The organism is Anaerostipes sp. (assembly GCF_018381315.1).
Classification (GTDB): domain Bacteria; phylum Bacillota; class Clostridia; order Lachnospirales; family Lachnospiraceae; genus Anaerostipes.
The window spans coordinates 1-57671 of the sequence record NZ_JAGZSD010000021.1; the positions used below are offsets into that span (position 1 = coordinate 1).

54 protein-coding genes, 3 tRNA genes and 1 other RNA gene (1 of these 58 running past the window's edge) are annotated in these 57671 nt (G+C 42.0%); 38 read left to right on the top strand and 20 right to left on the bottom strand.

Features of this window, described 5'->3' with window-relative positions; all coding sequences use genetic code 11:
• The first annotated feature begins 143 nt into the window (after positions 1-143).
• The 4 genes from KH180_RS13900 to KH180_RS13915 all read left to right on the top strand — a co-directional run bounded on the left by KH180_RS13900 (position 144) and on the right by KH180_RS13915 (position 1434).
• Positions 144-216: transfer RNA gene (locus KH180_RS13900), tRNA-Asn, on the top strand.
• A gap of 197 nt (positions 217-413) precedes the next feature.
• Positions 414-472 (top strand) — tRNA-Glu (locus KH180_RS13905).
• Between the two features lie 67 nt (positions 473-539).
• Positions 540-613 (top strand) — tRNA-Met (locus KH180_RS13910).
• Between the two features lie 101 nt (positions 614-714).
• Entirely contained in the window at positions 715-1434 is a 720-nt protein-coding gene (locus KH180_RS13915) for a LytR/AlgR family response regulator transcription factor (RefSeq protein ID WP_290761335.1), read from the top strand.
• A 54-nt stretch (positions 1435-1488) separates the two neighbouring features.
• On the opposite strand, the gene KH180_RS13920 is transcribed toward KH180_RS13915, so the two are convergent.
• The gene (locus KH180_RS13920; RefSeq protein ID WP_290761337.1) at positions 1489-3372 is read right to left on the bottom strand and encodes a sensor histidine kinase; all 1884 of its coding nucleotides are present in this window, start codon (positions 3370-3372) and stop codon (positions 1489-1491) included.
• A 253-nt stretch (positions 3373-3625) separates the two neighbouring features.
• On the opposite strand from KH180_RS13920, the gene KH180_RS13925 reads away from it, so the two are divergent.
• Both KH180_RS13925 and KH180_RS13930 read left to right on the top strand, forming a co-directional pair.
• Entirely contained in the window at positions 3626-5014 is a 1389-nt protein-coding gene (locus KH180_RS13925; RefSeq protein ID WP_290761339.1) for an MATE family efflux transporter, read from the top strand.
• 79 nt (positions 5015-5093) lie between these two features.
• Complete coding sequence (locus tag KH180_RS13930; RefSeq protein WP_290761341.1) at positions 5094-6080, top strand: diaminopimelate dehydrogenase; 987 nt, start codon at positions 5094-5096, stop codon at positions 6078-6080.
• A 102-nt stretch (positions 6081-6182) separates the two neighbouring features.
• Here KH180_RS13930 and KH180_RS13935 read toward each other — a convergent pair whose 3' ends face one another.
• From KH180_RS13935 to KH180_RS13965, 7 genes are all read right to left on the bottom strand, one after another.
• Complete coding sequence (locus KH180_RS13935) at positions 6183-6863, bottom strand: transaldolase family protein (protein WP_290761343.1); 681 nt, start codon at positions 6861-6863, stop codon at positions 6183-6185.
• A 70-nt stretch (positions 6864-6933) separates the two neighbouring features.
• The gene (locus KH180_RS13940; RefSeq protein WP_290761345.1) at positions 6934-7368 is read right to left on the bottom strand and encodes a PTS sugar transporter subunit IIA; all 435 of its coding nucleotides are present in this window, start codon (positions 7366-7368) and stop codon (positions 6934-6936) included.
• On the bottom strand, positions 7361-8884 hold the full coding sequence (locus KH180_RS13945; RefSeq protein ID WP_290761346.1) for a BglG family transcription antiterminator: 1524 nt from the start codon (positions 8882-8884) through the stop codon (positions 7361-7363). Before KH180_RS13945 ends, KH180_RS13940 begins: the two co-directional genes overlap by 8 nt.
• A 44-nt stretch (positions 8885-8928) precedes the next feature.
• Entirely contained in the window at positions 8929-10119 is a 1191-nt protein-coding gene (locus KH180_RS13950) for a mannitol dehydrogenase (protein ID WP_290761348.1), read from the bottom strand.
• 102 nt (positions 10120-10221) lie between these two features.
• Complete coding sequence (locus KH180_RS13955) at positions 10222-11658, bottom strand: PTS mannitol transporter subunit IICB (RefSeq protein ID WP_290761350.1); 1437 nt, start codon at positions 11656-11658, stop codon at positions 10222-10224.
• Position 11659: 1 nt separating this feature from the next.
• Entirely contained in the window at positions 11660-12121 is a 462-nt protein-coding gene (locus tag KH180_RS13960; protein WP_290761352.1) for a PTS sugar transporter subunit IIA, read from the bottom strand.
• A gap of 238 nt (positions 12122-12359) precedes the next feature.
• Positions 12360-13439, bottom strand: a complete 1080-nt coding sequence (locus tag KH180_RS13965; RefSeq protein WP_290761354.1) for a LacI family DNA-binding transcriptional regulator — start codon at positions 13437-13439, stop codon at positions 12360-12362.
• Positions 13440-13772: 333 nt separating this feature from the next.
• Between KH180_RS13965 and KH180_RS13970 the strand changes: the two genes are divergently transcribed.
• The 9 genes from KH180_RS13970 (at position 13773) to KH180_RS14010 (ending at position 21561) form a co-directional block, all read left to right on the top strand.
• Positions 13773-15212, top strand: a complete 1440-nt coding sequence (locus KH180_RS13970) for an NAD(P)/FAD-dependent oxidoreductase (protein ID WP_290761356.1) — start codon at positions 13773-13775, stop codon at positions 15210-15212.
• Positions 15212-16477: an NAD(P)/FAD-dependent oxidoreductase gene (locus KH180_RS13975; RefSeq protein WP_290761358.1), complete on the top strand. Its 1266-nt coding sequence runs from the start codon at positions 15212-15214 to the stop codon at positions 16475-16477. The genes KH180_RS13970 and KH180_RS13975 overlap by 1 nt, the downstream gene beginning before the upstream one ends.
• A gap of 1 nt (position 16478) precedes the next feature.
• A complete protein-coding gene (locus KH180_RS13980; RefSeq protein ID WP_290761360.1) occupies positions 16479-16829 on the top strand; it encodes a DUF1667 domain-containing protein in 351 nt (116 codons plus the stop codon).
• A 16-nt stretch (positions 16830-16845) separates the two neighbouring features.
• On the top strand, positions 16846-17889 hold the full coding sequence (locus KH180_RS13985; RefSeq protein ID WP_290761362.1) for a glycerol-3-phosphate dehydrogenase: 1044 nt from the start codon (positions 16846-16848) through the stop codon (positions 17887-17889).
• A 143-nt stretch (positions 17890-18032) separates the two neighbouring features.
• The gene (locus tag KH180_RS13990) at positions 18033-18452 is read left to right on the top strand and encodes a PPC domain-containing DNA-binding protein (protein WP_290761364.1); all 420 of its coding nucleotides are present in this window, start codon (positions 18033-18035) and stop codon (positions 18450-18452) included.
• Positions 18453-18467: 15 nt separating this feature from the next.
• The gene (asnS, locus tag KH180_RS13995) at positions 18468-19853 is read left to right on the top strand and encodes an asparagine--tRNA ligase (protein ID WP_290761366.1); all 1386 of its coding nucleotides are present in this window, start codon (positions 18468-18470) and stop codon (positions 19851-19853) included.
• A gap of 86 nt (positions 19854-19939) precedes the next feature.
• Positions 19940-20542: a hypothetical protein gene (locus KH180_RS14000; RefSeq protein ID WP_290761368.1), complete on the top strand. Its 603-nt coding sequence runs from the start codon at positions 19940-19942 to the stop codon at positions 20540-20542.
• A gap of 30 nt (positions 20543-20572) precedes the next feature.
• Positions 20573-21019 carry a GatB/YqeY domain-containing protein gene (locus KH180_RS14005; protein WP_290761370.1) on the top strand — a complete coding sequence of 149 codons (447 nt, stop codon included), beginning with the start codon at positions 20573-20575 and terminating at the stop codon, positions 21017-21019.
• A gap of 8 nt (positions 21020-21027) precedes the next feature.
• Positions 21028-21561: a cysteine hydrolase family protein gene (locus KH180_RS14010; protein ID WP_290761372.1), complete on the top strand. Its 534-nt coding sequence runs from the start codon at positions 21028-21030 to the stop codon at positions 21559-21561.
• A 104-nt stretch (positions 21562-21665) separates the two neighbouring features.
• Here the strand turns inward: KH180_RS14010 and KH180_RS14015 are convergent, their stop codons facing one another.
• Entirely contained in the window at positions 21666-23060 is a 1395-nt protein-coding gene (locus KH180_RS14015) for a glutamate synthase-related protein (RefSeq protein ID WP_290761374.1), read from the bottom strand.
• Positions 23061-23202: 142 nt separating this feature from the next.
• Here KH180_RS14015 and KH180_RS14020 point away from each other — a divergent pair, with 142 nt between their 5' ends.
• Positions 23203-23976, top strand: a complete 774-nt coding sequence (locus KH180_RS14020) for a TatD family hydrolase (protein WP_290761375.1) — start codon at positions 23203-23205, stop codon at positions 23974-23976.
• A complete protein-coding gene (gene rsmA, locus KH180_RS14025; protein WP_290761376.1) occupies positions 23977-24846 on the top strand; it encodes a 16S rRNA (adenine(1518)-N(6)/adenine(1519)-N(6))-dimethyltransferase RsmA in 870 nt (289 codons plus the stop codon).
• Here rsmA and KH180_RS14030 read toward each other — a convergent pair.
• Positions 24835-26151, bottom strand: coding sequence for a DUF6128 domain-containing protein (locus KH180_RS14030; protein ID WP_290761377.1), 1317 nt, complete (start codon positions 26149-26151; stop codon positions 24835-24837). The two genes, rsmA and KH180_RS14030, sit on opposite strands and share 12 nt — an antisense overlap.
• Positions 26152-26217: 66 nt before the next feature.
• Between KH180_RS14030 and tadA the strand changes: the two genes are divergently transcribed.
• A complete protein-coding gene (gene tadA / locus KH180_RS14035; protein WP_290761379.1) occupies positions 26218-26676 on the top strand; it encodes a tRNA adenosine(34) deaminase TadA in 459 nt (152 codons plus the stop codon).
• Positions 26677-26682: 6 nt separating this feature from the next.
• Here the strand turns inward: tadA and KH180_RS14040 are convergent, their stop codons facing one another.
• Positions 26683-27561, bottom strand: coding sequence for a magnesium transporter CorA family protein (locus KH180_RS14040; RefSeq protein ID WP_290761380.1), 879 nt, complete (start codon positions 27559-27561; stop codon positions 26683-26685).
• Between the two features lie 145 nt (positions 27562-27706).
• On the opposite strand from KH180_RS14040, the gene ffs reads away from it, so the two are divergent.
• The 11 genes from ffs (at position 27707) to KH180_RS14095 (ending at position 37491) form a co-directional block, all read left to right on the top strand.
• Positions 27707-27968, top strand: an RNA gene (ffs, locus tag KH180_RS14045) — signal recognition particle sRNA large type.
• A gap of 238 nt (positions 27969-28206) precedes the next feature.
• Positions 28207-30258, top strand: coding sequence for a BglG family transcription antiterminator (locus tag KH180_RS14050; protein WP_290761382.1), 2052 nt, complete (start codon positions 28207-28209; stop codon positions 30256-30258).
• Positions 30259-30455: 197 nt separating this feature from the next.
• Entirely contained in the window at positions 30456-30929 is a 474-nt protein-coding gene (locus tag KH180_RS14055; RefSeq protein ID WP_290761384.1) for a PTS sugar transporter subunit IIA, read from the top strand.
• Entirely contained in the window at positions 30926-31231 is a 306-nt protein-coding gene (locus KH180_RS14060) for an MtlR transcriptional regulator (protein WP_290761386.1), read from the top strand. The genes KH180_RS14055 and KH180_RS14060 overlap by 4 nt, the downstream gene beginning before the upstream one ends.
• Before the next feature lie 24 nt (positions 31232-31255).
• Complete coding sequence (locus tag KH180_RS14065) at positions 31256-32515, top strand: PTS galactitol transporter subunit IIC (protein ID WP_290761387.1); 1260 nt, start codon at positions 31256-31258, stop codon at positions 32513-32515.
• 22 nt (positions 32516-32537) lie between these two features.
• A complete protein-coding gene (locus KH180_RS14070) occupies positions 32538-33185 on the top strand; it encodes a class II aldolase/adducin family protein (RefSeq protein WP_290761388.1) in 648 nt (215 codons plus the stop codon).
• 19 nt (positions 33186-33204) lie between these two features.
• A complete protein-coding gene (locus KH180_RS14075) occupies positions 33205-34239 on the top strand; it encodes a zinc-dependent alcohol dehydrogenase (protein WP_290761390.1) in 1035 nt (344 codons plus the stop codon).
• A 139-nt stretch (positions 34240-34378) separates the two neighbouring features.
• On the top strand, positions 34379-35407 hold the full coding sequence (locus KH180_RS14080; protein WP_290761392.1) for a glycerol-3-phosphate dehydrogenase: 1029 nt from the start codon (positions 34379-34381) through the stop codon (positions 35405-35407).
• A 70-nt stretch (positions 35408-35477) separates the two neighbouring features.
• Complete coding sequence (locus KH180_RS14085) at positions 35478-36245, top strand: SDR family NAD(P)-dependent oxidoreductase (protein WP_290761394.1); 768 nt, start codon at positions 35478-35480, stop codon at positions 36243-36245.
• 128 nt (positions 36246-36373) lie between these two features.
• Positions 36374-37033 carry a GTP pyrophosphokinase gene (locus KH180_RS14090; protein WP_290761396.1) on the top strand — a complete coding sequence of 220 codons (660 nt, stop codon included), beginning with the start codon at positions 36374-36376 and terminating at the stop codon, positions 37031-37033.
• Positions 37034-37098: 65 nt separating this feature from the next.
• Positions 37099-37491, top strand: a complete 393-nt coding sequence (locus KH180_RS14095) for a hypothetical protein (RefSeq protein ID WP_290761398.1) — start codon at positions 37099-37101, stop codon at positions 37489-37491.
• 97 nt (positions 37492-37588) lie between these two features.
• On the opposite strand, the gene KH180_RS14100 is transcribed toward KH180_RS14095, so the two are convergent.
• Together KH180_RS14100 and KH180_RS14105 are read right to left on the bottom strand one after the other, a co-directional pair.
• Positions 37589-38152 (bottom strand): DUF1062 domain-containing protein, encoded by a 564-nt coding sequence (locus tag KH180_RS14100; protein WP_290761399.1) that lies wholly within the window; start codon positions 38150-38152, stop codon positions 37589-37591.
• 194 nt (positions 38153-38346) lie between these two features.
• A complete protein-coding gene (locus KH180_RS14105; RefSeq protein ID WP_290761401.1) occupies positions 38347-38622 on the bottom strand; it encodes a CD3324 family protein in 276 nt (91 codons plus the stop codon).
• 349 nt (positions 38623-38971) lie between these two features.
• Between KH180_RS14105 and KH180_RS14110 the strand changes: the two genes are divergently transcribed.
• From KH180_RS14110 to KH180_RS14125, 4 genes are all read left to right on the top strand, one after another.
• A complete protein-coding gene (locus KH180_RS14110) occupies positions 38972-41473 on the top strand; it encodes a hypothetical protein (protein WP_290761403.1) in 2502 nt (833 codons plus the stop codon).
• Between the two features lie 12 nt (positions 41474-41485).
• A complete protein-coding gene (locus KH180_RS14115; protein WP_290761405.1) occupies positions 41486-43867 on the top strand; it encodes an AAA family ATPase in 2382 nt (793 codons plus the stop codon).
• Positions 43868-43882: 15 nt separating this feature from the next.
• The gene (locus KH180_RS14120; RefSeq protein WP_290761407.1) at positions 43883-46111 is read left to right on the top strand and encodes a transglycosylase domain-containing protein; all 2229 of its coding nucleotides are present in this window, start codon (positions 43883-43885) and stop codon (positions 46109-46111) included.
• 257 nt (positions 46112-46368) lie between these two features.
• Positions 46369-47472 carry a hypothetical protein gene (locus KH180_RS14125; protein WP_290761409.1) on the top strand — a complete coding sequence of 368 codons (1104 nt, stop codon included), beginning with the start codon at positions 46369-46371 and terminating at the stop codon, positions 47470-47472.
• Between the two features lie 65 nt (positions 47473-47537).
• Here the strand turns inward: KH180_RS14125 and KH180_RS14130 are convergent, their stop codons facing one another.
• The 4 genes from KH180_RS14130 to murC all read right to left on the bottom strand — a co-directional run bounded on the left by KH180_RS14130 (position 47538) and on the right by murC (position 52480).
• Positions 47538-48704 carry a ribose-phosphate pyrophosphokinase gene (locus tag KH180_RS14130; protein ID WP_290761411.1) on the bottom strand — a complete coding sequence of 389 codons (1167 nt, stop codon included), beginning with the start codon at positions 48702-48704 and terminating at the stop codon, positions 47538-47540.
• Between the two features lie 57 nt (positions 48705-48761).
• Positions 48762-49751 (bottom strand): ATP-binding protein, encoded by a 990-nt coding sequence (locus KH180_RS14135; protein WP_290761413.1) that lies wholly within the window; start codon positions 49749-49751, stop codon positions 48762-48764.
• Position 49752: 1 nt separating this feature from the next.
• On the bottom strand, positions 49753-50832 hold the full coding sequence (locus tag KH180_RS14140; RefSeq protein WP_290761415.1) for a DnaD domain protein: 1080 nt from the start codon (positions 50830-50832) through the stop codon (positions 49753-49755).
• 265 nt (positions 50833-51097) lie between these two features.
• Positions 51098-52480 carry a UDP-N-acetylmuramate--L-alanine ligase gene (murC, locus tag KH180_RS14145; protein ID WP_290761417.1) on the bottom strand — a complete coding sequence of 461 codons (1383 nt, stop codon included), beginning with the start codon at positions 52478-52480 and terminating at the stop codon, positions 51098-51100.
• A gap of 477 nt (positions 52481-52957) precedes the next feature.
• On the opposite strand from murC, the gene spoVG reads away from it, so the two are divergent.
• From spoVG to KH180_RS14170, 5 genes are all read left to right on the top strand, one after another.
• Positions 52958-53254 (top strand): septation regulator SpoVG, encoded by a 297-nt coding sequence (gene spoVG / locus KH180_RS14150; protein ID WP_290761419.1) that lies wholly within the window; start codon positions 52958-52960, stop codon positions 53252-53254.
• A 183-nt stretch (positions 53255-53437) separates the two neighbouring features.
• Positions 53438-53944 (top strand): RNA polymerase sigma factor, encoded by a 507-nt coding sequence (locus KH180_RS14155; RefSeq protein ID WP_290761421.1) that lies wholly within the window; start codon positions 53438-53440, stop codon positions 53942-53944.
• A gap of 88 nt (positions 53945-54032) precedes the next feature.
• Positions 54033-54176 (top strand): hypothetical protein, encoded by a 144-nt coding sequence (locus KH180_RS14160; protein ID WP_290761423.1) that lies wholly within the window; start codon positions 54033-54035, stop codon positions 54174-54176.
• Positions 54177-54314: 138 nt separating this feature from the next.
• On the top strand, positions 54315-54581 hold the full coding sequence (locus KH180_RS14165; protein WP_290761425.1) for a hypothetical protein: 267 nt from the start codon (positions 54315-54317) through the stop codon (positions 54579-54581).
• A gap of 144 nt (positions 54582-54725) precedes the next feature.
• Entirely contained in the window at positions 54726-55154 is a 429-nt protein-coding gene (locus KH180_RS14170) for a DUF4367 domain-containing protein (protein WP_290761427.1), read from the top strand.
• A 547-nt stretch (positions 55155-55701) separates the two neighbouring features.
• Here the strand turns inward: KH180_RS14170 and KH180_RS14175 are convergent.
• The 3 genes from KH180_RS14175 to KH180_RS14185 all read right to left on the bottom strand — a co-directional run.
• Positions 55702-56175: a hypothetical protein gene (locus KH180_RS14175; RefSeq protein WP_290761429.1), complete on the bottom strand. Its 474-nt coding sequence runs from the start codon at positions 56173-56175 to the stop codon at positions 55702-55704.
• Positions 56176-56861: 686 nt separating this feature from the next.
• Positions 56862-57542, bottom strand: coding sequence for a DUF4367 domain-containing protein (locus tag KH180_RS14180; RefSeq protein ID WP_290761431.1), 681 nt, complete (start codon positions 57540-57542; stop codon positions 56862-56864).
• Positions 57526-57671: the final stretch of an RNA polymerase sigma factor gene (locus tag KH180_RS14185; RefSeq protein WP_290761433.1), read on the bottom strand. 418 nt of this gene lie beyond the right edge of the window; the window shows 146 of its 564 coding nt (coding positions 419-564); its start codon lies off the right edge, out of view; the stop codon is at positions 57526-57528. Before KH180_RS14185 ends, KH180_RS14180 begins: the two co-directional genes overlap by 17 nt.

A 57671-nucleotide genomic window follows, 5' to 3' on the forward strand; every position in this document is an offset into this window, starting at 1 on the left:
ACGTATGGAGCTGACTGTTACTAATCGGTCGAGGCTTTAACCAAGAAAGAAGGTAAGGAAGAGGTTTGATGAGAGATTCTGTATGTAGTTTTGAAGGTATATGAATAGTTTAAGTCCAAAAGGCAGAGACTAGGAAAGAATGATCCTCGATAGCTCAGTAGGTAGAGCGCACGGCTGTTAACCGTGTTGTCGCTGGTTCGAGCCCAGCTCGGGGAGGTCGAAAACACTTAATGAAGCCGAGCCGTCAGGCGAAGGGTGAATTTAGTGAGAGACCCGCACGGAACCTTAATGAATGCGAGCGGAAACGCGAAGCATGAATTTAGTTGACGGGCGTATAGAGGAGCAGAAGCTCTCTATAAAGCGAAGCGGGGACAAAGAAAGGACCGTGAAGCGGTCAAAGGAACAAGGCTCCATGGTCAAGTGGTTAAGACACCGCCCTTTCACGGCGGTAACACGGGTTCAAATCCCGGTGGTAAGGCATGGGACTGCAACTCCCTGATCACCAGTTCAAATCTGGTTGGCGCCTTTTATTTTCATAACGCGGGGTGGAGCAGTCTGGTAGCTCGTCGGGCTCATAACCCGAAGGTCGTTGGTTCAAATCCGGCCCCCGCAACTTTAAAAAGAATCTATTTTATATAGGTTCTTTTTTATTGCATAGGGAAGTGATATACTTTTATCTGCAGAAAGTATTGAATTTAAAAAGGTGGCAGGCGTATGTATCGTATTGGAATCTGTGATGATGACAAAGTGTTTCTGGATCATCTGGGACAGAAAATAAAAGAAATCATGATAGAAAATGGGCTGAAATACGGAATTGATTTTGAAATTGAACAGTTCAGCGAAGCATTGCAGATGAACCGTATTATACAGGGAGACAGGGATCACTATCAGCTCCTGCTTTTGGATATCGAATTATCAAAGGAGAACGGTATGGAACTTGCGAGGGCATTTCGTAAACAGCAGGTTACATGCAGTATCATTTTTATTACATCCTATCGGGACTACGTGTTTGACTGTTTTGATACACAGCCGCTGTGGTATTTATTAAAACCTATTGATACCGAAAAATTTGAGGAAATCCTATTATCTGATTACCGGAGAAGTTATGCTGACACACGGCTGGCCGTTAAAATAGGAGGAAGGAATCTGGCAATTCCATTTTCTGATATCTATGCGCTGGAAGCTACACAGCATCGTACCAGGATATGGCTTTTTGATGAGTTTCAAGACTGGAACGGTGCATTGTCTAAACTGAAGCCTTTAATGCCGTCATACAGCTTTTGTCAGTCTCATAACAGCTATATGATAAACTTAAGCCATGTCATAGAGATACAGAGATCAGATGCAGTTATGGATAATGGGAGGGCATTCCCTATCAGCCGCCGTTATTTTGACCACACAATGGAGAAATATTTTACTTACCTTAAAATATAACAAAAGATAAAACGCTCTCATTTAGAAAATATAGAAAATGACAGCGTTTTACCTTTAATCTTTAGTTTCAGGCATAAGCAGTGCAGTGCGGACTATGAAAGTATCGGCTTCCTGTTTGATCTGCAGCTTACTCATATATTTCTTTGCTATGTCAGACATGGCCTTTATGCCATAGCCATGACCTGCACCTTTTGTACTTTTGAATAATCCTGTCTCTTGATTTATTAAGACATTTCCATTATAAGAATTAGCTGTCTCGATGAACAGATAACGTCCGCGCACATGCATGGTCAGCTCAATTCTGCGTTTTTTCTCTTTTGGAAGCACGGATACAGCTTCAACTGCATTATCCAGCATATTCATAAGCAGAGTACACAGATCACTGTCTTTAATTGAAATATCTGCGGGCACTTCCACATATGTATCTATTTGAATATTTTCTTTCTTGGCCTTTGACAGTGCACGCGTTACCAGAGCATTGATGGTTGGATGGCGGCATATCCTTATGGGCAGAATGCTTTCTGTTTCCTTGGTCAGTTCCTCCAAATAATTTTCTAAACGCTCTTTTTCGTTCCCATGACTTAAATCCAGCATAGTATGCAGGTGGCGGAGCATGTCATGGCGCATAACAGCTATCTGTGTGCTGTTCTCCTGTATGCTTTGAATATTTTCCAGCATCAGCTGATTTTTTACGGACATCACAGCAAGTTCACTCTGTGTGTCTGCCGTCTTCTTTACAGTCAAAAAGAAAGAGATACAGCCTGCAAGGAGAAGCATAGTAATGCCAATATACTGCAGGGCCAGGTTTAGAAAGGTGATCGGATGTTGAACAATGCTGACTAAGACAGAGTCATTTCGTGACAGTGTGAACACCAGGAATGCGAAAGCAAATCCGGCAATAACAGCAAAGAAACCAGGTGTAAACAGGCGGTAAATCTTATTTTGATCTCTCCACTCCATAACAGAAAAAATACACAGGGCCAGCAGCGGAATATAAAGAACACAATCATATTGACAGGATGAAATGACAGCAAACACTGGAAATTTGCTTAATATATGAAGCAGGAGTGAAAGTATCAGCGGAACCAGCAAAAATGGAGCATACCATTTTTTCCAGCGCCTCATCTGCGTAAACATATAAAGCATGGGCAGTCCGTAAGCAAGCGGTATCAATAGTTCTATAAATATAATATTAAGTGAAAAATGGGAACTGAAATAAAATTCAAAATCAAGCAAAGTCCTAAATGCCTGCAGGAGTGCTGCCAGCATTAGCATCAGGATAGAAAATGATGCCTTTGCATAATAGAGATTATAAAAAAACATTCCAAGCAGAAGAACTGCAATTGTCATATAAGCAGCTGCAGGCATCGAAATCCGGTTTGAATCGCTGACAAGCAGCTGTGTCAGAATGGACTCGCTTGACAGGCGGATCATGGGCAGGCTGCGGTATTCCACTGCTGTATTATAGGATACAGCTATCGTCAGCATTTTTCCTCCATAGCCGGGAGGCAGTGACAGACGCACATATTCACCGATGCCCGGAAGTCCTTTATATTTCTTGGGAAATTTAACATGTCCGATACGGTTGTCTGCATTTGGGTTTATTGTGTACAGCAGCTTATCATCCAAAAATACACTCTGCTGAAAGGATAAACTGTCTAACTCCAGAATTGTATATCCGCTGTTTTCCAGTTTTTTATCTAAGACTTTTGAGAGATAAACGGTTTCGCCTGTGCTGTTGTACAGTTCCTGCACTGTGAGCTTGTTTCTTTTTCCATCTCTTATTGTATAAATATTCCATCCTTTGTTATTCTCAAACTGCGGTGTGAGAAATACTCTGTCTGCACTTGTATGCATATAAGAATATAAAAATCGAACAGCCAGTAATATCAGCACTGCATATAATAATAAAAATCCTAATTTCTTTATTTTATCCAAAAAAAGATACCCCCTTTCCTAATAGGATATCAGTAAAGGGAGAGACAAATCAAGCCGGTTTCATACCAGTTAGGGGCAATTTTCTGCAAAGTGGGAAGTACTTATGGTATCAGCCAGACTGGGGGCTGTAACCCATATAACAAATTTATATATCAAACATTGAATACCATATTAAAAACAATAGGATTTTTGGTATAATAATTCTATGACATCTGCAGAAAATAACCGGCAGGATCATACAGGGGGGAAGTTTGTGAACAGTATTAATAAAATGGAGACAAAACCGATGTTTCCTTTAATTGTATCAATGGCTGTGCCGCCGCTTATTTCTATGTTCATGCAATATACATATAATTTCGTTGACTGTATGTTTGTGTCATGGATCGGAGAGAAAGCATTGACTGCGGTGTCATTGGCATTTCCGATAACTACTTTAATGGTGGCCATGTCTATTTGGATAGGTGTCGGTGTAAATGTATTGATTGCTGACAGCCTTGGGCAGAAAAATCAGGATAAAGCTGACAGAGTCGTAACAAATGGGATTATCCTTTCTGCTGTTATGGGAGCGCTTATTATAGCAGTGATACTTCTGATTACAAAGCCATTTTTTGCTTCATTTACAGATGATCCGGAGATTTACGGGCTGGCAGTAAGGTATATGAGAGTCTGTGCTTTTTTAGAGATATCCAATATGGTACATATTTGTATTCAAAAGATTCTTCAGGGGACAGGAAATATGATTGCACCTATGTGTTTTCAGATTGCAGGAGTGGTGCTCAATTTTATCCTTGACCCTATTCTTATTTTCGGATACTTTGGATTTCCGAAAATGGGAATTGAAGGAGCGGCCGTATCCACTGTATGCGGATATACGTTTTCTATGATTTTAGCCTTTTATGTATTGATATTCAGAAACCAGAAGGTCAGGATGAAGATAAAAGGATTCAAGATTGATTTTAAGATTTTAAAAGATATTTTTGTTATTGGATTTCCGTCTTTTGTTATGAATGCCTTAGGTGCATTTATGACGTACTTTACAAATATATTTCTTGTTTTATATTCTACTACTGCAGTTGCATTTTTTGGAGCATATTTTAAGCTGCAGCAGATAGTGATTATGACATTAAACGGACTTATACAGGGATGTATTCCGGTTATGAGTTATAATTATGGCGCCGGGAATAAGCAGCGGCTTTATCAGGCTTTTAAGTATGGCATGGAGATAGGTATTGTTCTTACCGGTGCAGGCATTGTAATCTTCTGGATGTTTCCGGAGCAGATTTTAAGGATTTTTAATGCCTCTGATGAAATGATGTCTTTTGGCATACCTGCATTAAAGATTATGTGTACAAGTTATGTGTTTGCAGCAGCAGCCACTATGACAGCGTCTTTTATGCAGTCCACAAAGAGAGTAGGATTCAGTCTGCTGATTAATATACTGCGCCAGCTGGTTCTTCTTCTGCCTTTTATGTGGCTGATGTCACATTTTATAGGTATGAAAGGAATATGGTGGTCATTTCCCGCAGCTGAAACGATCACTGTAATATTCAGTTTCTATCTTTACAGAAAATATCCGGTAGAATTTTCCGGTAATGCTGAACGAAAAAAAACGATTGTCTATAAAAGGAAAAAAATTGAATGATACTGCTGTTTTGTATTGCAGAATTCCATCTCAGCAAGTATAATCAAAAAAAGATAAAAAACAGACAGGAGAAAAGAATATGAGTATACGAATTGGTATTTTAGGTTATGGAAATCTTGGACGAGGCGTTGAATGTGCAGTACGTCAGAATCCTGATATGGAATTGGCAGCTGTATTTACAAGAAGAAATCCGGAGGATGTATCCATTCTTACTAAGTCTGCAGCGGTCTGCAGAGCAGAAGATGCGGCAGAGTGGAAGGACAAAATTGATGTTATGATCCTGTGCGGAGGAAGTGCCACAGACCTTCCGGTCCAGACACCGGAATATGCTTCTATGTTTAATGTAGTGGACAGTTTTGATACACACGCAAGAATTCCGGAGCATTTTGCCAATGTTGATGCAGCTGCAAAACAGGGAGGAAAAGTAGGAATCATTTCTGTAGGCTGGGATCCGGGAATGTTTTCATTAAACAGGATGTATGCCAATGCGATTCTTCCGGATGGAAAAGATTATACATTCTGGGGAAGAGGTGTCAGCCAGGGTCATTCTGATGCAATCCGCCGGATCGAAGGTGTGAAAGACGGAAAACAGTATACAATTCCTGTGGAGTCAGCGCTGGAAGCGGTAAGAAATGGAGAAGATCCTGAGCTTTCCACGAGAGAAAAGCACACAAGAGAATGTTTTGTTGTCCTGGAAGAAGGGGCAGATGCTGCTAAGATAGAACAAGAGATCAAGACTATGCCGAATTACTTTGCTGACTATGATACAACAGTACGCTTTATCAGTGAAGAAGAACTGAAAAAAGAGCACAGTAAAATTCCTCACGGAGGATTTGTACTTAGAAGCGGAAAGACCGGATGGGATGGAGAAAACAAGCATTTAATCGAGTACAGCCTGAAGCTGGACTCTAACCCTGAATTTACATCCAGCGTGATTGCAGCTTACGCGAGAGCAGCCTATAAGCTTTCTAAAGAGGGGCAGACAGGATGCAGAACGGTATTTGATATTGCACCGGCATATCTTAGTGCAAAAACAGGAGAAGAACTGCGCAAAGAATTATTGTAAGTTTCATTATAAGTAAAAATACAAATTCCCCGGAATCCAAACGATTCCGGGGAATTTGTATTTTTGATTTTACTAATATGTTCTTTTACAGGTATGGTTTTCTTAAAAATCAAGCATGGTTTTTCCTTCGCCGCAGCAGTTTTCAAAGTCACGGATGAAGTCTTTTACCGCACCCTCAGCAACCTGGTTGAATGCAAGGGTTTTTAATGTATCCGGATTCACTGTGACAGATCCGATGCCGAATTTACCCATCTCAAGAACCTGCTGAGAATTCTTAAAGGAAGCACCAAGTACCTCTGCATCATATCCGGCTGCTTTTACCATAGTATGAATGTCCTTTGATATCTGAACGCCGTTGTAGCCTAAGTTGTCCAGACGGTTTACATAAGGGGCAAGGAACTTAGCGCCTGCCTTAGCTGCCATAAATGCAGGCATCACACCGTAGATGGCAGTAGCAGTAATGTTAATACCCTCTTTGCTTAAGATAGAAATTGCTTTTAAACCATTGGCAGTAACAGGAACTTTGATGTACATATTTCCGCCGATCGTATCTGTCATATACTTAGCTTCTTTTACCATGTCATCGGTTTCTGTGGAAAGTACCTGTGCATGCAGCATGGCTTCTTCCGGAATTAGGGCACGGATTTTCTTTAACTGATCCATAGGATCCGGATTTCCTGTTTTGCCTAAGATCGTTGGGTTTGTGGTAACTCCGTCATAAGGATATTTAGCATAGAGTTCCTCAATTTTTGTCAAGTCTGCGTCATCAATTAAAATTAACATAATATATCTCCTTTTTGTAATTTATAGCTGCTTTATAATGTGTAACAATGAAAGTAATGAATATGCCGGATTAAACAGTCAGGTCACCGATGATATCCAAAATTTCTTCCTTTGTCTGAGCTTCTTTTAATTTGGTTATATTTTCTGCCTCACAGATCACTTCAGAAAGCTTCATGAGGATATCTAAGTGTGTTCCGTCTTTTCCTGCAACTCCCATAATGATATATGCGGTATCATCGCCGTACTTAACCCCTTCAGGTACCTGAATAAAGGATATGCCGGACTCTTTTATGTACTTCTCAGAACCATCGATGCCATGAGGGATAGCTACGTTATTGCCGATGTAGGTAGAGATGACGTCTTCTCTCTTGTGCATACAGTCCACATATTCAGGGTCAACATAACCCTGTTCCACCAAAACTTTTCCGGCCACGTCAATAGCGTCTTCCTTATTTCGGAGGCGTTTGTTTAAAACAATGTTGTCTGCGTTGAAAATCTTATTCATGATGTTCTCCTTTTTTATTGAGGTGTTTGATACGTTTTCTGGTTTCTTCCTTGTCCCTGTCGTTGAGCAGCGGGGATACACAGATGTATTTATCATCGCCTAAATCCAGAGGGACTGTGGAAATGATCAAATCATACAGAGAAAGATTTTCTTCGGAAAGTTTGTGGAGTGAAATGATCTTTTCCACATCAATCTCTGCAAATTCTCTTTCCAAGCGGCTTCTTAACATCTTGGAGGAACCCATGCCTGATGCGCATACGACCAGGACTGCAATGGACTTTTTGGTTAAGAACTCCATCGAAGCAATAAAGTAGATGACGATATATCCTATCTCGTCATCCGGCACCGGGACGGAGCTGTGTTTGAAGACTTCTATAAAACTTTGCTTTACAATGTCATAGAGCTTTGGATGGGATTGGTAGATGTCATCATTCAGAGGATTGGAAACATTCATTCCGCTTCTGATGCGCTCCAAAGCCATATTAATGTGAAGCATTAGATTTTCGGCAAGGTTTTCATCTTCACTGTACGGAAAACCAAACCGTTCCTCTACCTTGGCAATCATCTGGGTGACCAGATCCAGCTGTTTTAATATGCTGGAATCATTTGAAACATGATAATGGGTCCGGCCCGTATATAAGTTGATCATCCAGTTGAAATAATTCAGCTCTGTGTCATAGAGCTGTATTTGGAATTTATGTTCCAGTAAATGTTTGATGCTTTTGTAAAGCTCCTGTTCCGGATTGGGTATATCCACTGAGAGCTTCAGTTCTTCCCCCTTTTTATCAACCAGAGAATGTCTTTTGATAAAGATACATAAGAGAAACAAAAATTCCTGAAATTCTTTATCTGAAATATTGAGTCTCTTTTTTGAAATAAGAGGATTCAGGAAATCATAAATCACAGCGAGAGTATCCTCGTAATCCCATTGGATCAGCAGATCAATAAAAGCACAGTTTTTGTACTTTTTGTTCTTCATCCACTCAAAGAAATTATCCAGGGGAATATTTCTCAGAAGTATGCTGATCAGCAGGTGCCTTTTCGATATTTCCTTCCCTTCCAGTATAACACCTTCGCTGCGTTTTGTAATCAAGGTAATATCATCATTTTCAAGGAAATTCTGCAGCTGGCGCAGGCTGTTTCTTATCGTTTGAGTAGACGTATTTAAGTCAATAGCCAGTGACTGGGTCTTTACATAATCATTCTCATGAAGGAGCATGAGAAGAATCAAATCGTTCCGTTCTTTTGCAGAATAGGTCTGTTCAACCTTGGAATCCTCAAACAGGGATTCGAGCCGTTTCATGTTATGCAGAGAACCATAAATCTGCATTCCTTTTCCGGATTCAGATTCCAGCTTCAGGTCACAGGACTCCATAATCTCATTAATCTCCGGCATCTCACGGTAAACGGTCCGTTCTGTGACTCCCAGCTCCTTTGCAATCTCAGAAACTTTCACATAACCGGTCGCATCCAGTAAATATTCTATTATTTCTTTTGCGCGGTCAGAAATAACCATGTCTTCACCTATATTCCTCTCTATGATAAAATCATATATTGCTTTTAAACAACAGGGCCTCTGATTTCAGAATATAATGTATCAGTCATTTTTAAAATACCTGAAAGATCTTCAGGTGCATTTTTAAGCTGTTCGTAAAATGCCGTAATATACCTGCCGCAGGGCTCATCCGGTGATATATGGCATGTTTTTTCGAGAAGCTCAGAAGCAGACTCATTTGAAACATTGTAAAGAGCAGCAGCAACGGCAAAAGACAGACAGACCGGAAGGATTCCCTGCTGTTCACAGCCGCGCAGAGCTCCGGCCAGCCGGTCCTTTGGCTTCAGCTTCCGCAGAGGTTCTCTTCCCACACGATCCACAGTATCTTTTAAATAAGGATTCTGGAAGCGCAGAAGCAGGTCGTCTATATGAGCTTTCAGTTCAGAAAATTCCACTTGATACTTTTTTGAAATCATCATGGCACTTTCTATCATAGCACCTTCTACGAGTTTTCGTATATAAATATCACCAATACTTTCATCAATATAGGTATATCCTTTTATTTTTCCAAGAAATGCAGTTGCGGCATGGGCCATATTATGGATGTAAAGTTTGCGTTCCAGATAAAAGGAGAAGGGGCTGTAGGGCACAATTTTTTTATAATCAGGGATCGGGTTTTTAAATGCATCCCGGTCTACAGGCAAAAAATCGTACTCTTCTACGCAGATCCGGAGAGGATCCCCCTGTTTCATTTCTTCTGTCATCACAGGAACCATGCGTCCAATGGATGTTTCCACAAGCCCCAGGCTATGGTTCATCGTCTCTTTATGCCGCTTTGGCAGCGCAGACAAGATGCGTTCTCTCAGGAATTGATCGGCATCCATCAGGTTTTCGCAGATCAGAAGATCCAAAGCATTGTCAGGATCTTTGTCCCATCGTTTTGTGAGTCCTTCACATATGACAGGTACGATTTTTTCCAGAACACTGACGCCGACTGAGGTGGCCAGCAAATCTGCAGACGCTATTTCAGCACTGACAGCAGAAAGATTCTTTCCGTCGACAGCCCGGATGTTTTTTATCCACACGGTTCTGCCGTGTTCTCCCACAATTTCCTGGGGATATGTCTTATCCTTATTGATGGTATTTACAACATCGTCATTTACATCCACAAATACGACTTCATAGCCGGTTTGTGAGAGCAGGGCACCGATAAATCCGCGTCCGATGTTTCCGGCCCCATACATAACTGCTTTCATTTTGATTCCCTCCCAAAATACCGGAACAGGGCATTTCCCCAGAAGGAAACGCCCGTTCCAATTGCTATGCTGATTATTTGGACAGTACGAAATGTACTTGGCCTAACGGTTTTTTAAACGTTCAACAAGCTCATCATATTCAGGAGCCTGAAGATAGTTTGTGATGGATAAATGCTGCTTGTTTGGCTGTGCTGCTTTTGCAGTGCCGGTTAATTCTTTATGTGTGATAACTAAGTCAGTGTCGTCCGGAATCTTGGAAATTGCTGTATTAATAACGTCCACCGGAAGATCAGCGGCTTTTACTTTTTTCTTAAGAGCTGCGGCAGACATAGCACTGGAACCCATACCTGCATCACATGCCACTACAATTTTTTTGACATTTGTAAGATCCAAACCTGCAACACCTAAGGAAGCATCATTTGTTACAGCCTTAGAAGCATCAGAAGCGCTGGATCCCATTGCTTCTTTTGGAATTACAGACGGCCCCAGGGAAACTTCTCCTTTTCCTTTTGCAACCATTCGTTTTACAAAGAAGGCATTGATTACAAAGGATACGAGACAGGAAATTGCAACTCCTGCAATCACACCGAGCATCGAACTTTTCGGTGATAGTGCCAGGACGGAGAAAATACTGCCGGGAGAAGGAGTCGCCACCGTTCCTACATTCAGCAGCGTAAACGTACCTGTTCCCGCGATACCGCCGGCAATCATACCAATGATTGTCAAAGGATTGGCCAGTACATATGGGAAGTAAACTTCATGGATTCCTCCAAAGAAATGAATGAGGATCATTCCAGGAGCAGCTTCTTTCATTTCTCCTTTTCCGAAGAACCAGTATGCAAGCAGAAGACCAAGTCCTGTTCCAGGGTTAGGAACTAAAAGGAATAATGCGGAATGTCCTAAAGTTTTCACTTGTTCGTAGCCGATCGGCCCGAAAATACCGTGGTCCAATGCGTTGTTTAAGAACAATACTTTTGCCGGCTCTACAAAAATTGCAGAAAGCGGAAGTACATTATGAGCTACAATCCAGTTTACACCGTTTGTCAGCACCTGTGTAACTGTATCCATAACAGGTCCGAATACAAGGTAAGCAACACAGCAGAGGATACCGCCGATGATACCTAAAGAGAAGTTATTGACGATCATTTCAAATCCGCCCGGGATTTTTCCATCAACAGCGGCATCAAATTTTTTGATGCACCAGCCGGATGCAGGCCCTAAGATCATGGCTGCAAGGAACATTGGAGTTCCCGGTACTGCAACGATGGCACCGACAGTAACAAGGGCACCGATCACTCCGCCTCGGTCGCCTCCCACCATTTTACCTCCGGTATGACCGATCAGGATTGGAAGCAGTGAATTTAAGATGGGGCTGATTAGGTTTGCAAGTTTTGCATTTGGTGTCCAGCCTGTTTCAAGGAAAAATGCGGTGATTAAACCGAATCCGATAAATGCGCCGATATTTGGGATAACCATTCCCGCCAGGAATGCTCCGAACTTCTGGAGCTTCTGGGAGAATGTTGTCTTTTCATGTTCCATACTATAACTCTCCTTCTTTTAGATAATTCTCATTAATAATCTCAATGAATTCTTCTTTTGATGCGGCAGATAATAGTTTTTCACATTCTTCTGGTTTGCAGAGAATATCAGTGATCTGCATTAGTTCCTGTATGGTGTCTTCTTCCCTGCATGCAATCCCGATTACATAGATTACTGTCTCTCCGTTATAATCTATTCCTTCAGGAAAATGTGCGATGCAGATGCCGGACTTTAGTATCTGGTTCAAAGAACTTTCAGTCCCGTGCGGGATGGCGATACCGAACCCTAAATATGTATTGTGTTCAAGCTCGCGTTCCAGCATGCTGTCTTCATATCCGGGCATCACATATCCGTTTGAGACAAGCAGTCTGCCTGCGATTCGGATTGCGTCTTGTTTTGCCGCACTTGGAAGTCCCCACTTTATGTTGTTTTTGAATTCATCATTAAGAAGTTTGCCGGCCATGCTCACCTCTCCTTTGTTGTCCGGCAGCCATTTCCCGGTTGGCTGCCGGCTGTTATAAACGTTTATCTGTATTTATCATAGCTTATGTATTGTACAGATGTAAATACGTACTAATGCTATCTTTTTCATCGGAAGCTGTGACATAATTTTGTTTCAGACAAGATCTTCAGAAAGAAAAATAAAAATATGAAACGGCCTCACTTAGGTTAAAGTGAAGCCGTTTCTTAAATTCTTAATCTTATTTTACTTTTCCTGTAGAGTTACGGATAATTAACTCGGGTTCATATTCCAGCCTCATGATGTAGTGATGCTTGGAAAGCCCATCCTTTTGGGCATTTTTCTTATAAATAATATCCACAGCCTCTTTCCCTTTAAAGGCGGCTGCATGTTCGATTGTGGTAAGTGAGATCTGAGGCATGCCTGACAGAGGGATATTATCAAAACCGCAGACTGAAAAGTCTCCGGGGACTTTGTACCCATGGTCAGTGATGGCAGACATAATGCCGAAAGCCGTCATATCATTGTTGCCGACAAAGGCGGTAGATTTAGTATTGTTTTCCAAAGCCTTTGAAACCAGATTATAGCCGTTCAGATACTCGGAATTGTCCGGTGTGTATCTGGAATAAGTAGAAAACTTAGAGGAGAGAACTTCTATATTATTTAAATCCATATTGTAAGCCTTAAAACTGTTCTTTAATCCCTCAAGTCTGTGGAGCCTTCCAATCTCCTTTTGTTTGATCGGGGCTGAGACAAAAGAAATATGAGTATGGCCCAGTGAAATCAAATATTCCCCGAGTATAAACCCGGGCTTCTTGCTGTCCAGCTCAACGGAATCAAATCTTGAACCCTCCGGTTTGTCACCGATGGATACCATAGGAACAGATTTAGACAGATGATTTATTTCTGAGATTTTGGATGAAGGAGGATATAAAAAGATGATGCCGCTTAAGTCAAAATTAGACAGCATTTTTATGTAGTATTCTTCCTGGGATACATCACGGATCGTAGATACAGAAAAGACAGTATATCCATATTCCCTGGCTCTCTCAGTAATGGAATGAATCAGCATAGAATAATATCCGTTGGAAAGAATAGGGCAGATAACAATAATAGTTTTAGAAAGAGCGGATGCTTTTTTCAGAGAATTTTTCTCCGGCTTTTTATACCCCAGCTCTTTTGCAGCTGCTTTTACCTTATCCACTGTTTCTTTTGAAAAAGATACATGAGGCTTGCTGCTTAAGATCATGGAAACACTGGACTGGGAAAGTCCCGTGTACTCTGCAATATCCCTCGTTGTGACCTTATTTCTCTTTCCCATATTTCCCCCTCCTGTAAAATGGAAACCCCCTGACGGAACAATGACCAAATATCTTCGATTTATTTTGATTAATAAAAATTACTAATTGAAACTTTTTATTGATTATTAATATTATACTAATGATTAATAGCAAACACAAGGAAAACAGGGGAAAGAGTTTATATTATAAAATGTAAAACAAAAAAAGGGCTGTTAATCAATCGGTTATGATTAACCAAAAGGGAAAAGAAACCGCATAAAATCGGCATTTTCCAGGTTTGACAGGGCAAAATTATTATGATTAGATAAGGTCAGTAAGACAAACAGGGATTCAGTTGAAGGAGGATAAGAACAGTGTATGATGTAGCGATTATTGGTGCGGGGATTACAGGATGTTCCATCGCATACGAATTAGGAAAGTATAATGTAAATGCAGTGGTCATTGAAAAAGAAAATGATGTGGCTGTCGGAACAACGAAAGCAAACAGTGCCATCATCCATGGAGGGTATGACCCGAAGCCAGGATCTCTGATGGCAAAATACAATATCAGAGGAAATCAGTACATAAAAGAACTGTGTGAGAAACTGGATGTTCCATTTAAACAGATTGGAGCCCTGATTGTTGCCTTTGAAGAAAAAGAAGAGAAAACGCTGGAAGATTTAAAGCAGCGGGGAGAGGAAAACGGCGTTCCTGATATGGAGATATGGGATCAGGAAAAACTCAGAAAAGAAGAGCCGAATGTGTCCGAAAAAGCAATTAAGGCATTGTTTTCTCCGAATGTAGGAATCATCAGTCCATGGGAGCTGGCAATTGCCCTTGGGGAGATGGCTGTAGAAAACGGCGTTGAGTTTAAGCTGAATACAGAGGTCACAGATATTAAAAAGAACAGTGATTCCTATGAGATTCAGACAAACAACGGAACTGTGGAAGCAAAATACATCTGCAACGCAGCAGGGGTTAATGCTGACAAAGTCAATGAATACACAAACAAAAAATCCTTTACTATTGAGCCGAACAAGGGAGAATACTACTTATTGGATAAAAGCCAGGGCGAATTGGTGAATCATGTGATTTTCCAATGTCCGAATAAGGACGGAAAAGGTGTTTTAGTTTCACCGACAGTTCACGGAAATCTGATCGTAGGGCCAAATTCACAGCCTACCGACGGAGATGATGTGTCAACCTCAACAGAAGGGTTATCCTTTGTAAGAAATACAGCTATGAAATCTGTACCTGGCATTAACTTCAGAGAATCTATCAGGAACTTTGCAGGTGTACGTGCCAGGACAAAAGAAGATGATTTCTTCATCTTTGAAGATGAAGAAAACAAAGGATTCTTTAATATTTCAGGAATGGCTTCTCCGGGACTTTCTTCTGCACCGGCTATCGCTGTTGACCTGTTAAAGATGATGGAAGAATCAGGACTTTCCCTGGAGGCAAAAAAAGAAGTCAAAGACCAGCGGAAAGTAAACAGATTTAAAAAGTTAAGCGATGAAGAAAGAGCAGCCTTAATCAAGGAAAATCCATTATACGGAAAAATCATCTGCCGCTGTGAGACAGTGACAGAAGGAGAAATTGTAGATGCTATTCACCGTCCGATTCCTGCAACATCCATTGATGCAGTCAAGAGAAGGTGCAATGCAGGCATGGGAAGATGCCAGGGCGGTTTCTGCGGCCCGAGAGTGCAGGAAATTATATCAAGAGAGTTAAATATTCCGCTGGAAAATGTTCCGCAGGACCGGGTGGGAATGAACATTATCACAGGAGAAACAAAAACAGGAGGTGCCAAATAATGAAGTATGATGTGATCGTAGTCGGAGGAGGACCGGCAGGCCTTGCAGCCGCAGTAGAAGCGAGCAAAAATGGTGCCGATAAAATCTTAGTGGTAGAGCGTGACCAGGAACTTGGCGGAATCTTAAATCAGTGTATCCACAATGGATTCGGACTTCATTACTTTAAAGAAGAATTAACCGGACCGGAATATGCAAATAAATTTATCGAAATGTTAGAGCAGACCAACATTGAAGTTATGCTTGATACGATGGTGCTGGATGTGGATGAGGATAAGAAATGCGTCCACGCTATGAATAAGAAAAACGGATATATGGTACTGGAAGGAAAGGCCCTGATCTTAAACATGGGCTGCCGGGAGAGAACCAGAGGAGCGATTGCAATCCCTGGTGACCGTCCGGCCGGAGTATTCACTGCAGGTGCAGCACAGAGATATGTCAACATCGAAGGATACATGGTTGGAAAAAAGGTTTTAATTTTAGGATCCGGAGATATCGGGCTGATTATGGCAAGACGTATGAGTTTGGAAGGTGCCAAGGTTGTGGGATGTGTGGAACTTTGCCCATATTCCAACGGACTTACAAGAAATATTGTACAGTGTCTGGAAGACTATGATATTCCTCTTTATTTATCCCATACTATCACAGATATAAAGGGTGATAAGAGAGTAGAACAGGTAATTGTACAGAAGGTAGATGAAAAGAATCAGCCGATCGAAGGGACAGAGATTACATTTGATGTAGACACGGTACTTTTATCTGTAGGCTTGATTCCGGAAAATGAGCTTACCAGGGCAGCAGGAATCACTATGGACCCGAGAACAAACGGACCGGTTGTATTTGAAAATATGGAGACATCTGCAGAAGGTGTGTTTGCCAGCGGAAATGTAGTTCATGTCCACGATCTGGTAGACTTTGTAACTGCGGAGAGCCAGAAAGCCGGAAGAAGTGCTGCTGAATATGTAAAGAACGGCGAGACTGAAGATCAGACATACATTGAACTGAAAAACGGAGACTGTGTAGGATATACGGTGCCTCAGAAAATCCGTCCTGCCAATGTGGATAAGATGGTGGAGGTTATGTTCCGTGTGCGCAACGTTTACAAGGATGTGGCAATCAAAGTTACAACGGACGGAGAAGAGCTGGCTTCCTTCAAGCGGGAACATATGGCTCCGGGAGAAATGGAGAAAATCGTGATTCCAAAGGCATTTTTGGATAAGGTGAAGAATGGAGAAATCACTGTGTCTGTAGAAAAGGTAGGTGCTTAACATGACAGATTTAATTTGTATTGTTTGTCCGAAGGGATGTCATTTAAAGGTTGACGAAGAAAATGGATATAAAGTAACCGGAAACGGGTGTCCGAGAGGGGCCGTATATGGGGAAAAAGAATTAGTCAACCCTACCAGAGTAATCACATCCACAGTTAGAGTTGATGCAGAGACAGCAAGAAGAGTTCCGGTAAAAACAAACGGCGATATTCCAAAAGGAAAGATTTATGATATTATGGATGAGCTGACCAAAGTAACAGCAAAAGCACCAGTGAATGTGGGAGATGTCATTATCAAAGATGTTCTTGGACTGGGAGTAGATATTGTGGCAACAAAGAAAGTTACAGCATAGCATTTAGGAGGAAAACATGAGCGTTATTACATTTATTTGTGCAGGACAGATGGCATCAGCAATTACATTTCCAGCAATGGAAAACGGACACGAGGTTCGTTTGGTAGGTTCTCCGCTGGACCGGGATATCATTAACGGGTTAAAAAAAGATAATTTCCATATCACGTTAAAAAGAACTTTACATGACGGCATCAAATACTATCAGATCGAGGAATTAGAGGAAGCTCTGGACGGAGCGGATGCAGCACTCTGCGGTGTGAGCAGCTTTGGATTAGACTGGTTCTGTGATGAGATCCTCCCGGTTATCCCGGAAAGTGTACCATTACTCTCAGTGACCAAGGGTATGGTTGACCTGGATGACGGAACTTTAGTCCCGTATCCGGTGATCTTTGAAGAACGCCAGCCGGAAGGAAAACATCTTGATATCAATGCCATCGGCGGACCTTGCACCAGCTATGAACTGGCAGACCATGACCACAGCCATGTGGCATTCTGCGGAAAGAACATGGAAACTCTGAAAATGTTTAAGGATCTGCTGGCAACCGATTACTATCACATCAGCATGTCCAAAGATGTAGTCGGAGTGGAATGTGCCGTAGCTATGAAGAATGCCTATGCATTAGGTGTTACTTTAGCGGTTGGCCTTTCTGAAAAAATGGAAGGGAAGATCGGCATACAGCATTATAATTCACAGGCAGCACTGTTTGGACAGAGTGTGAAGGAGATGACAAGGCTCCTGGAACTGATCGGGGGAGGCCCGGAAAACATTGTTCACGGTGCAGGAGATTTATATGTAACAGTCTTCGGAGGAAGAACAAGAAAGATCGGAACCCTTCTCGGGCGCGGATTAAGCTTTGACGAGGCTATGGAAGAATTACAGGGTGTAACATTAGAATCCATCGTCATTGCCACAAGAACAGCGCGTGCTGTAAGAAAGCTTGCAGAACGGGGAGTGGTATCTCTGGAAGAATTCCCGCTTCTTATGCATGTGGATTCCATCATCAATGAAGGGGCAGAAGTTAATATCCCTTGGGATGAATTTACTATGATTAAAGAATAAACAAGTGACTATAATAACTTGATAATCAAAAGGCGTGTTCCACATTGTGGGAGACGCCTTTTGGCTTGAAAGATAAAAGTTCTGGTTCTATAATGAAGAAAGGCACAGCTTGTTTAAGTTGATAAAATAAAGGAGGATTTCTCATGGAATACCGAAAGTTTGGAAACCATTATGTTATAAGACTGGAAAAAGGCGAAGAAATCGTTGCAAAGATGAAGGAATTATGTGAAAAAGAGAATGTTAAGCTTGCATCTTTGAGCGGCATCGGAGCTGTTAATAAAGTAACGGCAGGTTTATTTAAAACAAAAGAAAAGAAATATGTCAGCAAAACCTATGAAGAAGATATGGAGATTGTTTCTCTGGGAGGTAATGTTTCCTGCATGAATGGGGAAACCTATTTACACTTCCATATCAGTGTTGCAAATGAGGCGGGAGAAGTCCGCGGAGGGCATCTCACGGAAGCTTATATCAGTGCTACAGGAGAGTTAATTCTCACTGAGATAGAAGGAAGTGCAGACCGGGAATACAGTGAAGAGATCGGATTGAATCTATTTAAATTTTAAGAGGAGAAACATAACGTGCAGATATTAACAGGGAGACAGATCTATAAACATTATAAAGAATACAGTCAGAAGGAACTGAGGCTGTGCGGATGGGTGAAAAGCAACCGGGATTCCAGGGATTTTGGATTTCTTGTCATCAATGACGGGACTTTTTTTGAGCCTATTCAGATTGTGTATGAAAAACAGCTCACGAATTTCAGCCAGATCAAAAAACTGTCTGTTGGAACAGCAGTCATCATCGAAGGCATTTTGACAGAAACACCGGATGCCAGACAGCCGTTTGAAATTCAGGCAGCCAGCATAGAAGTAGAGGGAGAGTCTCCGTCAGACTATCCGCTGCAAAAGAAACGGCATTCTTTTGAATATTTGAGGACGATAGCTCATCTGAGACCAAGAGCCAATACATTTCAGGCTGTGTACAGGATCCGTTCTCTGATTGCTTATGCCATTCATAAGTTTTTTATGGAGCGGGATTTTGTCTATGTCCACACACCGATTATTTCAGGGCAGGACTGTGAAGGGGCCGGTGAAATGTTTCAGGTCACCACCCTGGATCTTGCTGAGCTTTCCCATGGAAAAAATTTGGATTATCGGGAAGACTTTTTTGAAAAAGAAACAAATCTTACAGTCAGCGGACAGCTGAACGGAGAGGCATTTGCACAGGCGTTTCGAAATATTTATACGTTCGGGCCTACGTTTCGTGCTGAGGAGTCAAACACTACCAGACATGCGGCAGAATTCTGGATGATAGAGCCGGAAATGGCGTTTGCTGATCTGGAAGACAATATGCTGCTGGCGGAAAATATGATTAAATATATTATTGACTATGTACTGGAGCAGGCTCCTGAGGAAATGGAGTTTTTTAATAAGTTTGTGGACAAGGGCCTTCTGGAGCGTCTGCATCATGTGGCACAATCAGAGTTTGCCCGGGTTACTTATACAGAGGCTGTAGAGCTTTTGGAGAAACACAATGATAAGTTTCAGTATCCGGTTTCATGGGGAACGGATTTACAGACAGAGCATGAACGGTATCTCACAGAAAAGGTTTATAAGAAGCCTGTATTTGTGACAGATTATCCAAAGGAGATCAAGGCATTTTATATGAAGCAGAACCCGGACGGAAAAACTGTGGCGGCTGTAGATCTTCTGGTTCCCGGGATCGGGGAGATCATCGGCGGAAGCCAGAGGGAGGATGATTTAGAGAAGCTTCAGATGAGGATGAATGAGCTGGATATGAATCTCTCTGACTACGATTTTTATTTGGATTTGAGGAAATACGGATCTACAAGGCACTCAGGCTTTGGACTTGGGTTTGAGCGGATGGTTATGTATGTGACCGGAATGGCAAATATACGGGATGTAATACCATTCCCGAGAACTGCGGGAAAATGTGATTTTTAATATATCATCTGAATGCAGAGGCGGCTGTGTAATTTTTTGCATAAGACCATGTTTTTTACACATGCTATGAAAAAAGAGGTGGTTTGATGCATTCCTTATGGCAGGAAAAAATAGAATTCCCATATTATCCGATTTTGAAGACTGATAAACAAGTAGATATTTTATATCTGGAGGCATCGCTTCAAAATGCAGTGGAGGCCCATTTTCAAAAAGAACAGGGAAAAACCGTTATGATTATGGAAGAAAAAACCATTGCGGATATGACAGAATTGGGGGGAATGGGAATCATAAAAGGGGAGACGAAAGAAGAGATCAAGGACCTGCACAGGTTAAGAGATTATATCGAAGGAAGAAATATCCCGTGCGACATGGTTGTGGAATCTAATAACTGTATCTGGGTTCATCCGCTGAAATTGTTTCTGTTTATGACAGAAGGAATTGACGTATACGAACAAATGCAGGTGCTGGGACGGAAGGAAAATAAACTGGACACGGGAACTGTTTATATAACAGCGCAGACAGTGGTAGAAAAGAAAGAGAAGAGTCCTATGTTTGTCCATGCATTTTCGTGCAGGGAATTTCCAAAGCTTGAGAAGCCATACAAGGAAATGCGCAGATACGGTGAATACTGGCTCATCTGTACAGATGAAGAAACGATAGAAGGAAGTGATTTCTCCTGGAATATATGATAGAATAAAAACAAAAAACAGGAGGACATTATGAGCAAGATTGATGAAATCAGAAAAGAAATGGTAGCAGCTATGAAAAATAAGGATAAAGCCAGAAAAGAAGCTTTGTCTATGCTGTTAAGTGCACTAAAAAATGCACAGATTGATAAAAGAGAGGATCTTACAGAGGCAGAAGAGAACGCGATTATTGCAAAGGAACTGAAACAGACAAAAGAGACTCTGGAATCCTGCCCGGAAGACCGGACAGATATTATTGAGGAGTGTAACATACGCCTTGCAGTGATAAAAGAATTTGCTCCCGAAGAGATGAATGAGGAGCAGATCAATGCAGAAATCAATACAGTGCTCAGCGAACTGGGAATCGATGCTCCAACCGGAAAAGATAAGGGTAAGATCATGAAGAGTCTTATGCCGAGAGTGAAGGGAAAAGCAGACGGAAAGCTGGTCAATCAGCTGGTGGCTGCAAGGATCCAGTAGGAGGCTGTATGGAACATATATTGGTTGTCATTGATATGCAGAATGATTTTATCGACGGGTCACTTGGAACTGAGGAAGCAAGAGAGATCACAGATCAGGCAGCAAAAAAGATCAGAGAGTTTAAAGGCAGCATTTACGGAACCCTTGATACTCATACCGAGGATTACTTAAATACTCAGGAAGGTCAGAATCTTCCGGTGCCTCACTGTATTTTGGGAGAAGAAGGCTGGGCACTGCATCCCGATATTATGGATGCCATCTCTGACACAGAGGCAGAGGTCATGGATTTCTGCCGCAAAGATACATTTGGATCCATTGAGCTGTGTGAACTGCTGAAACAAAGATATGAAGGAAAAGACACAGAGATTGAATTCATTGGCCTGTGTACGGATATTTGTGTAATCTCAAATGTTCTGATGGTAAAGGCGGCCCTTCCGGAAGCAAGGCTGATCGTCCACGCTGGTCTGTGCGCAGGAGTCACAAAAGAAAGCCATGAGAATGCCTTGAATGCTATGAAAATGTGCCAGATAGATATAAAATAAGTTTTACCTTCTATGGAGTTTATCACTGATACCCAAGAGTTAAAAATCTAACTCTTGGGTATCAATTTTTTTATTGAATAAAGAAATTATTTGCCTTGGTTCTTCTATACATGTTCTATATCTGTATACTCGGATATTTCCCGGTTAGTCGTCCGTAAATCTGAGACACTCAGATCATGGATATCTGCATGGCCGGTAATCCGTCCGAACATTTCAAGCTCTGATCTGCATACGTTCAGATAGTTGCAGAGACGCTTGGCTGAATTTTCTATATGAAGCCGTTTTCTCAATTCCTCATCCTGAGTGGCCACTCCAACCGGGCACTGTCCGGTGTTGCAGATGCGGTACTGCTGACAGGCAGCAGCCACAAGAGCGGCAGAAGCAACGGCTATGGCGTCAGCTCCCATAGCGAGTGCTTTCGCAAAATCACCCGGGAGCCTGAGTCCGCCGGTAATGACCAGATCCATGGAAAGGTGGTGCCGGTCCAGATATTTTCTGGCTCTGGATAATGCAAAAATAGTCGGAATGGATGTGTTGTCCTTTAATGTTCTGGGACTTGCTCCTGTGGCACCGCCCCGGCCGTCTATGGTTACAAAGTCAGCGTCAGCATAAGCGATCCATTCCAGATCCTGTTCAATATGCCCGGCGGCGATCTTAACTCCCACAGGTCTTCCTCCGGAGACATCCTTCAGCCAGTCTACCATTGTTTTTAAATCCTCTTTGGAATTGATATTCGGAAATTTGGAAGGGCTGATCACATCCTCTCCCAGAGGCTTGTTTCTTATTTTGGCAATCTCAGGGGTTACCTTATCCCCCGGAAGGTGTCCGCCCATACCGGGTTTGGTTCCCTGGCCGATCTTAATTTCTATGGCGTCTGCATTCCGGAGGTTTTCATCTGTGACACTGTACAGGTTGGGAACATATTCAAATATGTATTTATAGGCAGCCTGGCGTTCCTCAGGAAGGATGCCTCCTTCGCCGCTGCACATGGCAGTTTTAGACATGGCGCTGCCTTTTGCCAAAGCGGTTTTTAATTCTTTGGACAGAGCACCGAAAGACATATGGGAAACATAAACCGGGTGGTATATTTCCATAGGTTTCTTTGCTTTCTTTCCAATCACTGTTTTTGTATTCACGGGATCTCCGGCATTCAAAGGTGCAGGGTTCAGCTGTGCTCCCATAATCAAAATATCATCCCATGATATGATTGGCTTTAAGGTTCCCATGGCATCCACTACAGATGAACCTGTAAGAGCCATCTGGTGAATCGCATCCATCTGCGGGAATTCTTTGGAAGAACTTTTGGAAAAGGCTTCAGGATAAGCTAAAGGGTTGGAATTGCCGGCAGAAGAAACAGGTTCATCCTCTGCCGGTTCAAACTTATCTTTGGATGCCTTGCAGACAGGACATGTAAAGTCAGATCCAAGCTGAGAAAAAGGAGCAGCTTCTGCCTCATCGTCGTAGACATAGCCGCAGATACTGCATTTAAAAATACTCATAAAAAACCTCCGTTTCGTGTTATAATAAAAATATTGTCTTATGTGACAGACGCAGTTTTTACAATGAAATAAGAATTATTCTTATTATACCATATCAATGAGAAATTGTATCAGCAAGGAAACAATTTTTGGAGGAAGGACTATGATTTTTGAAACCCATGCCCATTATGATGACAAGCAGTTTGACAAAGACCGGGAGGAACTGCTTTCTTCCATGGAGAAGAACGGCATCGGAACGATTGTAAATATAGGCTCAAATATGGAGACATCCCGCTGGACGGCAAAAGCATCTGAAAAATATCCGTTTCTGTACGGAGCGGTAGGAGTTCATCCGTCAGACAGCGGTGAAATGAAGGATGAGGACCTGGATGAGCTGAGGCAGTATGCAGCAATGCCTAAGATTTTGGCCATAGGAGAAATTGGGCTGGACTATTATTGGGACGAGCCGGAGCGAAAGATACAGAAAAAGTGGTTTGAGGCGCAGATGGAACTTGCCAGGGAGACAGATCTTCCAATGGTGATCCACAGCCGGGATGCGGCAAAGGATACAGAAGACATGATGCGGGCGGTGCATGCGGAAGAGATCGGCGGAGTGGTACACTGCTTTTCGTATCCAAAAGAAATGGCTGAAAAGTTTTTAGATATGGGGTTCTATCTTGGAATCGGCGGAGTGGTTACATTTAAGAACAGCAAAACACTAAAAGAGGTCGTTTCCTATGCACCTCTTGACAGAATTCTGCTTGAGACGGACAGCCCCTATCTCTCACCGGAACCGAACCGGGGCAAAAGAAATTCTTCACTGAATCTGCCGTATGTGGCAGAACAGATTGCCGTCCTGAAAGGGATCAGTGCCCAAGAAGTTATTGAGGCCACAGAACAAAACGCCAAAATTATGTATCGAATGAAAGAGGTATAGATGGAGAAGTTAAGCAACCCTAAAAAAACAATAGAAGTCATCCAGAAGTATCAGTTTGATTTTCAAAAAAAATTTGGACAGAATTTTTTGATCGACAGCCATGTGCTGGAAAAGATTATTGACGCAGCACATATTACAAAGGACGATTTTGTACTGGAGATCGGGCCGGGCATCGGTACAATGACTCAGTATCTTTCTGAGTATGCAGGAGCGGTCATGGCAGTGGAGATTGACCATAATCTGATACCGATTTTGGAAGATACATTGTCCGAATGTGCAAATGTAGAAGTGCTGAATGAAGACATTCTTAAGGTAGACATTGGAAAGATTGCAGAGGAAAAGAACCAGGGCAGGCCGATTAAGGTGGTGGCAAATCTGCCATATTATATTACGACACCGATCATCATGGGCCTTTTTGAAAAGAATGTCCCAATGGACAGTCTCACCGTTATGGTGCAGAAAGAAGTAGCCCAGCGGATGCAGGCAGGACCGGGAACAAAAGATTACGGTGCGCTGTCACTGGCTGTCCAGTTTTATGCAGAGCCATATATCGTAGCCAATGTGCCTCCCAACTGTTTTATGCCCCGTCCGAAAGTTGGTTCGGCAGTGATCCGGCTGACCAGATATCAGGAGATGCCGGTTAAAGTTAAGAATGAAAAGCTCATGTTTTCTATTATCAGAGCTTCTTTTAATCAGAGAAGGAAGACTTTGCAGAATGGAATTAACAACAGCGGTTCACTGGATTTCTCCAAGGAACAGGTGGTGGAAGCTCTTACTAAAATGGAGCTTTCACCTACGATCCGTGGAGAGGCACTGAGCCTTGAACAATTTGCAAGGCTCAGTGACCTGCTGGAAGAGCTAAAGGGCTAAAATCCAGTAGCCGAAGTTTCCTGTCTTCTGACTGACTTCAGGAACGGTTAAAAAGTTTTTGAATCCAAACAGCTTAGCGATAAAGTTTTTTTCGTTATCAAATATACCGGGGATTCCCAGGTAAAGCCTTTTGGTGTGTTTGTGCTGACAAAGCATCAGATGCCCGTAGCTTCCGTAGTTGAGCAGAAGGAATCCATTTGTTTGGAGATTTTCCGGCACATCCGGAATATTCTGCAGATCATCTACTTTGAGTTTGATGCTAGGATCAAGCATATAAGAAGGAGGTAAGGGCAAGGTGGGATACTCCTTCCAGTCAAAGAGACCGGGAGTGCCTGATACTCCCTGTTCTTTGGCTTTCTTTTCCAGTTGAAGAGCTTCAATGTATTCTGCCAGTTTTGAATTTGCATCAGCAGCAGTTTCTTCTTTTGGCGGTTCCTCTTCGGCCACAGACTCGGCGTTCACAGGTTCCGGTTCAGGAATTTCAGGTTCTACATAGACCCTTGGAGGTGTTCCGGCCGGAACAGGTGCCGGCTCCGGCACTGTAGATTCTGTTTCGGGAGTTTCCTCAGGTATGGGGATTTCCTGCGGCAGTTCATCAAAAGGATCCTGTGTGGAAGGAGGGTCCGGAGCACTGGCCGGAGGTTCCTCATCTTCTTCATCTGGTTCCTCTGTAACTGCCGAAGCAGGATTCTGTAATGGAGCAGATTCAGGAGTGCTTTCGTCCTGAGCCGGCTCCGGCTGCTCTGTGACTTCGGGAGCTGGCATGACGATACTTTCTCCTTGCGCTGGTTCCGGCTGTTCTTCGTTTGCCGGAACAGAATTTTCCTCAGGCGCAGGTTCTGAATCCGCCTGCTGTTCAGGAACTGCCTGCTTTTCAGAAGGGGCTGGGGCACTGTCTACTTCTTCACTGACAGTCTCTGTCTGCTTTGAAGCAGTATCCGCGGGCAGAAAGCTGCGGATAGTGATTGGTTTATCATTCCATTCCGAACCAAAGAAGTGGCTGTTGGAATGATAAATTAAAAAGCCGTCCACCTGGTCCAAATCTACAACCAGAGGATAAGTATTCTTAAACTCAATGATGGTGTCATTGCGCTGGAAGGAATCCAGCAGGATGCCTTCCATGGTTCCATGGCGGAATCTGTAGAAATAGATTTTGTAAGTTAATGCCTCATCATTTGTCTTGACATGGAAGTATAACCGAAGCTGCTTCTGCCGTTTTTCGATCTTGGCAAACCCTGCATTTTCGCCTTTCATGCCATTGCTGTATTCGTATAGATATGAAACGATTCGTTGATATTCAGCCAATGTGATACTCTCTTTTTGATTTATTCTATGAAGGGGGCAGAAAAAATATGACCGGGAGAACACGAAATGAATGAAAAAGAAAAATTTATGAAAGAAGCCATTAAACAGGCAAAAAAAGCAGCGGCCATCGGAGACGTGCCGATTGGCTGCGTAATAGTTTCAGAAGGCAGGATTATTGCCAGAGCCTATAACCAGAGAAACAAAAGAAAAACCACTCTGGCCCATGCAGAGCTGCTGGCTATTGAAAAGGCCAGTAAAAAAACAGGAGACTGGAGGCTTGAAGAGTGTACCATGTACATCACTCTGGAGCCGTGCCAGATGTGCGCAGGAGCCATTGTCCAGGCACGGATTCCGAAGGTGGTAATCGGTGCCATGAATCCGAAAGCAGGATGTGCAGGCTCTATTTTAAACATTCTGCAGCGGGAAGAATTCAACCATCAGGCAGAGATAGAATCCGGAGTTCTTGGGGAAGAGTGCAGTCAGATGATGAGTGACTTTTTCCGTCAGTTAAGAAAGAAAAGCTAGCCTTCTTCAGATCCATTTTTTCTTTTTAAAGATCAAGATCTCTGCGGCAACGATAACCAGGCAGATTACAATAAGGATAAAGTAACTGTATGGAAAATGAAGTTCCGGCATATTTTTAAAATTCATCCCGTACCATCCGGTGACCAGGGAGAGCGGGAAAAAGATCGTGGTAACGACCGTCAGTATCTTCATGGTTTCATTTTGTTTGATATCCACCTGGGATTGGTACATCTCACGGATCTGCAGGGCATATTCCCTGAGGAACTGCGTATAGTTTAACAGCCGTTCCGCCCGGTTGGTAAGTACGGAAAAGTGCCGGATATCGGCCTGGGAAAAGAAACCCAATGTATTTTCTTCTAATTCACTGCTGAAATCACTGAGTTGCTGGTAATAGGCGTTAATGCGCAGCAGCCTCCGGCGCACATGGATCAGTGAATGGTTAATATTTGTATCTTTTCCGGACAGGATGATATCCTCAATTTCAGCCAGATGTGTTTCGTAGTCCTGAAGTCTTATCATGTCATCTTTGATAAGAGATTCTGTAAATAAAAATAAAAACTGCGGAAGTGATGAGACGTTCATAATATTTCTCTGTTCTATGATTGTCTCCAGTTCATTTATATGTTTCTTATCCTCGATTAGCACCAGAAGATTCTTTGAAAGATAATAAGAAAGGCAGAATTCCTTTTCAGCAGGATTCTTTTTATCCGGAATCAGAAGAGTGCCGCATATAAAATCAGAAAAAACATCTGCCTTGCAGCTGTTGATCCCATGGCTCTTAATTGTTTCAATAAACGGCAGATACGGGCAAAGGGACGGATATTTTTTCAGGTATTCTTCGGTTGTAAGCAGTTCTGCTTTGCTGTTTTGTATAGAATAAACCATGTTTCCACATCTCCTTTTTATCTCAATTATAGCCGTTCAAAAGAAAAAATAAAATAGAAAATAAAATAAAAGTTGACGAATGCAAACAATATTTAGTATAATCAAATTTGCACATGTAATATGATTTTAATACGTCAAAAAGCTTCCGTGCAGCCGGGGAGGCAGCGGTGCCCTGTATCTGCAATCCGCTATAGCAGAGGTGATGGCCTGTTTAGGGCTTTTCTTTGTGGAGCTGCCCTTTATAAGTGGCGTTGATGTTTGGGTCTTGCGCAATGAGAATCTACGAACCGTGTCAGGTCGGGAACGGAGCAGCACTAAGTAGAACCTCTCATGTGCCGTAAGGGTGCCTGGGCTGAGTTAACTGTAGAGGTAACGTCTGTGGAGAGAGTTCGACGCAGGCCGCACGGAATTTAATAATTAAATAGTTAAAATGGATGAACAGGTATACTCTGCCTGTTTTTTTATTGCATAGAGAAATTATCTGCCTGTGGCAAATCGCATTTGGCACGCAAAGTGCATAGAACAATTATGCACCCGGTGTTTTGCCAGGAATTGTGCTATATGCATAGAACGGAATTTCTTATAATATATATGTATGATAAAATAGCGGTGAATCATATTTAATGTTGGAGAGAGGGAGATCATTTGGATAAAAGAAGCAATCAGATTTTAAATCAGCTTTTGAAAGAAGAAGAACTGGATCTTAAAGAAGTGTCCGAGAAACATCAGGTATCTGAACGGATTATCCGCAGAAAAATAAGAGAGCTGAACGATGAGCTCAGAGCCGGCGGACTTCCTGTGATCGACATTAAAAGTGAAGGAATTCTGCGGCTTGAAGACAGAGGGGAAGGTCTTCGGGAACAGTTCCGGCAATTCATAAAAGAGAACAATTTTTATACATATCATTTATCCAAAAATGAAAGAAAGACTATCCTGGCCATGCTGCTTCTGAACGCAGACGAGTATGTGACGGCGGCATGGATTTCTGAGTATGTAAGTACCAGCAGGAATACGATCATCAGTGATCTGAATGACTTAAAAGACTGGTTCCAGAAGAATAATATGAACCTGGTTTCCCAGGTTCAGAAAGGCTATGTGGTTCATGCCTCTGAGGGAGATATACGTTCCGGGATGCTGAAGCTGCTGGAACTGAACCTGGATGAAGAAAAGTACGGTACAATGGGAGCGTATCATGTATTTGGACATCTCCTGCTCAAAGAGATTCAATATCAGAGATATTATGAGAAGATCCAAAGGATTCTGAAGGAAGAAGAAGCAAGACATGACTGCTATCTCTCTGATTTTTCTTTTTCTGTTGCAGTGTATGAACTTCTCATACTGATTAACAGGCTCAAAAAGGGAAAAACACTGGAAAGTGAAAGACAGAAGGAATGGGGCAGCACAGTGCAGAGTTCAAAATATCCGCTGAGCAGGGCAGTATTGGACCGTCTCGGCAGGGAGTTCTCATTCCAAGTGCCTGAAGCTGAGGCAGAGAACTTTGTATTCTGCTTAAGAAGAAAAAGCTATCTCAAAAGCGGCACCAACAACGTGGACCAGCTGGTTATTCCTGTGCTTATAGGAGAAGTTATTTACCGGATCACCAGCCGTTTCCAGATTAATTTTTATCTGGATTTTGCACTTTATGATCTTTTGGTCGACCATATGAAGTCCGCCATCTACCGCATGGCCTCCGGGGAAGTGCTGGAGAACCCTTTCCGCACAGAGATTGAGAAAGGCTACCCTGAAGTGTTTTCAGTGGTGGAAGAGTGCCTTAAACCGCTGGAAGATTACCTGGAGGTGAAGGTGCCCAGGGATGAGGTTTCTTTTTTGGTAATGTATATTGCTTCTATGCTGGAGAGGGATAAGCTGGAGAGAATGAAGGAACAGAGAGTTCCGGCAGTTCTTGTCTGTGCAATGGGAAGAGGTACCGTGCAGCTTATGCTGGCGAAATTAAAACAGCTGGAAGATGTGATTCATGTGACGGATGTAAGATCGGCTCATGATCTGAAGGACAGAGATCAGATAAAAGATCATCTGGTAATCTCTACAGTTCCTTTTTCAGAAGGAGAACTGCCTAATCTGCTCATGGTAACTCCTATGCTGGAGCAGGACGATCTTTACAGGATCAGAAGGAAGGCTACAAAGCTTCGGGAAAAATGGTCTGATATCAATGGCAAAGACCACAAAAACCGGATCGAAACAGAGACGGAACCAGAGGTTAAGGCAGAGAGAAACTTTTTGGCTGAAATGCTGTCAGCGGACCGCATTGAGATCAACAGGGAAGCAAAGGACTGGGAAGAAGGAGTGAGAGCCGCCGGGCAGCTGCTCTATAAATCCGGTGCTGTAACTTACGAATATGTCAATGCTATGGTAGAAAATATCCGTGTGAATGGTTCTTATGTAGTGATTTATCCGGGGATTGCCATACCGCACGCTGAGCAGGAGAAAGGGGCTGTCAGAGAGGCAGCCAGCCTTGTGAGACTGAAAAAACCTGTGGTATTCGGCAACAGTGAGAATGATCCGGTAACTTACATCATCGGCCTGAGTATTTTAAACTCAAATACCATTAACTGTGCTATATATAATTTGGTCGGGCTGTTTGGACAGGAAAAAGCAAAACGGGAGCTGGAAGAACAGGAAACACCAAAAGAGCTTCTTGAAACGATCCGCAGGCTGGAAAATCAGTACTGCCGGTGATTTAAATAATGCAGACGGAGACAGAATCTTAGACAGGATTCTGTCTCTTTTTTTATGCATAGAAATTGTATATAAGTTAGTACAATTTTGTGCGTTTCTTTGAGACAGCTCTTGGCCTTTATGGGACGCTGAGACGAATCTATAATGAATTTAACATAACAAGTTCTGAAAAACACGTTTTTGGATCGGAGGATAACATGATCTGGGAAAACTTAAAAGACACACTTGTAAAGACAGAAATGAAGGCAGGAAATGAACAGGAAATATTTGAACAGTTGGGAGGTGTATTAATTCAGGAAGGCTACTGTAAGAAAAGTTATGTGGAAGCATTAAACGAGAGGGAGAAGGTTTATCCTACAGGGGTGCTGGCCGGTGACATTGGAGTGGCAATCCCGCATACGGATCCGTGTCATGTAGAAAAAACAGGAATCGCCATTGCCGTGCTGAAAGAGCCGGTATCATTTTTCCACATGGGAACGAACCCGAAAGAAAATGTGAAAGTCCCGGTAAAGTTCGTCATGATGCTTGCCATTGCAGGTAAACAGCATTTGGAAGTGCTTCAGAAAGCAATTCTTTTAATTCAGGATGCAGAGGTTTTGAGAATGCTTGTGGAAGCAAAAAAGCCGGAAGAGATCATTCAAATCATTAAAAATAAGGAGGAGTCATTATGAGGACTTACAGAATCTTATCAGCATGCGGAACAGGAATTGCAACATCAACGGTGGCATCTGAGACGTGCAAAAGGCTTTTGGCAGAACGGGGAATTCCGTCAGTGGAAATTTCAGAGTGCAAGGCTTTGGAAGTAGTCGGGAGGGCAGAGATTTTTAATCCGGATGTGATTATTCACACTGCCGAGATTCCGGTAAATGAGCTGAAAGGGTACCAGACTTACCGGACATTGGAATTTATCACTGGGTTCGGAGCCGAAGAAAAAGCTGATGAAATCGCTGAATACTTGAAATCATTAGAGTAAGGAAGTTAGAAAGGGAGGAGAATTATGAGCGTTTTACAATACATCTTGGATTTAGGTTCATCTGTAGTCATGCCATTGATCATAACCATTCTCGGGCTGATCCTGGGACAAAAATTTTCCAAAGCATTCCGGTCCGGCATGACCATAGGAATCGGATTTATAGGAATCAATCTTGTAATCGGGCTGATGGGGGATTTTGTAAGCCCGGCGGCACAGGCAATGACACAGCGGTTCGGAATGAACCTGTCAGTTATTGACGTGGGGTGGCCTGTCAGTGCATCCATTGCTTTTGGTACGAAGATTGTACCGTTTGTATTTATTGTGTGCTTTGTCTTAAATATCATTATGCTGGCTACCAACACTACAAAGACATTGAATATTGATATCTGGAACTATTGGCATTTCATTTTGACCGGAGCGCTGGTGCAGTTTCTGACCGGAAGTATGGCCGCTGGAGTTGTAGCATCAGGAATTACATTCATTATTATCATGAAGCTTGCCGATTACTCTGCACCGAGGGTACAGGATTACTTCGGGCTTCCCGGGGTTTCTCTGCCTCACACAGAAACTGTAAGCTGGGCACCGGTATGTATTTTGTTAGATAAGGTTTATGAAAAAATACCGGGCTTTAATAAAATCCATTTTGACGGGGAAACGATTCAAAAAAAATTCGGAATTATCGGTGAACCGATGGTCCTGGGACTGATTCTGGGAGCAGGCCTTGGCGCCCTGGCAGGATATGAACCGAATAAGATTATTACCCTTGGAGTGAACATGGCAGCGGTTATGTTTATACTGCCCAGGATGGTAAGAATTCTTATGGAAGGCCTGATGCCTTTAAGTGAAGATGCAAAAAAATTCCTGGCGAAAAAGTTCCCGGGAAAAGAAGTCAATATCGGTATGGATGCAGCGATTGCAACAGGATCTCCTATGGTTATCTCAGCTGCCCTGATTATGATTCCGGTTACACTTCTGCTGGCAGTGATTCTTCCGGGAAACAGAGTTCTTCCGCTGGTAGACCTTGCCACGCTTCCGTTCTTTATGATCTGGCCGGTTGTAGCGTCCAAAGGAAACCTGTTCCGCTCACTGATCACAGGAACACTTATGATGGTGGCAATTTTATATATCGCTACCAACTTGGCAGGAACCGCTACATTAATTGCACAGTCAACAGACTTTACCTTCCCGGCAGGGGCAAAGGCAATCTCTTCACTGGATACAGGAGCACATTTAGTACCGTACATTATTTATAAGATTGCAGAATTTTTCCAAATGCTGTTTTAATCTTTTCACATAAGGAGGCAATATGTTATTAGAAAAAGAAAGAATGAAGGTTATCGAAATTGCATTAAAGATTCAGAAGGAAAAGCTGATCCCGCTTACATTCGGGAACTTTAGCCTGAGGGATCCGGAAACAGGATATGTATGCATTACCCCCAGCGGAATGCCGTATGAGACCCTTCATCCTTCAGACATTGTAATTGTAAGTACAGATAACAAGATCATTGACGGAGAACGCCGTCCATCCATAGAAATGCCGCTTCACACAGCAATGTACCGGAGACGGCCGGATGTATTCGGTGTGGTTCATACTCATTCTACCTACTGTACAGCATGGGCATGTATCGACGGAGGAATGCCGTGCATTACCTCAGAGGCAGCAGGTCTGGTAGGCGGAAATATACGCTGTGCGGCTTTTGTACCGCCCGGAAGCGATGAACTGGCAGAGGTGACTTCAGTGGCTATCGGAGATGACAAGGCAGTCTTAATGGGAAATCACGGTGCAATCTGCATTGATGAGAACATCGACAAAGCATACAATGATGCGATTGTCCTGGAGGAAAGCGCAAAAGTGGCATATCTGGCTTACCGGATGGGAAATGTAAATACGCTGGAGGACCAGATGTGTAAATTCCTGAAGGAAGATACAGATCAGAACTATGGACAGAAATAAGAATTAGGAGGATGGTAACATGCAGGGGAAAATGAAAGCACAGATGTTTTATGCACCAGGAGACGTAAGATTTGAGGAAACAGATATTCCTCAGATTAAAGATGATGAGGTATTGGTACAGGTAAAGGCAGCACTGACCTGCGGCACAGACCTGAAAACATACAGGAGGGGTCATCCGACCATTATCACTTCCGTTCCTTCTACGTTCGGTCATGAGTTTTCCGGAGTGGTTGTGGAGGCAGGGAAGGACGTTACTAAGTTTAAGGTAGGCGACCGGATCGTAGGAGCCAACACAGCCCCTTGTTTTGAATGTGAGCACTGCAAAAATAAGAGATACAGCCTTTGTGAAAATCTGCAGTATCTGAACGGTGCTTACTCTGAATATGTAGCTGTTCCGGCACACATACTCAAATATAATTTCTATCATGTACCGGAGCACCTGCCTTTTGAGCAGGCGGCGCTGCTGGAGCCTTTGGCTTGTGCAGTTCACGGAAGCGACAGGATTCCGGCCAAGGTAGGAGACACTGTTGCAGTCATCGGGGCAGGTCCTATCGGGCTGATGTTTATGAAGCTGTTAAGTTTGAAAGGATGCCGTGTTATCGCAGTTGACCTGTCAGATTACCGCCTGGAGCAGTCTGAAAAATTCGGAGTATGGAAGACGGTTAATGCTTCCGGAGAAGAGCATATAAAAGAAGTCAGAGATTTATGCGGCGGTAAAGGAGCTGACGTGGTAGTAGAAGCCACCGGGTTCCCTGAGGTTTGGGAAAATGCTGTCAATATGGTCAGACCGGGAGGAACAGTGCTTGCGTTCGGAGGCACAAAAGCAGGAACAAGCATTACCCTGGACTGCCAGAAGTTCCATTATGAGGAGATTACACTGAAGGCTGTTTATCACCACACACCTTACCATGTACAGCTGGCCCTTAAGCTGCTGGCCAACGGACAGATTGACGGAAGTCTGTTTATTACAGGACATTATCCATTGGAAAAGGCAATCGATGCATTGGAGAGCATCGGAAGGCAGGAAGGCATTAAATACGCAATTATTCCTTAATCTGTGAACGGGGCACACCGTATTTTATGCCCTTCGGGCTGGCGTGCTTTCGCACGATAAGGTATAATAATAAATAGTGTATATGAAGAAAAATTATTGCTGAATGCATCTTATTTGTTTTGTTGAAATGGAGGTCCTTATGAGTACTATTACGGTGATTGGAGCAGGGGTGATGGCTTCCAGCCTTTCTTTTCCTGCTGTGGAAAACGGAAATGAAATGCGTCTTACAGGTACGCCGCTGGATCGGGAGATTATTGAATCGGTGAAGGAGAACCGTTATCATCCTACATTAAAAAGAACGCTGCCGGAGGGTGTGAAAGCGTTTCAAATTGAAGAGCTGGAGGCGGCCCTGGACGGATGTGATGCGGTGATTCTGGGAGTCAGCAGCTTTGGGGTGGATTGGTTTATTCAAAATGCCCTGGCGAAGATACCGGATAAGGTACCGGTGATTGCAGTGACCAAAGGTGTTGAGGTTTATGATGACGGGACGATTCAGACATTTCCTGATCTGTTTGAGTCAAAGACAGAAGATGGAAAGAGTCATGAGTTTTGTGCTATCGGCGGACCGTGCAGATGCTATGAGCTGGCAGACCATGATGATACAAGAGTTGCATTCTGCGGCAGGAATATGGAAACCCTTAAATTCTTTAAGGAGCTTTTAGAGAGGGATTATTATCATATTGATTTGACTCAGGATGTAGCCGGACTGGAGATTGCGGTAGCCCTGAAAAATGCATATGCCCTTGGAGTCAGCCTGGGGATCGGCCTGGAAGAAAAGCAGCAGAAGTACATGTGCAATACCCAGTCAGCACTCTTTGGCCAGAGCTCTTATGAGATCATAAAATATGTACAGTACATGGGAGGGAATGTTGAAAACTCCATTCACGGTATCGGTGACCTGTATGTGACTGTCATGGGCGGCCGTTCAAAGGAGATCGGAAAAAGGCTTGGCGCTGGAATGCCGTATGACAAAGCCATGGAAGAACTCAAAGGTGTTACATTGGAGTCCGTGGTCATTGCCAAAAGAGCGGCAAAAGCCATAAGGATACTCTCAGAAAAGAATAAGGTAAACAAAGAGGACTTTCCTCTGATCCTCCACATTGATGACATTCTGCAGCATGGATCCATGCTTGATATACCTTGGAAGAAGTTTAAAGTAACAGAATAAGTACAGATTTCATATCTCCGGGACATTTTTAAGATGTTCCGGAGATATGGGCGGTTTAAGGGAGGTACACATGGAGTTAGGGTTATCGGGAAAAACAGCCGTTGTCACCGGCGGTGCAAAAGGATTCGGGCAGGCTGTCTGCCGGGTGCTGGCGGAGGAAGGGGCCAATGTAGTTTTAAATTACCGGTCAGGAAAAGACGAGGCGGAATCCCTGATCAGCAGAATGAATCAGGAGTGCCCGGGAAAAGTCTGCGGTTTCCAGGGGGATATGATGAACGAAGCAGACAGAGAAGGGCTGTTTGCAGCTGCTTTTGATTATTTTGGCGGAGCAGATATTCTTGTAAATAATGCGGCTGCATGGACTACAGCTATGGCAGCGGATATGCCGGAAGAAGATTTCCGCAGAGTAATCGAAATGAATCTGACAGTGCCGTTTCTGCTGTCCAAGCAACTGATCTGCCATCTGACGGAGAATGAGAAAAAAGGAAGTATTCTAAACGTGGTATCCAAAGCAGGTATTATGGGTTCCAAGCGCAATCACTCCCATTATGCATCTTCCAAGGCCGGGCTGATCGGCCTTACCAAATCTCTTGCTATGGAGACAGCAGGGTACGGAATTACGGTAAATGCCATTGCACCGGGCTATATGAAGACGGACATGCTTATGAAGTCATTCAAGGACAAAAAGGACGAAGAAGAACAGAATAAAAAAATACCGGTGGGAAGAATCGCAGATCCAAAAGAAGTAGCATATGCAGCGGCCTTTCTTGTATCGGAACGGGCCTCCTATTTCACCGGCATCACGTTTGATGCCACCGGCGGAATGCTGATGGGCTGAGCGGGCAGGGTATAAAAATTTCACAATTGTAAGTTTGAAAGCTTGTCTTTGACGTGATAAAATATTTTTTATAGCCAGTGTAAACAGACTTGGCAGCGATTAATAATTCAGAAAGAGGTGTGAATTCTATGGCAAAGATTGAATTACCTGATGTAAAGGATATTTTTTTAGAATACCGCAAAATGCAGTTGTTGTATCAGTCAGCGCTTAAGGAGATAGGGACTAAGCTTGAGATCCTGAATGATGAATTTAAGTTTGTACACAAATATAATCCTATTGAACATATTGAATCCCGCATGAAAAGTGAGGAGAGTATTGTCCGCAAGCTTATGAAAAAAGGGCAGGATATTACAGTAGAAAATATTGAGAGATATATAGATGATGTGGCAGGCATCCGGGTCATCTGTTCTTTTACACCGGACATTTACAGGATTGTAGACATGATTTCCAATCAGGATGATATTGAAGTCGTGAAGACCAAGGATTACATGGTAAATCCAAAACCCAGCGGGTACAGGAGTTACCATATGATTGTAAAGGTACCGATCTTTCTTTCCGACACGGTCGTCCCTACGAGGGTAGAGATCCAGATCCGTACAGTGGCTATGGACTTCTGGGCATCTTTAGAGCATAAGATTTATTATAAATATGACGGACATGCTCCTGAGTATATTCGTTCAGAACTTCGGGAGTGCGCGGAGATGATCAGTTTTCTGGACAGTAAAATGCTGGCCATCAATGAGGAGATTCACAGCCTGAAGCAGGATGGTATGCGGGAAGAATTTTAAAAAATTGTACCTTTTTCCTCCTTTTTCTCATAGTATATTATCAGTAGAGAAAAGGAGCAGCGTAAATGATGGATCGTGAAGGCTTAGGTGATCTGCCTACATTCGATATGGATACTCTGTCCAGAAAACCTATGGTAATGATGGATGAGCAGGATGAGGATGATTACCAGTATATTACGAAGATGTACGGACCGGTTGCAAGAGAAGTTCTTGAGTACATTGAGGATGCATGCGACCAGTTAGAGTACAAGGGAAGCATGATGTTCGACGAGTATATGGACCGTACCGGAATTCTTGTACTTGCGGACCATATCTATGACAAGATCAAAGAAAAGGAAAAAGAAGACTGTATCAAGAAGGACCGTCTTCTCTATCAGATGGTCTGCACACTTCTGGGCGGAGAACTCTATCACCGCCGCTGTCGGTACAGAAGAAAAAGGAGAATGTTCTCAGAGTAAGAGAACGGTTTTTAAAAATATTTAAATAATTCAGACAAAGATGCCGCAGACCGGCGAAGTATAAAAGCCGGTCTGCGGCATCTTTGACAGTGATTCCCTATAAGATGTTTAAAACAGTATCTTCTGTTAATCTGCACCTTAGGAGGTCTTCTCCTGTTTTGCTTTGTATTCTGCCTGAGCAGATTTGATCTTCCAGTTCTTTTCTGGAAATTCCCAGCTTCTCGCGCAGGATGGCTGAGACTTTGACCAAAGAGGCACTGCTGCTTTTAATGTGCAGTTCAGCAGGGCCTGAGGGCAGGCTGTCACCGGTTATCCGATAGCTGTATGGGCCGACGGAAGCACCGCTCCGCTGCAGAAGCCCATAATCCATGGCATACCTAAGAGCCAGTGTACTGTCATTGTTATGAAATTTATTTAAGAGCTCCGGCTCTAAAGATTTTGGATTGATCCTTGAAAAGACTGGAAGATTCCATGTGTTCCGGCATTTTGAACATTTATAAATCAGCCAGATATCAAGATCTTTTCTCTGGGCATTGACTCTAAACTGTCCCGAGCTGAGAAATTCTGTTTTCTTTCCGCATTTTTTGCAGTGCCGCACTGCGGGAGGCGGTGATAAAAATTCCACTTCCCATACTTTCACTGTGCGGGTTTTATTCTCCATATAAACTCCTTCCTGTTTTATTTAGAATAGGAAAAAGAAAAAGGCGGATTCTCGAATCGTTTTTTCATACAGACACCTCCTGACTGTTTGCTGATAAGAAAATTGTAGCAGGCGGCATGGGGACATAAAACCTTATTTTCTTTTAGAAAAAAATATGAGCCCATACGGCATTTTCGTATGGACTCATATATAGATTATTGATTTTGTTTTTCCTGTCTGATGATTCTTTGAATACTTTTTAAAGACAGAAAATATCTCTCAGACAGATCACCAGGCGGGCTGCCTGCAAGGTAATCTCTGTAGATCTGTCTGTTCCTTCTTTTTAAATACTGCCGTGTTTCGGTGGCAGCACCCCAGGCATGTCTGTTTTCGGGACATTTGGGTATATAAATGTATTCACCTTCTGCATACTTCTGTACTTCTTTCAGAAGCTTTGCGGGAAGGATCTGTGTTGCCTTTTTATAGCTCATACTGCTCTCCTAAATTCTGAATATTTTTTAGGAACAGCAAAGGCTATTCAGTCCGGCTGCATTAGCCTTTGCTATGCAGCAATAACGATAGGATCAAGCATGTGCTTTCCGCCCTCCTTCTTGTAAATTCTAAAATTATAGTTGCCATCACTATTTTATCATTTCTGAACAAAAAGAAAACCCTGAGATGCTGGGGGAAACGACAAAATATTCTAAGAACCATGACCAAAAGTGCTGCCGGTAAGCAGCCAGTGTGCACTGCTCTTAAACTTTCCTTAAATTTGTTGTGTTTCCCCATAAAAACGGATAAAATATACAGATAGGACAGAGAGAATGTTAGGAGGAGTTTATGAAGCGGGAAAAAGCCATACCAGCAGCAGTCTTCGGGCTGATTTTTATTCTTGCTCTTGGAATATGGAATTATGTACTGATAGGAAAAAATAACAAGGGAGTCAGTGAAACAAGCCAGGCATCCCTGCCGGTTTTGACAGTAACTACCGGGGGAGAAAACATCAATGAACTGCACGGATTTACAGAGACTGTGGATGCATCGCTGATGAGAGATTCTATTACGCCCCTTAAGGGAGATCAGTTCCAGGTGTTTATGAAACATGGAAACAGTTCCATAGAAGCGCTGGACTACAAAATATATAAAGAAAATAACCGTTCTACGTTAGAAAAAGGAGTGGTTTCTTTCCGGCAGACAAAAAAAGGAACAGAGGCGGACATCAAGCTTAAAAGCCGTCTGGATTCAGGCAAGACATATCTGCTGGCCCTGACATTGGAAAATGACGGAGAAAGCATTACTTATTATACAAGGATCATCTATGGCACAGATCTGCATTTCGCAGAGTGTCTCCGGTTCGCAAAAGAGTTTCATGATGCCACATTGTCAGAGGGAAGTTCAGAGTATGTAAAAAAATATTTGGAGGCAAAGGAAGGCACAGCGTCAAACGATCTTTCATCTATAGATATTTCCTCCAATCAGGAGGCTGTCTGCTATGCTTCCTTAAAACCAAAAGTAGAGCGTATGTATGCGCCGGTGATAAAAGAGGCCAGCGCTAACGTAACCTCACTGGAATACAGATTTATTTTGTCTGCGGAAAACAGCAAAGGGATCAAACAGTATTATCAGGTGACAGAATATTTCCGTGTCCGGTACTCGAAAGACCGGATGTACCTGCTCAATTATGAGCGGACTCAAAATGCTTATTTCCGTTATGATGCACTGGACCGATCCAACAACAGGATATTGCTGGGCATCACGAAAATGAATCCGGAGGAACTGGTCAGCAGGAACAGCGGGCGAAAAGCCGCATTTGTCCAGGAAAATGAGCTTTGGTATTACGATTACAAAAATGCATCCATGACAAAGATCTTTTCGTTTGTGGGAGAGGACTACAGAGAGTCCAGAAATAATTATCCACAGCATGGCATTCATGTGATGGAGATGGATAAGAGCGGAAATATCAAGTTTATTGTTTACGGATATATGAACCGCGGAGAACATGAAGGGAAGAACGGCATCGGTGTTTATGAGTACGATGCAGACAGCGGAAAAGTGGATGAGAAGGCATTCATACCGGTGAAGATCCAATACGAAAATTTAAAAGGTGAGATCGAAAAGGGTGCATATCTGAGCGACAGCGGAAAGTTCTATTTTGAGCTGGACGGTGCCTATTACCAGGTAGATCTGGACAGCAGGGACTCAAAAACCATTGCCAAAAATATAAGCAATGGAATGGTGGCAGTTTCCGGCACAGGGATGCTGGCGATCACAGAAAATGAAACCACAATCCGGATCATAGATTTGGAAAATAACAAGGAACACAAGATCAGCTGTGATAAGGGTGAGAGGATCAAACCTATAGGATTTGTGAAGGAAGATCTCGTTTATGGTGTTGCGGATGCAGAGGATGTAAAGGCCAGAAAGGATGGTTCTCTCCAGTTCCCAATGAAAAAGGTCGCTATTGTGGATGAGAAAAACCAGGAATTGGCCAAATACGAAAAAAGCGGAATCTATGTGAGGGATGCCAGGACAGACGGGACAGTCGTTGTCTTAAGTCCGGCCAGACGTTCAGGGTCCGGCTATAAGAATATGAAAGAAGATTATATCCGATACAAGGAGAAAACCGAGGATAAGGCTTCTCTGGAATATGGATATACAAGCGACCGCCTGAACCAGGTATACCTTTCTTTCCCGGACTATGTCTATGTACAGACAGTGCCGAAGTACCTTTCAGCAGCACTGAGCCAGACGGATAAAGACTGCAGCATATCTTTTGCGGAAAATAACCAGAGATATAAAAATGCTTATGTGTATGCGGGAGGTTCACTTATGGGAACGTATACGGATATGGCAAAGGCTGTGAAGGAAGCAGAAAAGAATGCAGGAGTGGTTGTCAATTCAAGCCAGCTTTATCTTTGGGAGAAGGGTGTCATGAAGAGCTACGGCAAGGTAGCCAATATCCCGATTGTGAAAGCGGAATCCAAGGATGAGACCGGCATTGCCTGTGTTAAGATGATTACAGATTCTGAAGGAAAAGATGTGACTTATGGGCAGCTGAAACGCAGCAAAAAAGACGTATATGGCATGCTCTATGACTCTATGGATAAAATGGCGGCAAACTATACAGGATGTAAGTTTGAAGATGTGCTCTACTGTATCAGCAAAGGACGCCCGGTTATTGCAAAACGGGCCAGCGGCACATATATTCTTGTAATAAGCTATAACAATACAAAGATCAGATATTATGATCCGTTGAAGGAAGAATCTGTCCAGGCAGACCGTTCTTCTATGGAGAGAGAATTCAAAAAGGCAGGAAACGTATTTTACAGCTATGCCAAATAAAGAAGGTGGGATATGAAGTTTATACACGTTGGAGACCTCCATTTCGGAGCCTGTCCGGAAGCAGAGCGGGGATGGGAGAGAGAACGGCAGAAAGATATTGAGCAGAGTTTCAGCCAGGTAATTGCTCTGGCCAATGAAGAACAGGCAGATTTTTTATTTCTATGCGGTGATATTTTTCACAAGAGGCCAGCTTTGAGGGATCTTAAGCATTTAGACTCCTTTCTTTCCCAGCTTGACGGCACCAAGGTGTTTATGATTGCAGGAAACCACGATTTTATAGATGAAGACTCTGCTTATCTTAAGTACCGGTTTTCTGCAGGCGTGCATTTGTTTTCCGGAAGGGAGCCGGAAAGAGTGTATGAGGAAAAGCAGAATACCTATATCTATGGATTCAGCTATCACAGCAGGGAAATCACAGAGCCTCTTTACGATGGATTGAAACCCGGCACTGAAGATGGGATTCATATCCTTTTAGGCCACGGCGGGGACAGCACCCATATTCCTATTGATTTTCATAAATTAAAATGGTCTGGATTTGATTATGCTGCCCTGGGCCATATTCACAGGCCGGAGATGATCTCGGAAGATTTGATCGCCTACGGAGGATCCTTGGAACCCTTAAACCGGACAGAGACCGGGCGGCGCGGAGTATTTTTGGGCGAGATCACCGACGAAAAAAAGGTGGTTCACTTTCTTCCGGTCAACCAGAAGAGCTATGTGGAGGTCCCGGTGGATCTCACAGCACAGATGGACGGAGAAGAAATCCTTTCGGCAGCAGAAGAAGAAATGAAAATGCAGGGTGAAAACCAGATGTTTACCCTGCTTCTCCAGGGACAGAAGCCATACGGTGTACGGCCGGATTTTGATCTGCTTTCTGCAAAATACCGGATTGTAGATATTATAGACCGCACGCAGAATGAAAAAAATGCAGAATCACTGCCGGAGGACAACAAAGATAATATCATCGGCGCCGTCTTACAAAGGCTGGATGGTATGGAGGAAGCAAAGCAATATGCGCAAAGAGCATTTGAACAGGCTTCCAGAGGGCTCAAACAGAGGCGCAGTACGGAGAGAAGAGAAGAAAAGAAACATTTTTATATAAGGAATATCCACATTGACGGCTTCGGAAAGTTCTGCGGGAAAGAGCTGCCCTTTAAGCCGGGGCTGAATATTGTCTATGGTCCTAATGAGAGCGGAAAGACAACTATAAAACACTTTCTTATGCATATGCTGTTCGGCTTGGAGAAATCCAGAGGCATTGCGGCGAGATCTGATGCATATACTATTTATATGCCGGTTTATGGAGGAAATTACGGAGGCATCATGGAAATCGAATCAGACGGACATGCCTTCCTGCTGGAGAGAAGCTTCCGGACGGGAGAAAAGGCCTGTGAACTGTTTGATAAAGAGACAGGAGAGAAGGTTCCGCTTTCCAGCCTGTATTCCTTGAGCCTTGGCGCTTATACGGATACCTTCTGTATCCAGGAGGGGGACATCCCTCCGTCAGGGAATCTTTCTATGGAGCTTACCAACTATACATCCAATTTAACAGGCAGCAATACAGCGGATGTGAAAATTGATCTGGCCCTGAAAGCCTTAAAAGAAGAAAAGAGTGTGCTCCGGCGCAAGAACAGGGAGGAAACAATACTTCTTTCTGAGAAAAGGGAGCGCTATTTAAAAGCTCCGGAACCGGACAAAAAAGAAGAAAAGCCCAAATCCGCATTTTTATTTCTGCTGGCAGCGGCTGTGTTTGCGGCAGCAGGGTTTGTCCACCCGGGATTTTTTGCAGGCTGCGCTGTATTTCTGGCTCTGTGTTTCTTGTCGTTCAAGTCAGGGAAGCAGGAGAGGACAGAGCAGAAGGACTTTAAGGAAGAATTAAGAAGAGAGTACCAAATTCTTAAAGAACAGACAGACCGGACAGAATATAATATAAATCAGGCAGATGCGGCTATTCAGGCTGTTTTGGATGCTGCAAATGAATTTCGGGAAAATCTCGGAGAACAATTTAATGAAAAGGTCAGTGAAATTGTCAGTTATCTTACGGGAGGGGTGTACGAAAAAGTAAAAATTGATGAATCGCTGTCTTTTATGGTAAAATATAAAAACAGGTTTATTGATCTGAAGTATTTAAGCGCGGGAACCGTAGAACAGATTTACCTGGCTGTCAGGCTTGCCGCGGGAGAGATTCTATATCCGACGGAGCCGGTTCCGGTTCTGATGGATGATATTTTCGGCAACTTTGATGATGAACGGACACGCAGGGCTCTTGATTATTTGAGCCGGCATTCGGGAAGGCAGCTGATTTTGTTTACATGCAAAAAGGAGCTGTTTCATCAGTTGGACCGGAGGAATCAGCAAATCCACTGGATCTCCCTTAAGGAGACCGGAGAATAATGAAAGGTGAAGAATATGGCTGAAGAAACAAAAGAGACAAAAAAAGTCATTTCCAAAGAGAAAAAGCCCAAAAAGAAAAAAAAGAAACGAAAGATTCTTCTGAAGGTTTCTATTGTTTTTCTTTTTCTGGTTGTAGTCGGCTGGTTCACCATAGGAATCAAAGTCATGAAGCTTAGGTCAGAGGCAAAAGACCTGGTGTCCAACGCTTCAGAGCAGACATTCAAGGCAACCCAGACAAGTGTTGTCTATGACACAAACGGCAAGGTGATCACCAAACTGAAGGGTGAAAAGGATGTATACTACCTGAAGTATAAGGACCTGCCTGTCTATGCGGTGGCAGCAATGATTTCCGTGGAGGACAATAATTTTTACAAACATAATGGAGTAGATTTCAAGGGAATTGCCAGAGCTGCGGTATCCTTTGTTACCAATAAGGGATCGGTAACCCAGGGAGGAAGTACGATCACTCAGCAGCTGGCAAGAGGTGTATTTCTGACCAGGGAGGTTTCCTGGCAGCGGAAAGTCAAAGAGATGTTTGTGGCATGGGATCTTGAGAAAGAATATTCCAAGGATGAGATCATGGAGTTCTATCTGAATAACGTTTATTTTGCAAACGGTTATTATGGAATCCAGGCTGCCAGCAAAGGATACTTTGACAAGGATGCCAAAGATCTGACGATGTCTGAGGCTGCATTCCTGTGTGCGATTCCGAATGCACCGACTATGTACGAGCCTTATCATCATAAGGACAAGACTCTGACCAGGCGTGACAAGATCTTAAAGGATATGTATAAGCAGAAGCTGATTACAAAAGCCCAGAGAGATGAAGCACTGGGAGAATCAATTACTCTGAAAAAGAAAAAGACAGAGCAGAGAAGAAATTATATCGAAACTTATGTCATCCACAGCGCTACGAAAGCATTGATGGAAAAACAGGGATTTGAGTTCCGCTATGTGTTTAATTCTGATGAAGACAAACAGGATTACAATGAGAAATACAACAAGGCCTATGCTGAGTGTAAAAGAACCTTATACAGCGCAGGTTATCAGATTCATACATCCATTGACCTGGATGCCCAGAAGGAGCTGCAGAACAGCATTGACAATGCACTAAGCGGCTATACAGAAAAGGATAAGAATAAGGTTTACAAGGTTCAGGGTTCCGGTGTCTGCATTGATAATGAGACAGGTAAAGTGGCGGCCATTGTGGGCGGACGGTACCAGAAAAATGTAGGTCTGGGACTGAACCGTGCATATCAGAGTCCGAGACAGCCGGGAAGTGCGATCAAGCCGATCCTTGTGTATGCACCGGCCATGGAAAGAGGATACGGACCGGGATCAATCCTGAATGACAATCCTATGAGCACAAAGGATAAACACAGAGTCCGGAACTCCGGCGGTGTTTATTCCGGAAGCATTACCTTAAGACGTGCTCTGGAGAAGTCCAGCAACGTGGCTACTATGAGGCTTTATGAAGAGATCGGTCCGAAGGCTGCACTCCGGTATTTGGAGAAGATGAATTTTAAGAGTCTCACCGAAAATGATTATAAATATTACACAACCTGTCTTGGAGGTTTCACATATGGAACCACAGCTGAGGAAATGGCCAGCGGCTATGCGGCACTTGCCAATCAGGGAGTGTTCAGGGATCCGACCTGTATCGAAAAGATTGAGGATTCTGACGGAGAGACAGTCGTGTCCAATCCATCCAAAAAGAGAACTGTTTATTCCGCAAATACGGCCTCTATGATGAGCAGTGTTCTAAAGAGCGTTGTCACCAACGGAACAGGCCGTGGTGCAAAGGTGCCGAATGTGGATACCGCAGGTAAGACAGGTACTACAACAGACAACAAGGACGGATGGTTCTGCGGCTATACACCGTATTACACAACCGCAGTATGGGTTGGAAGAGATGACAGCAAGGTTATCCCGAATCTGACCGGATCAACCTATCCGAAAACAATCTGGAGCAACTTTATGAATGCCCTTCATGAAGAATTCTCAGGAGGCAAGAAGCTGGATGCTTCAGAGGGCGGCGGAGGCACAGATATGCCGACTACAAGCCAGACTACCCAGGGTACGACAGAAAAGGGAAGTACCAAAGGGACAACACAGACTACAACACAAGCCACAACAGCGGCTACGACACAAGCTACCACCCAGGCAACTACCCAGGCCACAACAGCGGCTACACAGCAGCCAAACGGCGGGGAAGATGGGCGCAGCAGCGGAAACGATGAATAAAAGATTTTAAAAAATCTCTGGGGAAATTATAGAGGAATTTCTATGAAATCAGGTATCGAAAGATACCTGATTTTTTATTACATGGGTGGCATGCCTGCTTTGCTTTGTAAAATTATTAATAAAAAGGAAATTTATTGACAATACAACTAAAAAAATAGTATAATTAATAAAAATGTATTCTTTTTAATGATTTTTATGTAAAAGATAAATATGGCTTTCAGAATCATTGATATTTTAAAATTAGGAGGAAATGTATTATGAGAAAAAGAAGAAACATCTTATTTTTAATGAGTTTAGTATTTTTTTTCAGTACTGTTCCTGCAGTTCAGCCAAGAGCAGCTCAGCCGTATCGCACCATTACTGATGCTGATGAAATTAAAGCGGTTTCTGCTGATACATTAACTGAAAATAAGGATGGCGGGATAGCAAATGCTGACAATTATACTTTTACATCTAAGTCAGAAGGTAAACTGGTAAGAGTGAATCCTCAGATTGACGGAACTTTATGTTTAGATTCAGGGAATACAATATTAGACAAAAATCAAAAGCAATTAAAGTTAGTTCAGGCAGAATGGGATGATTGTTATTATGTTAGGAATGTTAAAAAAAATGATATATTCTATGTCAAAATTCCAGAGAATTTTTATAAAGAGCATGGATATAATTTTATTGTAAATGCATATGTATATCCGGATAATGTTCCGAACATGATAAATAAGAAAACTTATATTCAGACAGGAAAAAACAAATATACCTATAAGTATTTTACGCTTGGGAAGCGGACAAAAAGCCTGATAGTGGCAGCGCCAGTAATCATAGATTATAAAACACATACCTATTATTACATCCAAAGAAAAGAAAAAAATAGATGGAAAAATATTACTACAGTGCAAAAAGGAGAAGCAGATGAGCATGGAAAAGCCTATAGTATCTGTGGCTTTAAGAAAGGAGAATACAGAATTGCCACAAAGACAGCTGATTCCCAAATTTCCTTTATAAGAATGGAAAATGCACCTTGTACTTCTAAATATTCTACTAAAAAAACAAAGGCTCAAAAAATAAAATTAAAAACTACAAAAATGAATATCTATACTCCTACAGAGAAAGCCCCACGCTGGTATAGAACCTATCGAAAAACTTCCAAATATAAAAGATATATAAAGATGAAAGTCCAGAATAATTCCGGCAAAGTCAAGTTTACAATTTATAAAAAAGGAAGAAAAAAAGCTCTGAAAAGCTATACATTAGCTGATAATAAGTCTAAAACATATCGTTTAAAAAATGGAAAAGGAACTTATTATGTTAAGGTGAGTAAAGTTGATGCTAAAATGAACGGTCAGTATACGATTCAGTACAAGTAAAGTAATCGTCAATAGAGGGACAGCAGACTGAATTAGTCCGCTGTCCCTTTATTTTAATATACTCTTTAAAGTTTCTTTTCCAAATATTCTTTGATGCGCTCGGTAGGGTCCAGAAGCTCGCTGATAGATCCGTTGTGGTTCAGAGTATCAATCAGAAGGGCAACGTACTTGCTCACGTCTGAAGACACATACCAGTCACGCTCCAGCAGTTCCGGTGTCTGATAAGTAAGGTTTGTGGTGATGACCTTTTCAATGAGACCTTCCTCAACAGCCTTGTCAAACACATCCAGCCCGTTGGTGAAAAGTCCGAAAGTAGAAAGGCAGAATACACGCCTTGCATTTCTGGCTTTCAGTTCTTTCGCCACATCGATCATGCTTTCGCCGGAAGAGATCATATCATCTAAGATTAATACATCTTTACCGTCCAATGAGTCACCTAAAAATTCATGGGCAACGATAGGATTGCGTCCGTCTACAATAGTAGAGTAGTCACGGCGTTTATAGAACATTCCTACATCAACACCAAGAACATTGGCCATATAAATAGAACGCTGCATAGCACCCTCATCCGGGCTGATGACCATCAGATGATCGCTGTCAAATTTAATATCGTCACACTGTTCTACCAGGGATTTTACAAACTGATAGGTTGGCTGTACTGTATCAAATCCGCTGTTAGGAATGGCATTCTGTACACGAGGGTCGTGGGCATCAAAAGTGATGATATTCTGTACGCCCAAGTGAATCAGTTCCTGAAGCATCATAGCGCAGTCAAGGGATTCTCTGGTGCTTCTTTTGTGCTGTCTGCTTTCGTATAAGAAAGGCATGATAACGCTGATTCTCTTGGCTTTGCTTCCGCTGGCTGCGATCAGTCTCTTTAAATCCTGGAAATGGTCATCCGGGGACATAGAATTCTGATGGCCGCACAGAGAATACTTAATGCTGTAATTCAGTACATCAACCAAAATGTACAAATCGGTTCCGCGGACAGACTCACGGATGATACCTTTTGCCTCTCCGGAGCCAAAGCGCGGGCAGCCGGCATCCAGAAGATAGCTTTCCTTGTAGTATTCGTCATAGCCAGGCATGTCCTTATAGCGGGGTGCCTCATCGCCCCTCCATCCGGTGATATACTTGTCTATCAGGTTTCCAAGGCTTTTACAGCTTTCCATAGCGATGATGCCAAGATTGCCGTCAGGAAGGGTTTTGAAGTTTCGGTCAGATCGTCTCATTATTAATCTCCTTTGTAGTTTGTTCACTCTTTTTATATCACTCCCGGTGTATTTCCGTCAAGGCTTGCGGGAAAAAGATTTCTTTAAACGGATATCCTCTCCGTATAATTGGCATATGGTATAGTTTTCAATAATTCGGGAGACAATCCGCTCTGTATAGCGCTCTTTCAGGCTCCGCACAGAAAGATTCGTTGAAATGAGGGTTGATTTCTCCTTTAACTGCCGTTCATTCAGGCAATGAAACAGCTGTGAGGTGATAAAAGCATTGTTAAGCTCTGTTCCAAGGTCGTCAATGACCAGCAGATCACATTGGAAAATAAGCTGATAAGACATAGGCAGTTCATCCTTGCGCTTTTGATAGGCCTGTGAGGTCAATATATCAAAAAGCTGAAATGCTGTCACATAGACGCAGGTAAAGCCCTGATCCATGATCTCCTTTGCAATACAGTGGCTTAAAAATGTCTTGCCCGTACCTGTTGAGCCGTGAAGAAGCAGATTTTCTGAAGAAGGAAAATGCTGAATAAACTCACGGCATTTCTTTACCACCGCGTGAATGTTCTGTCGCGGGGAAGGGCGCCCGCCGTCCAGGGGCTGATCCGAGTAATACTGGTCATTAAAATGATTAAAATTTTCTTTTTCAAGAATATGTTCCATATTGGAATCAGAATAAATCAGGCGGGTGACGGCCTGACGAAAACAGCGGCACTTTTTGGTGCCGATATAGCCAGTGTCCTTACAGTCAGGACAGGTATAAACCGGATCCAGATAGTCTTGTGAAAATCCATGATCCAAAAGAAGCCGGCGCTTTTGCTCAGCCAGCTTCTGATTCTTTTGTCTGCACAGTTCTGTGGACTGCTGATCCTCAGATGTGACCAGCTGCTTTCCAAGGAGTATGGAGTTATGGGTCATCTCCCGGTCCAGATCCCTCATCTCAGGGATCTGAGCGTATACCTCACGCCTGCGTTCTCTGGAAAGGTTATAGTTGCTGAGGCGGCGTGCCTCATACATCCGCATGATTTCCTGATATTGTGCATTGGTCAGGGACATTTCAGTCCTCCTTTACAGGGTGTATCTGTTTTTCAAACAGCTGTTTTTCCAGCTCATCAAAATCATAGTCGCGTTCCTCAAAGTTATGGAACTGATTATTAGGCTGTGCTGCTCCCGGCTTGGCCACAGTTCCCGGCCGGCTCTCCAGCTTTTTCACATCATCTAAGGATACCACATGGTTGTCCTTCCATTTTTTCAGGATGCTGTCCGTGTATTGGAATTTAGGCTGTCCGATAGAACGTATGGTGCGGTTGCAGGCTTCGATGACAATGCTCAGATCAAAGCCGTCAGTTTTCAGCCAGCGCTTCATATACTCGATCTGAGCCGGAGCAGGCTGATTGTTCAGTCCAAAAGCATGCATGATCTGATAATACTCTTTCTGGTAGTTCTGGCAGTGAAGCTTGGCCTCTTCTGCAGTACGGATACCCTCCTGATACCAGGCAATGGCTACAGACTGCATATAACGGAAGTTTTTCTTGCCGCTTGATACACAGTAATCCACAAGATGCTCAATCAATTCCGGTGACATTGCCAGATCGTCGTAAAAATAAGAGAGAGTATTTAAATCGTTGGCGGTGAGCGGCCGTCCTATGTACATCTCTGCGATATAAATCAAATAAGAAAACTTATCATCTTTATTTTTCTGTGCCAGCTGAGAAGGAGTTAAGGTTCTCAGGGCAGGAATCGCTTTAGCAGAAGGTGTTTTCTCCGGAACTTCCTTTGCCGCTTCCGGTGCAGGCGCCTCTTTTTCCGGCTCCTTGAGATCGTCTGCATCAATCGTCAGGGCCGTGGAAACGGGGAGCAGTTTAATGGACCGGATCTCTCCGCCATCCATAACCAGATCCAGGAGGTTTTCTTTCTTCCAGTACTTAAGGGCACGGCAAATATCCCGTTCCGTAAGTTCAAGAAGATCTGCCAGACATGGTATGTTGAACTTCTGACCGTTGGAAACCATACGGAGAAGATAGATATAAACCTTCACATACTCGCCGTTGGCTTTAATCATATAATAATCCACAAAGGCATTCGGCAGTAAGGTACCGCCGGTTGGATATGTTGTCGTTACATTAATACTGCTCATAAATCCATCTCCCTAACATCAAGTTAATACGTCTCTTTTTTAATCTAAAAGAACTATAACGCAGACCGAAAGAATTGTAAATAGCCGCACTTTTCACAGAGTAATCCACAGAATAATTGTGGAAACTGTGGATAACGTGGATAACTAAATGAGATTGGCAGAAAGACAAGCTTCATGGAAAAAATTTGGCTGTGGAAAAAATAAAGAAAAATCCACAGGAAAAGTTATACACAATTGTGTATAACCCTGTGGATAACGTGGATAACTATTTCTTTACTAACTCATTGCCTATAGAATCAACATTTCCTGCCCCCATAGTTATCAACAAGTCATTTTTTTTGCATTTTTTTAAAATAAATTTTTCAATCTCTTTAAAATCCTGAATATATCGAACGTCTGTACCAAAATCTTCGATTTTTTTGGCTAAATCCTTTGCGTGGACCAGACCGGTATCCTTTTCCCTGGCAGCATAAATGTCGGTAATGATCACATGGTCACAGGCGCTCAGTGCCTCTGCAAAGTCATCCAGGAATGCGTTGGTTCTTGTGTAGGTGTGTGGCTGAAAAACACACCACAGCTCTTCGTGGGGATAATTCCTGCAGGCATTCAGTGTTGCACTGATCTCTGTAGGATGATGGGCATAATCATCAATCACAGTAAAGCCCTGACATGTGCCTTTGTACTCGAATCTTCTTTTAGCACCGGAGAAGGTCAGCAGCCCTGCTTTCACGGTTTCTATAGGAAGACCTAAGAAATCAGCTACAGCTGCAGCAGAAAGTGCATTATTAATATTATGCAGTCCGTTCACATTTAATGACAAAGAATCCACAAAAGATCCCTCTTTGTATAAATCAAAATGGCCGTGTCCCATAGAGTCATAAGAAATATTCTTGGCGGTGTAGGTAAAATCGTCATTGTCAATGCCGTAAGTGACATACTTGGCTTTCAGGCCGTCTACAATATAGGAAATATCATCGATCTCACCGTTCAGCACAAGAAGGCCGTCCTCCGGCAGCTTCTGGGAAAATTTCTTAAAGGATTCCCGGATTTCATCAATATCATGGAAAAAGTCCATATGGTCTTCTTCTATATTTAAGATAACGCTGATCTTTGGAAAGAATTCAAGAAAACTGTTTGTATATTCGCAGGCCTCTGTGACAAAGACATTGGAATGGCCCACACGGATATTTCCGTCAATAATATCCAGGATGCCTCCCACAGTGATGGTCGGGTCAGTATCTCCTGCCAGAAGAATGTGAGAGAGCATAGAAGTTGTAGTAGTCTTGCCGTGAGTTCCGGATACTGCGATTGCATTTTTGTAGTTATGCATCATCTGACCGAGCAAAGTTGCACGTTTCATAAGCGGAATATCTTTTGAGACAGCAGCTTTGTATTCTTCATTCTCCGGGTGAATGGCTGCTGTGTAAACAACAAGGTCGATATCGTCTGTAATATTTTCTGCGACTTGTCCGATAAAGATCTTGGCTCCCAGGGAGCTGAGTTTTTCAGTCATGTCAGAAGAGCGGATGTCAGAGCCGGAAACAGTAAATCCTTCCTTAAGAAGAATTTCTGCCAAACCGCTCATACTGATACCCCCGATCCCCATAAAATAAATATGAATTGGTTTCTTGAAATCTATCTGATACATAGGAAATCCTAACCTTTCTGTGAATTTATAAATTGTGTTTTTTCTATTATAGTGCACAAAAAAATAAGTTGCAAGGAAGGAAATGAGAATAAGGGGTATCTCAGGAAAAAGGTGTACACATTGATGGAAAATAAGTCGGTTTTTGTATTTCGTAATAGTAAAATATAATAATATTAGCGAAAATATATTATAATATTTGTTCACAATTAACGATGGAGATGCTATAATAAAGATTATCTAAGAAAGCATGTACGATGTTGATCCCTGCACAAGCATCAGGACTGGCTTCCGTTTTGGAGTTTGGAAGACAGCAGGTGCTTTGTTTTAGAGTATGGATGTTTACAATGGGAATCATAGTATGGGCGGAACGTGTCGAGAGTGGGTTTATTTTGCGGTGTGGAAAGGGGAAGGTGATAGGATAAAACGCCCGCATAACAGATTATCAGCTATATTATTGAAAACTAGGAGGAAGACAACATGCAAATTACAGATGTACGTATCAGACAAGTAGCAAAAGAAGGGAAAATGAAAGCAGTCGTTTCTATTACGATTGACAATGAATTTGTGGTACATGATATCAAAGTCATTGAAGGAGAAAAGGGACTGTTTATCGCAATGCCAAGCCGCAAAGCTGCCGATGGGGAGTACCGGGATATTGCCCATCCGATTAATTCGGTTACGAGAAATACAATTCAGTCCATGATTCTGGAACAGTATGAAGCCATGAGACTTGGAGATGTAGACGCTACACAGCCGGAAGAGGGAGCCGAGTAAACGCTTAATTAATATACTATGATTGTCCATACATAGACGGAAAAAACCGTCTTTAAAATGAAGAGATCAGCATATGGCATAGCCGTTTGAGTTATGCCATATGCTGTTTTTGCTTTTACAGAGAATTTTTGGTATCCTGTAAAAGAATATTTTATAATTCTAAATTAGGAGCGGGGATCTGACATGAATCAGGCAGCAAAGGAACAGGCATTTGAGAAAATTTATAATGAGAGCTATGATGAAATGCTCAAGTTTATGAAGGGGATGTTTTATTGGGACAGGCAGGAGGCGTACGATGTTCTGCAGGAAGTGTATCTAACGGCTTATGAGAAAATTGAACTTCTTTCGGATCATGAAAATCCGATCGGATGGTTAAAACAGACGGCAAAATATAAATCTTATCATGTGTTTGAGCGGAAAAATAAGATCAATGAAATACTTACAGATGAAAATTTGATGGAATTAAATAAAAAGTTTGAGGATGACTACAGCGGACTGCTGAAAACAGATCTTAAAAATATACTGACGGAAGATGAATATCAGCTTTTTTATGATTTTTATATTAAAGGCTTTTCGTTAAATGAGTTGGCCAAGTTCCGGGAGAGTACAGATCAGGCAGTAAAATCAAAGCTGGCCAGAATTCGGAGGAAAGCCAGGAAACAACTATTTATTCTTATCATGTTTGGCTGAAAATAAATTGTTAAATTATGCGACACCTGAAGGTGATTTGAGAGGACATAGAAGTGTAATCTAAAACCAATGGGAAAGGGGCCGCATAATGAAGAAGAATAGTTTTGATAAAATTCTGGAAGAGGCAGTCAGAGAGCTTGTGGAGGAGATCTGTCCAGACAATATTCCGGATGATGAAGTGTCGGACAGGACAAAAGAAAAGATGGAGGATGAGATTTCAGACGATAAGTAAATATGATAGGAGTTACATAAGGTGTAAGAAAAGTAGGTTTACTGTTATAGGATTAGCTTTGTCATGTGTTGTGTAATCCTTCCATCTTCTGCTATAATAATAAAATTAAATAAATTTTACTAAGTACAGGGACAGAAGATGAGACGATTTATAAAGAAACGATGGAAATTAGAATGGATGACGGAATTCTTGAAGCTGGAACCAGATCAAGAAAAACTGAATCACATTGAATATATTTTGGAATGTATCGATCCATTGAAATATGATCAACGATTGGATCGGGGAAAGTTTTACTGTGAGCATTTAAAAAGAAGAAATGAACAAAAGAGCAGAAGAAAGAAAAAGTACCTGTCTATTGCAGCAAAAGCAGCTGTATTTGTTCTTGTGTTTATTATATCAGCATAAGTTATTTGTTATGCAATTACAGGGAAATCCATATTTCATTATTTTGATCAAATAAAGGAAGAAACATCGACTGTTGACATTGATTATCATGACGCTGATGGAGAGTCTATTTTTGAAGCACTGAAGTCATTAATAAATTATATTGTGAATCAAAAAAACGGGCAGGGGGCAGAATATGAAAATAAAAAGGTTTCCTCATGGAAAGAAATATATACAATTAGTGATGGAAGGGTTATGTATCCCAGAAATATTCCAAAAGGATGGAAATTAAAAGAACTTAAAGTGCAGGTTTTTGGTACAGAAGTAGGATCATCTTTGGCCACATATAAAAATGGTAATAGATACTTCTACTATGTATTCGAAGATTGCAGCGGAGTAGATGGATCTACACGAGTCTACTTTGGTGAGAAAAGGAAGAAGATAAAAGTAGTAAAACACTCCGAAGGTGAGTTTTATTTATATCAGGGGAAGACGCAATTATCTGCAATAGGAAATATAAGGAAGTATCAAATACATATTGATGGAGACCTTTCAGTAAAAGAGATATCGGATTTGATTCGTTCAATTCAATAACAAAAAGGACAAAACTTATTTAAAATAGGTTTTGTCCTTTTTGTTATTGAAAAAGAGCATTGACAACAGATTGTAAAGACTTCGCTGGCCATTTTTTATGAGAGAGAGAATGAGGTCCAACGAAATAATCACAATCTGTTGTCAATGCCCTCTTATAATAGAAACTGAAATAATATGGAAAAAGTGATATTGATTTGAAAGTTTATTATAAAAATGCAGAAAGACCAATGATATCATGAATACATTGGCCTTTCTGCCTGCTGGTTTTCTAGGGTACTAGTAATCCCAAAGGCCAGCAAGAGAGATAAACCCAGCCATTAAAGCAGGTTTCCGCACCCGCTTAACCAATATTTTAGAATGGTTTGTGATTTGGATGGTTTTCCTTTCTTAAAAATAATTAAATAGTTAATATGTTTTCAGGAATAATGGCTGAAAAATATCCCTCTATAATAGAAACTGTTTTTAGAGCAAAAAGGTGAATGTTTTTTAAAAAAAGACGAGAATTCTCGTCTTTTTTATTGTAGTAAGGATAAATTAAATATATATTTTAATATTTACGAGTGGCTGTGTTAATATTTGCTGAACTAATTAATTTTCCACCTTTGGACTTATATATTTTTAAGGTGGCTGTTGCTCTATATTTATAACCTTTTGAAATATAGTAGGTACCGTAAAATAACTGTGATCCTTTTCCTTTTGCAGTTCCAGAATTAATTGTGTTCCAAGAACCATTTTTATATCTCTGAAGTTTCATAGAAATGGTTGAATAGTTTCCTCCAATTAATGGAATAGTACTTGCATAATAATTTGCCTTACCTTTAGAGATAGTTAAATTATAAGAAATATCTAGAAATCCTGATTTTTTAAAAACAAAAGGGAAAGTAGGGTTAGTATTCATTAGATAATTATTTTGTTTTACTTGAGAAGAGGATGCTTTTACTATATTTGGTGATGGAAACGATGTAAGAACTATAGCAAAAAATAAACTAAAAAATATGTAGATTTTAAATGATTTTTTCATGACTCCTCCTTTTATCCTTACTACTTTTAAAACAAAAGTAGGGATGAAAAGGTGAAGCCATATGATTTGCCTATTTATTACTAAAATTAGAGCATAAAGATGGAATCTATGAAGCTTTGTTGCAACTAAAAATGATATGTATCCTTTTACTAGTTTAGTCCTGCAAAGGGGTATACATATCATAGATTAATTATCTGAAGATCAGTTTTTATGGGCAAGTTTAGGTTTAAACTTGATAAAAATAGTAAAAAATTTTTTGTAACGGTAAGGGTAAAGATGATGACCTTGTTAAGAAGTGTGGAATTATAAGATAAATTTTAAGTACTCAACTGGGTTTATTCCTGTCATATACTTAATGAAAACCTTTAATGTGTTGCACAAAAATATTATTCTTTTGTATGTTAAGTTTATGTGGCATTGTTATATTTATTAAACTGATGTTTAGTATAAGAAGACAGTTTTAGCTTAGAAGAAACAATTAATTATGGCTAATTATAGAAGACAAGCGACTTTGGAAAATTTCATCAGACACATTGACAACTATAACAAAAAGCCATAATAAGGCTTCTGATTCAGTAGGTAAAAAGAAAAAAGCGAAGTGGGAAATCCACTCCGCTATCAAATCTAAATTTTTTGGTCTTTAATTTCTTACATACTTTTAAACTTTAATCAATGTCTTGAGGATTTTAATATTTAATTCCTTCAGCGATTTTGAGTAATTTATTCTTGGCTTCCTTGGAATAAATTTTGTAAATGCATTTATTGTTATACCATAGGAGGCTTTTATAAGTTCCTTTTAGGTAATAATATTCCGTATTTTTATCTACAAACTTTATATATTCAGTTTTATCAATATTTACATATGATTCAAAACTAGTATCTGAAGTTATTTGTATATATAAATAATTATCTTGTTTGTCTTTGTATTCATAGATAAAATAAGTCCCATTTTTAGCCACGGTCTTTTTAGAAAAGTGATAACTAGAAGGTATATAATTAAATGTAAAATCTGGATCTGCAGTATCTTCTTCCACTTTAATTATACGGTTATTTTGATTTGTAGTTTTAAATATAAAATTCAAAACAGGTTCCCTAAAAGCGTCAACACTCATCACAGTAATGGAAGCCACAGTAAGAAAGACTAAAAACACGGCAGCAACCCTTCGTGCGGTGACAAAACGGCGTTTTCTGTTTGCTTTTTTTCGCGCGGACACGAACATAGTATTCATTTTTTCATTCATTTGATCAGACAGCTCATCCTCAGGAATATCGTCAGGAGAGATGTCATCAGCCCATTCGTTTGTACCATATTTGATCATTTGGTCAAACATTTCTTCACTTCTATCTTTTTTATCTTTTGTACTCATAGCTCAATCCCTCCTTCTCATATAGAGCACGTAAGGAACTGCGGGCTAGACTGCACCGTTTCTTTGCAGCCAGTTCCGAGATTTGCAAAAGCGTAGCTATTTCCAGAAAACTGAATCCGTAGTAATAGT

Coding starts and splice junctions, on each gene's coding strand:
- KH180_RS14165 (WP_290761425.1), top strand. CDS start 54,315: ATGAGACGATTTATAAAGAAACGATGGAAATTAGAATGGATGACGGAA.
- KH180_RS14160 (WP_290761423.1), top strand. CDS start 54,033: ATGAAGAAGAATAGTTTTGATAAAATTCTGGAAGAGGCAGTCAGAGAG.
- KH180_RS13935 (WP_290761343.1), bottom strand. CDS start 6,863: ATGTTAATTTTAATTGATGACGCAGACTTGACAAAAATTGAGGAACTC.
- KH180_RS14095 (WP_290761398.1), top strand. CDS start 37,099: ATGATGGATCGTGAAGGCTTAGGTGATCTGCCTACATTCGATATGGAT.
- KH180_RS14155 (WP_290761421.1), top strand. CDS start 53,438: ATGAATCAGGCAGCAAAGGAACAGGCATTTGAGAAAATTTATAATGAG.
- KH180_RS14120 (WP_290761407.1), top strand. CDS start 43,883: ATGGCTGAAGAAACAAAAGAGACAAAAAAAGTCATTTCCAAAGAGAAA.
- KH180_RS13975 (WP_290761358.1), top strand. CDS start 15,212: ATGAAGTATGATGTGATCGTAGTCGGAGGAGGACCGGCAGGCCTTGCA.
- KH180_RS14015 (WP_290761374.1), bottom strand. CDS start 23,060: ATGAGTATTTTTAAATGCAGTATCTGCGGCTATGTCTACGACGATGAG.
- KH180_RS14085 (WP_290761394.1), top strand. CDS start 35,478: ATGGAGTTAGGGTTATCGGGAAAAACAGCCGTTGTCACCGGCGGTGCA.
- KH180_RS14055 (WP_290761384.1), top strand. CDS start 30,456: ATGATCTGGGAAAACTTAAAAGACACACTTGTAAAGACAGAAATGAAG.
- KH180_RS13930 (WP_290761341.1), top strand. CDS start 5,094: ATGAGTATACGAATTGGTATTTTAGGTTATGGAAATCTTGGACGAGGC.
- KH180_RS14075 (WP_290761390.1), top strand. CDS start 33,205: ATGCAGGGGAAAATGAAAGCACAGATGTTTTATGCACCAGGAGACGTA.
- KH180_RS13965 (WP_290761354.1), bottom strand. CDS start 13,439: ATGGGAAAGAGAAATAAGGTCACAACGAGGGATATTGCAGAGTACACG.
- KH180_RS14110 (WP_290761403.1), top strand. CDS start 38,972: ATGAAGCGGGAAAAAGCCATACCAGCAGCAGTCTTCGGGCTGATTTTT.
- KH180_RS13945 (WP_290761346.1), bottom strand. CDS start 8,884: ATGGTTATTTCTGACCGCGCAAAAGAAATAATAGAATATTTACTGGAT.
- KH180_RS14115 (WP_290761405.1), top strand. CDS start 41,486: ATGAAGTTTATACACGTTGGAGACCTCCATTTCGGAGCCTGTCCGGAA.
- KH180_RS13960 (WP_290761352.1), bottom strand. CDS start 12,121: ATGGCCGGCAAACTTCTTAATGATGAATTCAAAAACAACATAAAGTGG.
- KH180_RS14010 (WP_290761372.1), top strand. CDS start 21,028: ATGGAACATATATTGGTTGTCATTGATATGCAGAATGATTTTATCGAC.
- KH180_RS14100 (WP_290761399.1), bottom strand. CDS start 38,152: ATGGAGAATAAAACCCGCACAGTGAAAGTATGGGAAGTGGAATTTTTA.
- KH180_RS13915 (WP_290761335.1), top strand. CDS start 715: ATGTATCGTATTGGAATCTGTGATGATGACAAAGTGTTTCTGGATCAT.
- KH180_RS14090 (WP_290761396.1), top strand. CDS start 36,374: ATGGCAAAGATTGAATTACCTGATGTAAAGGATATTTTTTTAGAATAC.
- KH180_RS14175 (WP_290761429.1), bottom strand. CDS start 56,175: ATGAAAAAATCATTTAAAATCTACATATTTTTTAGTTTATTTTTTGCT.
- KH180_RS13985 (WP_290761362.1), top strand. CDS start 16,846: ATGAGCGTTATTACATTTATTTGTGCAGGACAGATGGCATCAGCAATT.
- KH180_RS14040 (WP_290761380.1), bottom strand. CDS start 27,561: ATGGTTTATTCTATACAAAACAGCAAAGCAGAACTGCTTACAACCGAA.
- KH180_RS14180 (WP_290761431.1), bottom strand. CDS start 57,542: ATGAGTACAAAAGATAAAAAAGATAGAAGTGAAGAAATGTTTGACCAA.
- spoVG (WP_290761419.1), top strand. CDS start 52,958: ATGCAAATTACAGATGTACGTATCAGACAAGTAGCAAAAGAAGGGAAA.
- KH180_RS14125 (WP_290761409.1), top strand. CDS start 46,369: ATGAGAAAAAGAAGAAACATCTTATTTTTAATGAGTTTAGTATTTTTT.
- KH180_RS14140 (WP_290761415.1), bottom strand. CDS start 50,832: ATGAGCAGTATTAATGTAACGACAACATATCCAACCGGCGGTACCTTA.
- KH180_RS14000 (WP_290761368.1), top strand. CDS start 19,940: ATGCATTCCTTATGGCAGGAAAAAATAGAATTCCCATATTATCCGATT.
- rsmA (WP_290761376.1), top strand. CDS start 23,977: ATGGAGAAGTTAAGCAACCCTAAAAAAACAATAGAAGTCATCCAGAAG.
- KH180_RS14020 (WP_290761375.1), top strand. CDS start 23,203: ATGATTTTTGAAACCCATGCCCATTATGATGACAAGCAGTTTGACAAA.
- murC (WP_290761417.1), bottom strand. CDS start 52,480: ATGTATCAGATAGATTTCAAGAAACCAATTCATATTTATTTTATGGGG.
- KH180_RS14080 (WP_290761392.1), top strand. CDS start 34,379: ATGAGTACTATTACGGTGATTGGAGCAGGGGTGATGGCTTCCAGCCTT.
- KH180_RS13980 (WP_290761360.1), top strand. CDS start 16,479: ATGACAGATTTAATTTGTATTGTTTGTCCGAAGGGATGTCATTTAAAG.
- KH180_RS14065 (WP_290761387.1), top strand. CDS start 31,256: ATGAGCGTTTTACAATACATCTTGGATTTAGGTTCATCTGTAGTCATG.
- KH180_RS13955 (WP_290761350.1), bottom strand. CDS start 11,658: ATGGAACATGAAAAGACAACATTCTCCCAGAAGCTCCAGAAGTTCGGA.
- tadA (WP_290761379.1), top strand. CDS start 26,218: ATGAATGAAAAAGAAAAATTTATGAAAGAAGCCATTAAACAGGCAAAA.
- KH180_RS14105 (WP_290761401.1), bottom strand. CDS start 38,622: ATGAGCTATAAAAAGGCAACACAGATCCTTCCCGCAAAGCTTCTGAAA.
- KH180_RS14070 (WP_290761388.1), top strand. CDS start 32,538: ATGTTATTAGAAAAAGAAAGAATGAAGGTTATCGAAATTGCATTAAAG.
- KH180_RS13940 (WP_290761345.1), bottom strand. CDS start 7,368: ATGAATAAGATTTTCAACGCAGACAACATTGTTTTAAACAAACGCCTC.
- KH180_RS14135 (WP_290761413.1), bottom strand. CDS start 49,751: ATGTCCCTGACCAATGCACAATATCAGGAAATCATGCGGATGTATGAG.
- KH180_RS14005 (WP_290761370.1), top strand. CDS start 20,573: ATGAGCAAGATTGATGAAATCAGAAAAGAAATGGTAGCAGCTATGAAA.
- KH180_RS13990 (WP_290761364.1), top strand. CDS start 18,033: ATGGAATACCGAAAGTTTGGAAACCATTATGTTATAAGACTGGAAAAA.
- KH180_RS14130 (WP_290761411.1), bottom strand. CDS start 48,704: ATGAGACGATCTGACCGAAACTTCAAAACCCTTCCTGACGGCAATCTT.
- KH180_RS14060 (WP_290761386.1), top strand. CDS start 30,926: ATGAGGACTTACAGAATCTTATCAGCATGCGGAACAGGAATTGCAACA.
- KH180_RS13950 (WP_290761348.1), bottom strand. CDS start 10,119: ATGAAAGCAGTTATGTATGGGGCCGGAAACATCGGACGCGGATTTATC.